This window comes from Pseudomonas crudilactis, assembly GCF_013433315.1.
Taxonomy (GTDB): domain Bacteria; phylum Pseudomonadota; class Gammaproteobacteria; order Pseudomonadales; family Pseudomonadaceae; genus Aquipseudomonas; species Aquipseudomonas crudilactis.
Genome location: NZ_WXVV01000011.1, coordinates 172502 through 213867 on the forward strand (window position 1 = coordinate 172502; position 41366 = coordinate 213867).

The window sequence follows — 41366 nt, forward strand, 5'->3', positions numbered from 1 at the left end:
CAGGCCTTGAGCTTGAAGCCGTCGCGCATGCCGCCGGCGTAGTCTTCGAACAACTCGCGACCGGTGACGCCGAATGGCAGTTCCCACAGGCCCGGGTTCTTGACCTTGCCGGAGAAGCCCATGAGCTTGGTGCCCATGTCTTCGCTGCCTTCGCGGGCCAACGATTTGTACCAGTCAACGCCGTCGGCAATGATCGCCGGCACGTTGCACAGGGTTTCGACGTTGTTCACGCAAGTCGGCTTGCCCCACACGCCAACAGCGGCAGGGAAGGGCGGTTTGGAGCGCGGGTTGGCGCGGCGACCTTCGAGGGAGTTGATCAGTGCAGTTTCTTCACCGCAGATGTAACGCCCGGCGCCGGTGTGGACGAACAACTCGAAATCGAAGCCGCTGCCGAGAATGTTTTTACCCAGCAGGCCTGCAGCCTTGGCTTCTTCCACGGCACGATTCAAGTGCTTGGCGGCGGTGGTGTATTCGCCACGCAGGAAGATGTAGCCACGGTAGGTTTTCAGCGCGCGGGCACTGATCAGCATGCCTTCGATCAGCAGATGGGGCAGTTGCTCCATCAGCATGCGGTCTTTCCAGGTGTTCGGCTCCATTTCATCCGCGTTGCACAGCAGGTAGCGGATGTTGATGGATTCGTCTTTGGGCATCAGGCCCCACTTCACACCTGTGGGGAAGCCTGCACCGCCGCGACCTTTCAGGCCGGCGTCTTTCACGGTCTGGACGATGGCGTCCTGATCCATGTCGGCGAAGGCTTTGCGCGCCGCGGCGTAACCGTTCTTGGCCTGGTACTCGTCGAGCCACACGGCTTCGCCGTCGTCACGCAGACGCCAGGTCAGCGGGTGAGTCTCGGCCGAACGCTGAATGCGGTTGGCAGGACCGAAAGATGTCAGGGTCATACGTAGCCCTCGAGCAGTTTGGCGACGCCAGCAGGCTGCACATCACCAAAGGTGTCGTCGTCGATCATCAGCGCCGGCGCCTTGTCGCAGTTGCCGAGGCAGCAGACCGGCAGCAGGGTGAAACGACCGTCGGTGGTGGTCTGACCCAGGCCGATGCCCAGATTGTTCTGGATTTCGCTGACCACCGACTCGTGGCCGCCGATGTAGCAGACCATGCTGTCGCAGACGCGAATGATGTGACGGCCGACCGGCTGACGGAAAATCTGGCTATAGAACGTCGCCACACCTTCAACGTCGCTGGCCGGGATGCCGAGGATCTCGCCGATCGCGTACAGGGCGCCATCCGGCACCCAGCCGCGTTCCTTCTGAACGATCTTCAGGGCTTCGATCGACGCCGCGCGCGGGTCTTCGTAGTGATGCAGCTCGTGCTCGATGGCCGAGCGCTCGGTTTCACTCAAGGTGAAACGGTCTGTCTGGATAAGCGTGCTGTTCATGCTTAGCGGTCCACGTCGGCCATAACGAAATCGATACTACCCAGGTACGCAATCATGTCCGCGACCATGCTGCCTTTGATCACCGAAGGGATCTGTTGCAGATGCGGGAAGCTTGGAGTGCGGATCCGGGTACGGTAGCTCATGGTGCCGCCGTCGCTCGTCAGGTAATAACTGTTGATGCCCTTGGTCGCTTCGATCATCTGGAAGGATTCGTTGGCCGGCATGACCGGGCCCCACGAAACTTGCAGGAAGTGCGTGATCAAGGTTTCGATGTGCTGCAGCGTGCGCTCTTTCGGCGGCGGCGTGGTCAGCGGGTGATCCGCCTTGTACGGGCCTTCCGGCATGTTGCGCATGCACTGGTCGATGATCTTGATGCTCTGGCGCATTTCTTCAACGCGAACCATGCAGCGGTCGTAGGCATCGCCATTGGCGGCCAGCGGCACTTCGAACTCGAAGTTCTCGTAGCCCGAGTACGGACGTGCTTTACGCAGGTCGAAATCGCAACCGGTCGAACGCAGGCCAGCACCGGTGACGCCCCATTCCAGGGCTTCTTTGGTGTTGTACTGGGCGACGCCGATGGTACGGCCCTTGAGGATGCTGTTCTGCAGGGCAGCCTTGGTGTATTCGTCGAGGCGTTTTGGCAGCCATTCAACGAAGTCTTTCACCAGTTTTTCCCAGCCGCGCGGCAGGTCGTGGGCAACACCGCCGATGCGGTACCAGGCCGGGTGCAGACGGAAACCGGTAATGGCTTCAATCACCGTGTACGCCTTCTGGCGGTCGGTGAAGGTGAAGAACACCGGGGTCATCGCACCAACGTCCTGGATGTAAGTCCCGAGGAACAGCAGGTGGCTGGTGATCCGGAAGAACTCGGCCATCATGATGCGGATGACGTCGACCTTCTCGGGCACCTTGATGCCGGCCAGCTTCTCGACCGAGAGCACGTACGGCAGGTTGTTCATCACGCCGCCGAGGTAGTCGATACGGTCGGTGTACGGGATGAAGCTGTGCCAAGACTGACGCTCGGCCATCTTCTCGGCGCCACGGTGGTGGTAACCGATGTCCGGCACGCAGTCGACGATTTCTTCACCGTCCAGTTGCAGAATGATGCGGAACGCACCGTGCGCCGAAGGGTGGTTCGGGCCGAGGTTGAGGAACATGTAGTCCTCGTTCGGGCCGGAACGCTTCATGCCCCAGTCTTCCGGACGGAAACGCGCGGCTTCTTCCTCGAGCTGTTGCTTGGCGAGGTTGAGGCTGTACGGATCGAATTCGGTGGCGCGCGCCGGGAAGTCCTTGCGCAGCGGGTGACCTTCCCAGGTCGGCGGCATCATGATGCGCGACAGGTGCGGGTGACCTTTGAAGTCGATACCGAACATGTCCCAGACTTCACGCTCGTACCAGTTGGCGTTCGGCCAGATGCTGGTGACGGTCGGCAAGCTGAGGTCGCTCTCGGACAAGGCGACCTTGATCATCACGTCACTATTACGCTCCAGCGACATGAGGTGATAGAACACGGTGAACTCGGCGTCGCTCGGCAGCCCTTGACGCTTGGTGCGCAGACGCTCGTCCACGCCGTGCAGGTCATAGAGCATGACGTACGGCTTGGGCAGGTTGCGCAGGAAGGTCAGGACTTCGACGAGTTTGGCACGCGCCACCCACAGCACCGGCATGCCGGTGCGGGTCGGCTGGGCGGTGAACGCCTCCGGGCCAAAACGGTTGTTCAATTCAACGACCACATCCTGGTCGTCTGCCTTATAAGGCGGGATGTACAGAGCACTGCCTGTAGTCATGGTTATTTTTTCGCTTTCGGTCAACGTAAAGAATGAAGCCAGCTTCTCGTTTCTTTGTCAGAACAGATCTGGATCAGACTTCGTCAGGGCTGCGCAGGTTGGTGACTGCGATTCGCTGTTCGCGGCGCTCTTCCTTCTGCGAAGGCATGTCGGCGCGATACACGCCTTGATCGCCAACGACCCAGGAAAGCGGACGACGCTCCTTGCCGATCGATTCCTGCAACAGCATCAAGCCTTGCAGAAATGCTTCCGGACGAGGAGGGCAGCCAGGTACGTAGACGTCCACGGGCAGGAACTTGTCCACCCCTTGAACCACAGAGTAGATGTCGTACATGCCACCGGAGTTAGCGCACGAACCCATGGAGATAACCCACTTCGGCTCGAGCATCTGCTCGTAGAGACGCTGGATGATCGGCGCCATCTTGATGAAGCAGGTCCCGGCGATAACCATGAAGTCGGCCTGACGCGGCGATGCCCGGATCACTTCGGCGCCAAAGCGCGCGATGTCGTGGGGCGCCGTGAAGGCGGTGGTCATTTCCACGTAGCAGCACGACAGGCCGAAGTTGTACGGCCATAGGGAGTTCTTACGTCCCCAGTTGACCGCGCCACTCAGCACGTCTTCCAGCTTGCCCATGAAAATGTTTTTGTGGACTTGATCTTCTAACGGATCGGAAACGGTTTCCCGTTCGCCAATCGGATATTGCTCGTTAGGAGCATCGGGGTCGATCCTGGTGAGATTGTATTGCATTGCCAAAGCCTCATTGTTTCAGCTTCGCCTGCCGCTTGCGACGAGCTTCCGGAGCCCAGTCAAGGGCGCCCACTCGGAACAGGTAGACAAGACCTGCCAACAGAATTGCTATGAAAACGAGAGCTTCGACGAATCCGGTCCAGCCGCTTTCGCGGACGGACACAGACCATGCAAAGAGAAAGAGGGCTTCGATATCGAAGATCACGAAGAGCATCGCGACCAGATAGAATTTGGCTGAGAGCCGCAAGCGGGCGCCACCGGTAGGTAGCATGCCGGACTCGAACGGTTCGTTTTTGCTGCGACCCCAGGCTTTTGACCCAAGGAGGCTGGAGACGCCAAGCATGAAGGCACACAGGCCGACGACACCCAGAAGGAAAATGGCAAAGCCCCAGTTGTGGGCCATGAGTCCTGTCGCTTCGGGCATGCTGGTAATCCTTAACAGAGAGCAAAGGTCTCTGAGCTTGATAAAGAAATAGGCAGTGACGATATGTCGCAGCAATCAATCGCGCTGATTTTATGGCTAAACACCCTGCAAGTAAAATTCCTATAGCGAAATTATTTATTGGAATAAGGACATAGCGCATCTCCAATGCCCTGCAGCCCATGCGTAGCGGGCATTAGGCGGGTTTATGCAAATAATGTTTTGTAGGGAGTGTAACGAACATAGTTGCGGCTAAATGATAATTAATATCGTTTGGGGTGGTTTTGTAACTGTTTAACGGGATGTCAGTTGGGAAGTTGTCTTACTTGCACGTTACTGCAAGTAGCGACGGCGCCCGTTTTAGCGGATTTTTCTGACGGTTGTACCGCGCTGGATCAATGTTTTCTCCGAACGACACCGATCCCTGTAGGAGTGAGCCTGCTCGCGATAGCGGTGGGTCAGTCACCGTATGCGCAAGCTGACACACCTCTATCGCGAGCAGGCTCACTCCTACAGGGATTTGTGGTGTTCATTAAATCGGGGCAAAAAAAACGCCCCGAACCAGTCGGGGCGTCAGTTTTGCGGCTCTGCGGTTAGCTTTCTGTACGATCCGCAGAGGCCGTTTGCTCAGCGAAGCCGAATCAGTGGAACTGTTCTTCTTCGGTCGAACCGGTCAGTGCGGTTACCGAGGACGAGCCACCTTGAATCACAGTGGTCATGTCGTCGAAGTAGCCGGTGCCCACTTCCTGCTGGTGAGCCACGAAGGTGTAACCCTTGGCAGCGTCGGCGAATTCCTGCTCCTGCAGCTTCACGTAGGCAGTCATGTCGTTGCGGGCGTAGTCGTGCGCCAGGTTGAACATGCTGTGCCACATGTTGTGAATGCCGGCCAGGGTGATGAACTGGTGCTTGTAACCCATGGCGGACAGTTCGCGCTGGAACTTCGCGATGGTCGCGTCGTCGAGGTTTTTCTTCCAGTTGAAGGAAGGCGAGCAGTTGTACGACAGCAGTTGGTCCGGGTATTCCTTTTTGATCGCTTCGGCGAAGCGACGAGCCTCGTCCAGATCCGGTTTGGCGGTTTCGCACCAGATCAGGTCGGCGTATGGCGCGTAAGCCAGACCACGGGCGATGGCTTGATCCAGACCGGCACGGACCTTATAGAAACCTTCCTGAGTGCGCTCACCAGTCACGAACGGCTGGTCGTACGGGTCGCAATCGGAGGTCAGCAGGTCAGCGGCGTTCGCGTCGGTGCGGGCCAGAATGATGGTCGGGGTGCCGGCAACGTCAGCAGCCAGACGAGCAGCGGTCAGCTTCTGTACGGCTTCCTGAGTTGGGACCAGTACTTTGCCGCCCATGTGGCCGCATTTCTTCACGGAAGCCAGTTGGTCTTCGAAGTGAACGCCGGCGGCGCCTGCTTCGATCATGCTCTTCATCAGCTCGTAAGCGTTCAGTACGCCGCCGAAACCGGCTTCAGCGTCAGCCACGATCGGTGCGAAGTAGTCGATGTAGCCATCGTCGCCCGGGTTCTTGCCGGCTTTCCACTGGATCTGGTCAGCACGACGGAACGAGTTGTTGATGCGCTTGACCACGGTTGGCACCGAGTCCACCGGGTACAGCGACTGGTCCGGGTACATGGACTCTGCGGAGTTGTTGTCCGCAGCCACTTGCCAGCCCGACAGGTAGATCGCCTGGATACCGGCTTTGACCTGCTGAACAGCCTGGCCGCCGGTCAGGGCGCCCATGCAGTTGACGAAATCTTTCTCAGGACGGAAGGACGGTTTGGCACCCTGGGTCACCAGGTTCCACAGCTTGTCGGCGCCCATTTTTGCAAAGGTGTGCTCAGGTTGAACCGAGCCACGCAGACGGACGACGTCAGCAGCGGAGTAAGTGCGTGTCACGCCTTTCCAGCGCGGGTTTTCAGCCCAGTCTTTTTCGAGGGCTGCAATTTGCTGTTCGCGTGTCAGTGCCATGGAGATAAACCTCGTCGCGTCTTTTATGAAAAGTTGTTCTGCGGTGGAAAATTCCTGCGCTCGCTGACCAGAAGCTTAGGTGGTCAAGGCGGATTCGGCGGGGTAGGCGACGGGATGAACGATGGGCTCGAGGGGAAGTGAGCAGGTAGTGGCGGACTGCGGGCGCATTCGGGCGTCGTGGGCCTCTATACGGTCTACAGTGTGATGCCGGGTTACCTAAATACGCTTCCGTCCCTCGGGACAACTTCGTTCCAGTCGGCAACCTCGTCAAACACACCTTGTGGGCGGTACAGACACGAAGCGGTTCGCGGGGTAGGTGCGAACATCGCTTCGAAGGCCCTTGCCAGGGCCTCTGATTAGCGGGAGCGAGGCCATCATGCCTTCGCTTTTTTACCCCGTCAAACGTTTTGTAGTGCTTTTTTTCAAGCACTACATCTTTCGTCTAATACGACTAATCAGTCAGTTTTCGGTGCTTTAGTCCAAGGCGTCGACTTTCACCCGCAAGGTCATGTCATCCCGGCCTTGAGTCGAGTAGCTGCGGGTCAGGCCTTGTTTGTCGGCTTGAGTCTGGCGATTGACGCCGGCAAGGGTGATCCACTCGCCGAGGCGCCCGCTGACAGTTGTGTCGGTGCTTTGCACGTTCACTACATCGGGACGTTCCTGGCTCATGCGGTCACGGTTGGTACTGATCGCCAGGTGAACGATGTCGCCGGTGACGCTGGCAGTGACGTAGAAACCCTGGGTGACGTTGCGGTATTGGGTCTGGCTGTTGTAGCCGCCGTAGGAATCACTCTGAACATTGGTGATTGGCACGCTCTGGCCGACTTGGATCAGCGCCGGCATGCCATCGGTGGCTTGCACCTGTTGCACGCCGCCTTCGCGGCTGGCGGTGCTGCGGCTGATGATGCGGGTCTGGTTCGGTTGGGCGCCGTTGACCGAATAACCTTCGTCGCCACGGCCATTGTTTTCATTGGTGTCGACGGTGATCAGCAGGCGTTTCGGCGCGGTGTCCAGTTGGGTGATCAGCGCCTTGAGTTCCTGAATCTTGTCCGGCTCGGCCTTGATGATCAGTTGGTTGCCATAGGCGCTGACCTGACCGTCCTTGCCGAGGAAGTCTTGCGCCATCGGCAGCATGTCGGTGCTGGTGCGGTAATTGAGAGGCACGATTTCTGTGGCTGCCATCACCGTAAAACTGCAACCGAGCAGCAGGGTGGTGAGCAGGGTGCGTAGGGACATGTCCGTTATCTCCGCTTTCGAAAGGCTTGATATTGCCAGTTTGTCGGCCTTGGGTGGGGCAAGTTGAATCGTAGACAGCAAAACGCCCCGGCATCGGTTGATGTCGGGGCGTTTTGTGGTGTTCTTGCTGGCCTCTTCGCGAGCAGGCTCGCTCCCACAGTAGATCTCCAGCGGACACAAATTGTGCGTCAGGCACAGATCCAGTGTGGGAGCGAGCTTGCTCGCGATCGCCGCGCCGCGGTTTTATGCCGAATGCCGAACCATGTCGACATGCGGAATCCCGGCTTCGAGGAATTCCTCGCTGACCAGGCTGAAACCCAAGCGCTCATAGAACGCTGTGGCCTGTACCTGAGCGCTGAGCATCTGCTCTTTCAAGCCGCGCGCTTCCGCTTCGGCGATGACCGCTTGCATCAACGCATCACCCACCTTCATCCCGCGCCAGTCTTTCAGCACCGAAACCCGGCCGATGTGCCCATCAGGCAACAGGCGCGCAGTACCGATCGGAAAGTCGCCTTCAAACGCCAGAAAATGCACAGCGGTCGCGTCGTCCGCGTCCCATTCCAGCTCAGGTGGCACCGATTGCTCGGCGATGAACACCGTTTCACGAATGCGCCGGATCTCGGCGATGTCCTTCTGCCAGTCTGCGACACGTACGCGAATCTTATTCATCGGCGAACCCCAGGCTCCCTTGCTTGACCAGCTGGCACAGCAGGCCGCAAGCGTCTTCGTCGTTCAGCCACTCACCGAGGTTGTCGGTGTGCAGGGCGTCAGCGGCGCAGATCAGCTTCAGCAGTTCGCGCAGCTTGCCCGGCAGGTAACGGCTCTGACCGCTGGCGAACAGCAACAGGTCGTCATCGACTTCCGACCAGGCTAGACGCGCGCTCGGGTTGCGGATCAGGATGGCACCATCCTGCAGGGCGGCGAGGAAGTCTTCTTCTTCGATTCCTTCCGGGCCGGCCACCAGTTCTGGATAACGCGGCTCGGTCATGTACTGGCCGAACCAGGTCAGCAGCAGGCGCTCGTCGCTCATGTGTTCGGCGAGTAGGGCTTTCAGGCGATCCAGTGCGTCGTGTTGAATCTGGTGTGGATCGCTGGCCGGCTGTGCGTCGGCATCGGTGTAGCGCTCTTCATCAGTCAGGAACTGGCTGAGGAAGTCGGTGAAGTGGGTCAGCACTTCCGAAGCGCTCGGTGCACGGAAGCCGACCGAGTAAGTCATGCAGTTGTCGACCGCGACACCGCAGTGGGCCAGACGTGGCGGCAGGTAGAGCATGTCGCCCGGTTCCAGCACCCACTCTTCGGTCTCGTGGAATTCGGCGAGGATGCGCAGATCGGCGTGTTGCAGCAGTGGGCTCTCGGAGTCGCACATCTGGCCGATTTTCCAGTTGCGCTTGCCGTGGCCTTGCAGCAGGAACACGTCGTAGTTGTCGAAGTGCGGACCGACGCTGCCACCCGGTGCGGCGAAGCTGATCATCACATCGTCGACGCGCCAGCTCGGCAGGAAACGGAAGTTTTCCAGCAGCTCGCTGACTTCCGGGACGAATTGGTCGACGGCCTGAACCAGCAGGGTCCACTCTTTTTCCGGCAGTTTGCTGAATTCGTCTTCAGCGAACGGGCCGCGACGCAGTTCCCATGGGCGCTCGCCGTGCTCGATCACCAGGCGCGATTCGACTTCTTCTTCCAGGGCCAGGCCGGCCAGTTCGTCGGCGTCGATCGGGCTTTCGAAGTCAGGAATCGCCTGACGGATCAGCAATGGCTTTTTCTGCCAGTAGTCGCGCAGGAACTCGCGTGCTGTGATGCCGCCCAGAAGTTGAAGAGGAATATCGGGATTCATATGTAACCTATTGAAAAAAAGCACTTTTCAGACGGGAATAAAAACGCCCGGCGCGGCCGGGCGTCTCAAACGGATCAAGCGGTCGATCAGATGCGTTTGGCTTGCGCTACAGCGTTGCCGATGTAGTTGGCCGGAGTCAGTTGCTTGAGCTCGGCTTTCGCTTGCGCTGGCATGTCCAGACCATCAATGAAAGTCTGCAACGCTTCAGGGCTGATGCCCTTGCCGCGGGTCAGTTCTTTCAGCTTCTCGTACGGGTTTTCGATGTTGTAGCGGCGCATCACGGTCTGGATCGGCTCAGCCAGGACTTCCCAGCAAGCGTCGAGGTCAGCGGCAATCTTCTGCTCGTTGAGCTCGAGTTTGCTGATGCCTTTGAGGCTGGCTTCGTAGGCGATCACGCTGTGGGCGAAGCCGACACCGAGGTTGCGCAGAACGGTGGAGTCGGTCAGGTCGCGCTGCCAGCGGGAGATCGGCAGTTTGCTCGCCAGATGCTGGAACAGTGCGTTGGCGATGCCCAGGTTGCCTTCGGAGTTTTCGAAGTCGATCGGGTTGACCTTGTGCGGCATGGTCGACGAACCGATTTCGCCAGCGATGGTGCGCTGCTTGAAATAACCCAGGGAGATGTAGCCCCAGATGTCACGGTCGAAGTCGATCAGGATGGTGTTGAAGCGTGCGATCGCGTCGAACAGCTCGGCGATGTAGTCGTGCGGTTCGATCTGCGTGGTGTACGGGTTGAAACCCAGGCCCAGCTCGTCTTCGATGAAGGCGCGGGCGTTGGCTTCCCAGTCGATCTGCGGGTAGGCCGACAGGTGCGCGTTGTAGTTGCCGACAGCGCCGTTGATCTTGCCCAGCAGCGGCACGGCAGCGACTTGAGCGATCTGACGCTCGAGACGGTAAACCACGTTCGCCAGCTCTTTACCCAGAGTGGTCGGCGAAGCCGGTTGACCGTGGGTGCGCGACAGCATCGGCACGTCAGCGAAACGGATGGCCAGTTCGCGGATGGCGTTGGCAGTCTGGCGCATCAGCGGCAGCATCACGTCGTCACGGCCTTCACGCAGCATCAGGGCGTGGGACAGGTTGTTGATGTCTTCGCTGGTGCAGGCAAAGTGGATGAACTCGCTGACCTTGGCCAGCTCCGGCAACTTGGCCGCCTGCTCTTTGAGCAGGTATTCGATCGCTTTGACGTCGTGGTTGGTGGTGCGCTCGATCTCTTTGACGCGCTCGGCGTGCTCCAGCGAGAAGTTTTCAGCCAGTTCATTGAGAACGGCGTTGGCCTCGGCAGAGAAGGCTGGCACTTCAGGGATACCCGCGTGGGCGGCCAGGCGCTGGAGCCAGCGCACTTCAACCAGAACACGGGCACGGATCAGACCGTACTCGCTGAAAATCGGGCGCAGGGCCTGGGTTTTGCCGGCGTAGCGGCCGTCAACAGGGGAAACCGCAGTGAGCGAAGAAAGCTGCATGGGGTGTTCTCGGACAGTCGGGCAACGAAATGGGGCGCGTATCATACATGAAAAAATCCGCCGGTCCGTTGCCAACTGACCGGCGTATTACGCGTTACAGACTACAAAGCTTTTATTGCGCGGCGTTTTACTCGCTGCGCATCAACGGATACAGCTCTTTGAGCAGCTTGCGCCGGCTGATCACCAGCTGCCAGCGATGGCCGCCGAGCTGTCGCCACAGGCGCGCTGAACGAATGCCGGCAAGCAGCAGGGCGCGGATCTTCGAGGCATTGCTCGGTTGCTGCAGATTGCGCATGTCGCCGTGTACCTGAATACGTTGGCGCAGGGTACTCAGAGTGTCCTGGTACAGCGCGCCGCAAGCCGCGACCACGTTTTCGTGGGCCGGGCCGAAATGCTCGACCTGCGACTGGATCTGCGGCAAACGCTTGCCGATGATGTCGAGCATGTCGTTGCGCTTGGCCAGTTGACGCTCCAGGCCGAGCATCGAAAGGGCATAGCGCAGTGGCTCGCGTTGCAAGGTGCTCGGATCGCGCTCGAGGGCGCCAATCAGTGCCCGGTAGCCCTCGCGCAGATTGATGTCGTCGCCGCCGTACACATCCAGCGTGTCCTTCGGGTCGCGCACCAGCAGGCTGCCGAGCATGCAGCTCAGGCCGGCTTCGCTGGTCTGACCGGTCTTGGCGATCCGGTCGACCAGTACAGCGGCGAGAAACACACCGCCGAGCGCCGTCAGTTGTTCCTGAGTCGGGCTCATGCCTGGCCGCTCCACGGCTCGGCGACTTCGATCACGCCGCCACCGAGGCAGATTTCACCGTCATAGAACACCACGGACTGGCCCGGCGTCACCGCGCGTTGCGGTTCGTCGAACACGGCGCGGTAGCCGTTGGCGGTTTTTTCCAGGGTGCAGGCCTGGTCGCTCTGGCGATAGCGAACCTTGGCGGTCAGGCGCAGCGGTTGGCTCAGGTCGATCGGGTTGACCCAATAAATTTCCGAGGCGAGCAGGGCGCCGGAGAACAGCCACGGATGGTTGTTGCCCTGGCCGACGATCAGCTCGTTGGTGTCCAGATCCTTGCGCAGCACATACCACGGCTCATCGCCGGCGTCTTTCAAGCCACCGATGCCGAGGCCCTGGCGCTGACCGATGGTGTGGTACATCAAGCCGTGGTGACGGCCGATGACTTCGCCTTCGGTGGTTTTGATCTCGCCCGGTTGCGCTGGCAGGTATTGCTTGAGGAAATCGCTGAAGCGACGCTCGCCGATGAAGCAGATCCCGGTGGAATCCTTCTTCTTGGCGGTGGCCAGTTCGTATTTCTCGGCAATAGCACGGACTTCCGGTTTTTCCAGTTCGCCGACCGGGAACAGGGTCTTGGCGATCTGTTCGCCGCCAACGGCGTGCAGGAAGTAGCTCTGATCCTTGTTCGGATCGAGGCCTTTGAGCAGCTCGGTGCGGCCATCGATGTCGCGGCGGCGCACGTAGTGACCAGTGGCGATCAGGTCGGCGCCGAGCATCATGGCGTAGTCGAGGAACGCCTTGAACTTGATCTCGCGGTTACACAGGATGTCCGGATTCGGCGTGCGCCCGGCCTTGTATTCGGCGAGGAAATGCTCGAACACGTTGTCCCAGTACTCGGCGGCGAAGTTGGCGGTGTGCAGCTTGATGCCGATCTTGTCGCAGACAGCCTGGGCATCCGCCAGGTCGTCCATGGCGGTGCAGTATTCCGTTCCGTCGTCTTCTTCCCAGTTCTTCATGAACAGGCCTTCCACTTCATAACCCTGCTCGATCAGCAGGAGAGCGGAAACGGAAGAGTCCACGCCGCCGGACATGCCGACAATGACGCGCTTCTTGGATGTGTCAGAAGGGGCTGGATCACGCATAGGGATTCAATGAGTGTCTTGAAAAAGGACGCGATTCTAGCAGGCTCGCGGCCTCAAGGCTAAAGAGAAGGGCGGATCAGTTCGAGGCTGAAGTGATGACCGGCCAGATAATCGTCGATGCAACGGATGATCAGCTCGCTGCGCCAGTTGTCGCGCTGGGCCATTAATTCGTCGCGGGTCAGCCACTTGGCGCCGACGATGCCGTCATCGAGCTGGTAATCCGGGTGATGTTTGACGGCTTTGGCACTGAAACACACGCGTTGGTAGGTCACGCCGTTGCTCGGCGCGGTGTACAGGTAAATGCCGATGACTCCGGTGGGCTCGACGTCCCAGCCGGTTTCTTCGAGGGTTTCGCGCACGGCGGCTTCGATCAGGGTTTCGTCCGGGTCGAGATGGCCGGCGGGCTGGTTGAGCACGTTACGCCCGGCCTTGTGTTCTTCGACCATCAGGAAGCGACCGTTGTCCTCGACGATGGTGGCGACGGTGATGTGGGGGAGCCATTCCATAAAACCTTCCTCAATCTATTGGTTGAAACCCAATCCCCTGTGGGAGCGAGCTTGCTCGCGAATGCGGTTTATCATTCAACATTTTCATTGACTGACCCGCCGCCTTCGCGAGCAAGCTCGCTCCCACAGGGGGAGTGTGAACTCTGGAAACACAAACCCCGGCACGGGGCCGGGGTTTGTGATGTTCTCTTTACAACCTTAAACCAGCGCAGCAATCGCCGCGTTGAGGGTTGCGCTTGGGCGCATGGCCTTGCTGATCAGCTCGGCATTGGCGTGGTAGTAACCGCCGATGTCGACTGGCTTGCCCTGAACGGCGTTGAGCTCGGCAACGATGGTTGCTTCGTTCTCGGTCAGAGTCTTGGCCAGAGTCGCGAACTGCGCTTGCAGTGCAGCGTCTTCAGTCTGGGCGGCCAGAGCTTGAGCCCAGTACATCGCCAGGTAGAAGTGGCTGCCGCGGTTGTCGATGTTGCCGACTTTGCGCGATGGCGACTTGTTGTTGTCGAGGAACTGGCCAGTGGCCTGATCCAGGGTTTTCGACAGCACCAGTGCTTTCGGGTTGTTGTAGTTCACGCCCAGATGCTCAAGGGACGCTGCCAGTGCGAGGAACTCGCCCAGCGAATCCCAGCGCAGGAAGTTCTCTTCAACCAGTTGCTGCACGTGCTTCGGAGCCGAACCACCAGCGCCGGTTTCGAACAGGCCACCGCCGTTCATCAGCGGCACGATCGACAGCATCTTGGCGCTGGTGCCCAGTTCCATGATCGGGAACAGGTCGGTCAAATAGTCGCGCAGTACGTTGCCGGTCACCGAAATGGTGTCCTTGCCTTCGCGGGTGCGCTGCAGGGTGAACTTCATCGCGTCGACCGGCGCCATGATCTGGATGTCCAGACCGGCAGTGTCGTGATCCTTCAGGTAGGCCTGAACTTTCTCGATCACTACGCCGTCGTGAGCGCGCATCGGGTCCAGCCAGAAGATCGCTGGAGTTGCGCTTGCACGAGCGCGGTTGACGGCCAGTTTGACCCAGTCCTGGATCGGCGCGTCTTTGGTCTGGCACATGCGGAAGATGTCGCCGGCTTCAACAGCCTGTTCCATCAGCAGCTTGCCCTTGCTGTCGGTGACGCGAACCACGCCGTCAGCCTTGATCTGGAAGGTCTTGTCGTGCGAGCCGTACTCTTCGGCTTTCTTCGCCATCAGGCCAACGTTTGGCACGCTGCCCATGGTGGTCGGATCGAAAGCGCCATTGGCTTTGCAGTCTTCGATTACGGCCTGGTAGATGGTCGCGTAGCAACGATCCGGGATCACAGCCTTGGTGTCGTGCAGCTGACCGTCGGTGCCCCACATTTTGCCGGAGTCACGGATCATTGCTGGCATCGAGGCGTCGACGATAACGTCGCTCGGCACGTGCAGGTTGGTGATGCCTTTGTCGGAGTTGACCATCGCCAGCGATGGACGAGCAGCATAGACCGCCGCCATGTCGGCTTCGATCTGAGCCTGTTGCTCAGCCGGCAGGGCCTTGATGCGCGCGTACAGATCGCCGATGCCGTTGTTCAGGTTGAAGCCGATCTCGGCCAGCACGGCAGCGTGCTTGGTCAGGGCGTCTTTATAGAACTCGGCAACGATCTGGCCGAACATGATCGGGTCGGAGACCTTCATCATGGTCGCTTTCAGGTGAACCGACAGCAGCACGCCTTGCGCCTTGGCGCTGTCGATTTCAGCAGCGATGAACGCGCGCAGGGCGTTTTTGCTCATCACGGCGCAGTCGAGGATCTCGCCAGCCTGAACGGTGGTTTTTTCTTTCAGAACGGTAGCGGTACCGTCCTTGGCAATCAGCTCGATCTTCACGGCGTCAGCGGCGTCGATCAGGGCAGCTTTTTCGCTGCCGTAGAAATCGCCGGTGCTCATGTGAGCGACGTGGGACTTGGAGTCTTTGGCCCAGGCGCCCATTTTGTGCGGGTGCTTGCGAGCGTAGTTCTTCACCGACAGCGGTGCGCGACGGTCGGAGTTGCCTTCACGCAGAACCGGGTTCACGGCGCTGCCCTTGACCTTGTCGTAACGCGCCTTGGCGTCTTTGTCAGCGTCGCTGGTCACGGTTTCCGGGTAGTCCGGCAGGTTGTAACCCTGAGCTTGCAGCTCTTTGATCGCAGCTTGCAGCTGTGGCACCGAAGCGCTGATGTTCGGCAGCTTGATGATGTTGGCTTCAGGCGTAACGGCCAGGTCGCCCAGTTCGGCGAGGTGGTCGGCTACGGCTTTGTCGCCCAGTTGCTCGGGGAAGCTGGCCAGAATGCGCGCTGCAAGAGAGATATCGCGGGTTTCCACGGCGATATCGGCCGAGGCGGTGTAAGCCTCGATGATCGGCAGCAGGGAATAGGTGGCGAGGGCTGGAGCTTCGTCGGTGAAGGTATAGATGATCTTCGAGCGGGTGGGCATATTCGGATTAACTCTCTCTTCTTTGCTAAAGCGTGCGCAGAAACTCGAGGGGCGCCGGGTAAGCGCGTTCGTTCAAAGTCATCCATGAACCGAATGTCGAGATTCTTCGCGGTGATGTTGGGTGCATCAGTAGAGCGTCAAGCAGTCGGACTGCGGTAACAACCCGACCAATCAGGCGGAAAGTCTCGTGCTAGAGAGGCCAGCCGTCGTGACCCTGTGGTCAGCGGCGGGCATTATACATAGGTAGCTGGCAATCTGCCGATGGTTCATATGCAACGATTCTCGTCCATTGGTCTAAAGGTCGCAGGGCAGGGTGGCGCGTAGAGTCGTTGCGAATGCTTGAGTTTGGCGCTTTTCCCTTTGCTTTCAGGCTTGTAGGAATCGAGTTGTGCGAATGCCGGGAACTGAGGGTTTGCGTGTTGATTTAACTGGGTTACGCTCGAACCAAGCCAGATGTTCAATCCAAACAATGGAGTTCAGCATGGGTTACAAGAAGATTCAGGTTCCAGCCGTCGGCGACAAAATCACCGTCAATGCAGACCATTCTCTCAATGTTCCTGATAACCCGATCATCCCCTTCATCGAAGGTGACGGCATTGGTGTCGACATCAGTCCGGTGATGATCAAGGTTGTCGATGCTGCAGTTCAAAAGGCATACGGCGGTAAGCGCAAGATTTCCTGGATGGAAGTCTACGCCGGGGAAAAAGCCACTCAGGTTTACGATCAGGACACCTGGCTGCCTCAGGAAACCCTCGATGCAGTCAAGGATTACGTGGTTTCCATCAAAGGCCCGCTGACCACTCCAGTCGGTGGCGGCATCCGCTCGCTGAACGTGGCCCTGCGTCAGCAACTCGACCTCTACGTCTGCCTGCGCCCGGTGCGCTGGTTCGAAGGTGTGCCAAGCCCGGTGAAAAAACCCGGCGACGTCGACATGACGATCTTCCGCGAGAACTCCGAAGACATCTATGCCGGCATCGAGTGGAAGGCCGGTTCGCCGGAAGCCACCAAGGTCATCAAATTCCTTAAAGAAGAAATGGGCGTCACCAAGATCCGTTTCGACGAAAACTGCGGCATCGGCGTCAAGCCGGTTTCGCTGGAAGGCACCAAGCGTCTTGCGCGCAAGGCTCTGCAATACGTAGTCGATAACGACCGCGATTCGCTGACCATCGTGCACAAAGGCAACATCATGAAGTTCACCGAAGGTGCCTTCAAAGAGTGGGCCTACGAAGTGGCCGCTGAAGAATTCGGCGCGACCCTGCTCGACGGCGGCCCGTGGATGCAGTTCAAGAATCCGAAAACCGGCAAGAACGTTGTGGTCAAGGACGCTATCGCTGACGCCATGCTCCAGCAGATCCTGCTGCGCCCGGCGGAATACGATGTGATCGCAACCCTTAACCTGAACGGCGACTACCTTTCCGACGCCCTGGCGGCGGAAGTGGGCGGTATCGGCATCGCACCGGGCGCCAACCTGTCCGACACCGTGGCGATGTTCGAAGCCACCCACGGTACTGCACCGAAGTACGCCGGCAAGGATCAGGTCAACCCGGGTTCGCTGATTCTCTCGGCTGAAATGATGCTGCGACACATGGGCTGGACGGAAGCGGCGGATCTGATCATCAAGGGCACCAACGGCGCCATTGGTGCCAAGACTGTGACGTATGACTTTGAACGTTTGATGGAGGGGGCGAAGCTGGTTTCGTCTTCGGGCTTCGGCGATGCGTTGATTTCGCATATGTAAAAATGCGGGCACACAAAAACCGCCTGACTCGATGAATTGAGTCAGGCGGTTTTTTTATGGCTGAAAATTCAGCGGCGTCAGTTGGTCACTTTTTCTTCGTGAGTGGCGACCTGGATCGCCTCTTTCACGGCGTCGGCCGCGCAAATCTTCACGGCATGAAGGCCTTTGGGGCCTTGCACGATGTCGAATTTCACTGCCTGACCCGCTTTCAGGGTTTTATACCCGTCCATTTCAATGGCCGAGTAGTGCGCAAAGAAATCGATGTCTTTGCCATCCTCATCGCGGCCTTCACGGGCGTCGGTATTGATAAAGCCGAATCCCTTGGCATTGTTGAACCATTTCACCTTGCCGACAGCCATGCTCAAATCCCTCTGCAACAGACTCCATCGCTGGAGTATCATCCAATTCATCCGCAATCTAATCCGTTAAAAGGATTGACTCCGCGGATCTTTTTTACCCACTGTGGGCTCTATTGGTTGTAACACCGTTTTCCCGATAGTCAAGGTGACCGGGCAGTCGGAGTTGAAAACGTGGACAACCGCCCCCACCACTGTATTTGCACAACTGACGAACCTTTCTTTCCATGCATGCAATCAGCCAGATTCGACTAACATTCAATCAGGATCGCCCGCTTCTCCAAAAGGATCTTCCAGAGGAGCACGACGACGATTCGGCAGGCGTTGCTGTTCAGGAAGCAAAGCCTGCGTTACAGGCGCCGCCGATGTACAAGGTGGTTTTGTTTAATGATGACTACACACCGATGGATTTCGTCGTCGAAGTGCTCGAGGTGTTTTTTAACCTGAATCGCGAGCTGGCGACCAAGGTCATGCTGGCCGTCCACACAGAAGGACGGGCAGTATGTGGAGTGTTTACCCGCGACATCGCCGAGACAAAGGCCATGCAGGTCAACCAGTACGCCAGGGAAAGCCAGCATCCGCTACTCTGTGAAATCGAGAAGGACGGTTAATCGCCGACCACTTGGGTATGAGGTGAAGCTATGTTAAACCGCGAGCTCGAAGTCACCCTCAATCTAGCCTTCAAGGAGGCTCGTTCGAAACGTCATGAATTCATGACCGTCGAACACCTTTTGCTGGCCCTATTGGACAATGAGGCTGCCGCCACCGTTTTGCGTGCCTGCGGCGCAAACCTCGACAAACTCAAGCATGACCTGCAGGAGTTCATCGACTCCACCACGCCATTGATCCCCGTTCATGACGAAGATCGCGAAACCCAGCCAACCCTGGGCTTCCAGCGTGTACTGCAACGTGCTGTTTTCCACGTACAGAGCTCGGGCAAACGCGAAGTAACCGGCGCCAACGTGCTGGTTGCCATCTTCAGTGAGCAAGAGAGTCAGGCAGTGTTCCTGCTGAAACAGCAGAGCGTTGCGCGCATCGATGTCGTCAACTACATCGCTCACGGCATTTCCAAAGTGCCGGGGCATGGCGATCACTCTGAAGGTGAACAAGATATGCAGGACGACGAGGGCGGTGAGTCTTCTTCTTCAGGCAATCCTCTGGATGCTTATGCCAGCAACCTCAACGAACTCGCGCGTCAGGGTCGAATAGATCCGCTGGTCGGCCGTGAGTCGGAAGTCGAGCGTGTCGCGCAGATTCTGGCGCGCCGGCGCAAAAACAATCCGTTGCTGGTCGGTGAAGCGGGCGTGGGTAAAACCGCGATTGCCGAAGGTCTGGCCAAGCGCATTGTCGACAACCAGGTGCCGGATCTGCTGGCCAACAGCGTTGTTTATTCGCTTGACCTTGGCGCTCTGCTCGCAGGCACCAAGTATCGCGGTGATTTCGAGAAGCGCTTCAAGGCGCTGCTCAATGAACTGAAAAAACGCCCGCAGGCGATCCTGTTCATCGACGAGATCCACACCATCATCGGTGCCGGCGCTGCGTCGGGCGGGGTCATGGACGCTTCGAATCTGCTCAAACCGCTGCTGTCGTCTGGCGACATTCGCTGCATCGGTTCGACCACGTTCCAGGAATTCCGCGGCATTTTCGAGAAGGATCGTGCCTTGGCGCGTCGCTTCCAGAAGGTCGATGTCGTCGAGCCGTCGGTGGAAGACACCATCGGTATCCTGCGCGGCCTGAAAGGGCGTTTCGAGCAGCACCACAACATCGAATACAGCGATGAGTCGTTGCGCGCCGCTGCTGAACTGGCCTCGCGCTACATCAATGACCGGCATATGCCGGACAAGGCCATCGACGTGATCGACGAGGCGGGCGCCTACCAGCGTCTGCAGCCGGTCGAAAAACGTGTGAAGCGTATTGAAGTACCGCAAGTCGAAGACATCGTCGCGAAAATCGCACGGATTCCGCCGAAGCACGTCACCAGCTCCGACAAAGAGCTGCTGCGTAATCTTGAGCGTGACCTGAAGCTGACGGTATTTGGTCAGGACGCGGCGATCGATTCGCTGTCGACCGCGATCAAACTGTCCCGTGCCGGGCTTAAATCGCCTGACAAGCCCGTCGGTTCGTTCCTGTTCGCAGGCCCGACCGGTGTCGGTAAAACCGAGGCTGCGCGGCAACTGGCCAAGGCGCTGGGGATCGAACTGGTTCGCTTCGACATGTCCGAATACATGGAGCGTCACACCGTATCGCGTCTGATCGGTGCGCCTCCGGGCTATGTCGGTTTCGATCAGGGCGGTCTGTTGACCGAGGCGATCACCAAGCAACCGCACTGCGTATTGCTCCTCGATGAAATCGAGAAGGCGCATCCGGAAGTCTTCAACCTGCTGTTGCAGGTGATGGACCACGGTACGCTGACCGACAACAACGGGCGCAAGGCGGACTTCCGCAATGTGATCGTGATCATGACTACCAACGCCGGTGCCGAAACGGCCGCGCGGGCTTCGATCGGTTTCACCCATCAGGACCACTCGTCTGATGCGATGGAAGTGATCAAGAAGAGCTTTACGCCGGAGTTCCGTAACCGACTGGACACCATTATCCAGTTTGGTCGCCTCAGTCATGAGGTCATCAAAAGTGTGGTGGACAAGTTCCTCACCGAGCTTCAGGCGCAGCTGGAAGACAAGCGTGTGTTGCTTGAGGTTACCGACGCGGCGCGCAGTTGGCTGGCGGCGGGTGGTTATGACTCGGCGATGGGCGCGCGTCCGATGGCGCGTCTGATTCAGGACAAGATCAAGCGTCCGTTGGCGGAGGAGATTCTGTTTGGCGAGCTGGCCGAGCATGGCGGTGTGGTGCACATCGACATCAAGGATGGTGAGTTGACGTTTGACTTCGAAACTACCGCAGAAATGGCCTGATGGCCTGAGATCAAGAGGGCGCCTTCGGGCGCCTTTTTGTTATTTGTCGTTTGGGTTTTTTGGGTGAATATCCGTTGCTGCGGTGATGGCTTATTACGGTTTCGCCCTTACGGCGACTCACTTTTTTTCAAACGCCAAAAAAAGTAAGCAAAAAACGCTTGCTCCTACGTGCGGCCCGCTCGCTGGGGCTCGGGGTTCCTTCGCTGCGGGATCGATCCGGGCGCAGCGCCTACGGTTTGCTGCGCTGCACCTCCTCTCGCTGTGTTTGGCTGCGCCAAACGGTCGCTGCGCTCCCACGCCCGGATCAATCCCTCCACTCAGCCTTCCGACGTCGCCCGTGGATCAAGATCAAGAGCAGGCGAGCTGACACTCGGCCTATTGAGTGGTGAAAAGCACAGCGTGGCCGGCTTTTGATTTGCGTTGGATTCGCCCCTCATCGGAAAGCCGCCCGCCCAGCCCTCTCCCGAGGGAGAGGGAGCCGATCTGTGGGCTTTTCAAAACCTGAGTTCACCGCGGTATCGCACGTCGGCGTAGCTCTCCCAAACACTTCGGTCAGTCCCCTCACCCTCCGTGAGTAGAGGGAGAGGGGCTGCTTTGTGTGCTTTTCAAAGCCTGAGTTCAACGCGGTATCGCACGTCGGCGTAGCTCTCCCATACACCTCGGTCAGTCCCCTCTCCCTCCGGGAGAGGGCTAGGGTGAGGGGCTCTTGATCTGGCTTTTGATCTGGCTTCGGCTTTTGATCTTTTGCCCCATCGGCAGGCCGAGCGAAGGTGTTCATCCGGGGGGTAGGCGCGCAGCGCCGTGCGGCGCAGCCGCATTCATCGAGAGGAGGTGCAGCGAAGCAAACCGTAGGCGATGCCCCCGGATGGACACCGTAGCGAGGGAACACTGAGCCTCAGCGAAGTGCCGTACGCCAGGGGCAAAGCCTTTTGGTTCCTTTTTGGCGTTTGAAAAAGGGACTCGCTGTAAGAGCGAAACCGCCAGCGGCAGCACCCGCAGCAACGGATATGCCCCCAAACCCAAACCCAAACCAAACCCCAAAACGCAGACACAAAAACGCCCGGCATAAACCGGGCGTTCTGTATTGACTTGATTAACGAGCGCGGTAAGTGATGCGCCCTTTGCTCAAGTCATAGGGCGTCAGCTCGACGCGCACTTTGTCACCGGTAAGAATACGAATGTAGTTCTTGCGCATCTTGCCGGAAATATGCGCGGTTACGACGTGCCCATTTTCCAACTCCACACGAAACATGGTGTTGGGCAGGGTGTCGACGACAGTGCCTTCCATTTCGAAGCTGTCTTCTTTCGACATGCAGTAAAGCCCTCGGTATCCAATGAATGGCCCGGTGCAACTGCGCCAGGCAAAAGCGGCGTGCATTGTGCCCGAAAAATGGGGTTTACGCCAAGGGGTTTACGGCTTGGGTTTAGTTGAGGATGACCCAGCGCTGATTAATCAGCAATTCGATGGGTCGGTATTGCGTCTTGTAGTTCATCTTTTTGCAGTTCTTGATCCAGTAACCGAGGTACACCGCCTCAAGCCCGAGACGCTGTGCCTCGGCGATTTGCCAGAGGATGGCAAATCGGCCAAGGCTGCGGCGCTCTTCGTCGGGTTCGTAGAAGGTGTACACCGCTGACAAACCGTTCGGCAGTAAATCGGTCACCGCCACGGCCAGTAACCGTCCGTCGAGTCGGAATTCGTAAAAACGCGAGAAGGGCAGGTCACGTACCAGAAAAGTCGAGAATTGATCACGGCTTGGCGGGTACATATCGCCGTCGGCGTGGCGTTGTTCGATATAGCGCTGGTACAGATCGAAATATTCTTCACTGAATTGCGGTTTGGCCGGGCGCACCTGCAAATCCGCGTTGCGCTTGAAAATCCGCTTCTGCTGACGATTAGGTGTGAACTGCGCCACCGGAATGCGCGCAGGCACGCACGCATTGCAGTTCTGGCAATGCGGCCGGTACAGATGATCGCCACTGCGGCGAAAGCCCATTTCCGACAGGTCTGCGTAGACATGCACATCCATGGGCTGGCTCGGGTCGAGAAACAGGGTGGTGGCCTGCTCCTCGGGCAGATAACTGCAAGAGTGAGGCTGAGTGGCATAGAACTTCAACCGCGCCAACTCGGTCATGATCAACCCTCGGGATAAGCTGGTGAATTAAGTGTAAGCCACGCGCGCAAAAGTCGCTCAGCAAACCCAAGTGGCACGATTGGGTTGATCCAGGTGATTTGCCAGATAGTCGGCGAATTGCTGACGAGGAATCGCCCGCGCGCCGAGGCTGTGCAGATGATCGGTCGGCATCTGGCAGTCGATCAGCACGAATCCTGAGTCTTTCAGGTGGCGCACCAGGGTAGCAAAGCCGAATTTCGAGGCGTTGTCAGCGCGGCTGAACATCGATTCGCCAAAAAACAGTTGGCCCATAGCCAGTCCGTACAGGCCGCCGACCAGTTCGCCTTGATCCCACACTTCGACCGAATGAGCGAAGCCGCGGCGATGCAATTCAATGTAGGCATCCTGCATGGCTTCGGTGATCCAGGTGCCGTCGGCGTAATCCCGTGGCGCGGCGCAGGCGCGGATCACGGCGTCGAAGTCCTGATCGAAGGTCACTTGATAGCGTGCCTGGCGCAGCAGTTTGCCGAGGCTGCGCGAGACATGCAGTTCGTCGGGAAACAGCACCGTGCGCGGATCCGGCGACCACCAGAGAATCGGCTGGCCCTCGGAAAACCACGGAAAACAGCCATGACGATAAGCCGCGATTAAACGATCGGCAGACAGATCGCCGCCCGCGGCGAGCAATCCGTTGGGGTCGCGCATGGCCTTTTCCAGAGGCGGAAAAGTCAGGGAGTTACGTTGTAACCAAGTCAGCATGGTATCCGGGCTTGCAGTAGGGGTGGGCGGGGCGAGTTGTTGGGTACGCGGTAAAGTGTGCCGCTAAACGTTGCGAATGTCGTCTCGATCCTGCGCGACGTTCGCCGCATTGCAACTTGGCGAGTCGGGCGCGGTCGTAACCGAGCGCTGTGGCCCGGCACCTGGCCGGCATGGCGAGCGGTCAGTGACAGTTCAGAAGGTCTGGATGGCAATGCTTCGCTACGTTCATCAAATACACCTCATAAGCCTTTGTCACAAAAGACAATGCATGCTCAAATTGAAGCGCAGGTTTTATGCGCTTGGCTATGCTCAACGCTGGGGTTTGAAGCATGGCATCCGACGCACAAACCCGTACAATGCCGGGCTGTTACAGAATATTCGCCGGGCACTGTTTTGATACCTGTGTTTATAAAAGCAGCAGCGCAGTGTTAAAAGTAGTCTCAGTTGTGCCCGTCAACTTTTTTACCTGCCTGGATTGGGCAGTTTTTTATCGTCATTCAATAGATGGACGCGCCTCGGGCGCAGGAAAAGAAGCGTTTTGAAGAAATCCACCGAAGCACCAAAAACAGTCGTTCCGCTCTGGCGCCAACAGTTGCACTACCGGCTCAAGGAAGGTGCATTGATCGCCATCGGCGCCTTGTGCCTGTTCCTGATGATGGCTTTGCTGACCTACGGCAAGGACGATCCGGGCTGGAGTCACAACAGCAAGATCGACGACGTGCAGAATTTCGGTGGCCCGGCGGGCTCCTACAGCGCCGACATCCTGTTTATGGTGCTCGGTTACTTCGCCTATATCTTCCCGTTGCTGCTGGCGGTCAAAGCCTGGCAGATCTTCCGGCAGCGCCACGAACCGTGGCAGTGGAGCGGCTGGCTATTCTCCTGGCGCCTGATTGGTCTGGTGTTTCTGGTCTTGTCCGGCGCAGCTCTGGCGCATATCCATTTCCATGCCGCGACCGGTCTGCCGGCGGGCGCTGGTGGCGCTTTGGGCGAAAGTCTCGGCGATCTGGCGAAAAACGCGCTGAACATTCAGGGCAGCACGTTGCTGTTCATCGCGCTGTTCCTGTTTGGCCTTACGGTATTTACCGACCTGTCGTGGTTCAAGGTGATGGACATCACCGGCAAGATCACCCTCGACCTGTTTGAACTGTTCCAAGGCGCGCTGAATCGCTGGTGGTCGGCGCGTACCGAGCGCAAACAACTGGTCGCGCAACTGCGTGAAGTCGATGACCGCGTTCACGATGTGGTCGCGCCGACGGTCACCGACAAACGTGAGCAGGCCAAAGTCAAAGAACGCCTGATCGAACGTGAGCAAGCCCTGAGCAAGCACATGTCCGATCGCGAGAAACAAGTGCCGCCGGTTATCGCCCCGGCCCCGGCCAAAGCGCCCGAGCCAAGCAAGCGCGTGCAGAAAGAGAAACAGGTGCCGTTGTTCGTCGACAGCGCCGTGGAAGGCACCTTGCCGCCGATCTCGATTCTCGATCCGGCAGAAAAGAAACAACTCAATTACTCACCGGAATCCCTGGCGGCGGTCGGCCATTTGCTGGAGATCAAGCTCAAGGAGTTCGGTGTCGAAGTCACGGTGGATTCGATTCACCCGGGGCCGGTGATTACCCGTTACGAAATTCAGCCTGCCGCCGGCGTCAAAGTCAGCCGCATCGCCAACCTGGCGAAAGACCTTGCGCGTTCGCTGGCCGTGACCAGCGTACGTGTGGTCGAGGTGATTCCCGGCAAGACCACCGTCGGTATCGAGATTCCCAACGAAGACCGGCAGATCGTGCGCTTCTCCGAAGTGCTGTCGACGCCTGAGTACGACAACTTCAAATCGCCGGTCACCCTGGCACTCGGTCATGACATCGGCGGCAAACCGGTGATCACTGACCTGGCGAAGATGCCGCACTTGCTGGTGGCCGGTACCACCGGTTCCGGTAAGTCGGTGGGTGTGAACGCGATGATCCTGTCGATCCTGTTCAAGTCCGGCCCGGAAGACGCCAAGCTGATCATGATCGACCCGAAAATGTTGGAACTGTCGATCTACGAAGGCATTCCGCACTTGCTGTGCCCGGTCGTCACCGACATGAAAGACGCCGCCAACGCCCTGCGCTGGAGCGTTGCCGAGATGGAGCGCCGCTACAAGCTGATGGCGAAAATGGGCGTGCGCAACCTGTCTGGCTTCAACGCCAAGGTCAAGGAGGCCCAGGACGCTGGCGAGCCGTTGAGCGATCCACTGTACAAGCGCGAAAGCATTCACGACGAAGCGCCGCTGCTGCAGAAATTGCCGACCATCGTTGTGGTGGTCGACGAGTTCGCCGACATGATGATGATCGTCGGCAAGAAGGTGGAAGAACTGATCGCCCGTATTGCCCAGAAAGCGCGTGCGGCGGGTATTCACTTGATTCTCGCGACCCAGCGGCCATCGGTGGACGTGATCACCGGTCTGATCAAGGCCAACATTCCAACGCGTATGGCGTTCCAGGTGTCGAGCAAGATCGACTCCCGCACCATTATCGATCAGGGTGGCGCCGAACAACTGCTCGGTCACGGTGACATGCTCTATATGCCGCCGGGCACCAGCCTGCCGATCCGGGTTCACGGTGCGTTCGTTTCCGACGATGAAGTACACCGTGTGGTCGAAGCGTGGAAACTGCGCGGCGCGCCGGAATACAACGACGACATCCTCAACGGTGTCGAAGAAGCCGGCAGCGGTTTTGAAGGCAGCAGCGGTGGCGGTGACGGTGATGATCCGGAAGCCGACGCGCTTTACGACGAAGCTGTACAGTTCGTGCTGGAAAGCCGTCGTGCCTCGATTTCTGCGGTACAGCGCAAGCTGAAGATCGGCTACAACCGCGCCGCACGGATGATCGAAGCCATGGAAATGGCCGGCGTCGTCACCTCGATGAACACCAACGGTTCCCGTGAAGTCCTGGCTCCAGGCCCGGTACGCGACTGATTGCAAACGCAAGAGGCGGGACAATGATGTGCCGCCGCTCTCCCAACGAGTATTCAAGAGGACTCCCATGCGTCTTATCCGCATGCTGCTGCCAGTACTGGCGCTGACCACTCTCACGGCCCACGCCGATGACAAGGACGTGGCGCGTCTGACCCAATTGCTGGAAACATCCAAGACCCTGAGCGCGAACTTCTCGCAGCTGACCCTCGACGGCAGCGGCACGCAGTTGCAGGAAACCACTGGCAACATGACCCTGCAGCGTCCTGGCCTGTTCTACTGGCACACCAACGCGCCGGCCGAGCAGACCATGGTTTCCGATGGCAAAAAAGTCACCCTGTGGGACCCGGATCTGGAACAGGCGACCATCAAGAAGCTCGACGAGCGTCTGACCCAGACCCCGGCGTTGCTGCTGTCCGGTGATGTGTCGAAGATCAGTCAGAGCTTTGATATTTCCGCGAAAGAGGCGGGCGGTGTGATCGACTTCACCCTCAAGCCGAAAACCAAGGACACCCTGTTCGACAACCTGCGCTTGTCGTTCCGCAACGGTCTGCTTAACGATATGCAACTGATCGACAGCGTCGGCCAGCGCACCAATATCCTGTTTACCGGGGTCAAGGCCAACGAGCCGGTGCCAGCCTCCAAGTTCAAGTTCGACATCCCCAAGGGTGCCGATGTAATCCAGGAATAAACACAAAACCCTTTGTAGGAGTGAGCCTGCTCGCGATTCGATTTGTCAGTCACATCTTCATCGTCTGACCCACCGCTATCGCGAGCAGGCTCACTCCTACAGGGTCAATGATCGGCAAAATAGAGGTTTCAACGCTACGTGATGGATCTGTTTCGCAGTGCACCGATTGCTCAGCCACTGGCCGCGCGTTTGCGTGCGACCAATCTGGATGAGTACGTCGGTCAGGAGCACGTGCTCGCTCGCGGCAAGCCTCTGCGTGAGGCGCTGGAGCAGGGTGCCCTGCATTCGATGATCTTCTGGGGCCCGCCGGGCGTGGGTAAAACCACGTTGGCGCGGTTGCTCGCGGAAGTCTCCGATGCGCACTTCGAAACAGTCTCGGCGGTGCTCGCCGGGGTGAAAGAGATCCGTCAGGCCGTTGAAATCGCCAAGCAGCAGGCCGGCCAGTACGGCAAGCGCACGATTCTGTTCGTCGATGAAGTGCACCGCTTCAACAAATCGCAGCAGGATGCTTTTCTGCCGTACGTTGAAGATGGCACGCTGATCTTCATCGGCGCCACCACCGAAAATCCTTCGTTCGAACTCAACAACGCCTTGTTGTCGCGTGCCCGCGTCTACGTGCTGAAAAGCCTCGACGAAGCGGCGCTGCGTAAGCTGGTGCACCGTGCGCTCACCGAAGAACGTGGTTTGGGCAAGCGCAACCTGACGCTCAACGACGAAGGTTTCCAGATGCTGCTGTCCGCCGCCGATGGCGATGGCCGGCGTCTGCTCAATCTGCTGGAAAACGCCTCGGATCTGGCTGAAGACAACAGCGAAATCGGCACCGAGTTGCTGCAAAGTCTGCTCGGCGATACCCGTCGACGTTTCGACAAGGGTGGCGAAGCGTTTTACGACCAGATCTCGGCACTGCACAAATCGGTGCGTGGCTCCAACCCTGACGGCGCGCTGTACTGGTTTGCGCGGATGATCGACGGCGGTTGCGATCCGCTATACCTGGCCCGACGCGTGGTGCGCATGGCCAGCGAAGACATCGGCAACGCCGACCCGCGCGCCCTCAGCCTGTGCCTGGCGGCGTGGGAAGTGCAGGAGCGCCTCGGCAGCCCTGAAGGCGAGTTGGCCGTGGCCCAGGCCATCACTTATCTGGCCTGCGCGCCGAAGAGCAATGCGGTGTACATGGGCTTCAAAACCGCCCTGCGCGCTGCGGCCGAAAATGGCTCGCTGGAAGTGCCGCTGCACCTGCGCAATGCACCAACCAAACTGATGAAACAATTGGGTTACGGCGACGAATACCGTTACGCCCACGATGAACCGGACGCGTATGCCGCCGGCGAAGACTATTTCCCGGAAGAGCTCGATCCCATTCCGTTCTACCAACCGGTGCCGCGCGGCCTGGAGTTGAAGATCGGCGAGAAGCTCAACCATCTCGCCCAACTCGACCGTTTAAGCCCTCGGCAGCGGAGAAAATAGTGCTCCCACTGATCATTGCGGTCTCCGTTGGCGGCATGGCCGGCACCTTGTTGCGCTTCGCCACCGGCAATTGGATCAGCGCCAATTGGCCGCGGCACTTCTATACCGCGACGCTGGCCGTTAATATCGTGGGCTGTCTGTTGATTGGCGTGTTGTACGGCCTGTTTTTGATACGCCCGGAGGTGCCGATCGAGGTACGTGCCGGGTTGATGGTCGGCTTCCTCGGGGGGCTGACGACTTTTTCATCCTTTTCACTGGATACGGTGCGCTTGCTGGAAAGCGGGCAAGTGCCGCTGGCCTTGGGCTATGCGGCACTCAGCGTATTCGGCGGGCTGCTCGCGACGTGGGCTGGCCTGTCCTTGACCAAACTTTGATAACGAGAAACCGACATGCTCGATTCCAAACTGTTACGTAGCAACCTTCAGGACGTAGCGGACCGCCTGGCTTCCCGTGGCTTTGCCCTGGATACCGCGCGCATCGAAGCGCTGGAAGAACAGCGCAAGACCGTCCAGACCCGCACCGAAGCACTGCAGGCTGAGCGTAACGCGCGTTCCAAATCCATTGGTCAGGCCAAGCAGCGCGGCGAAGACATCGCGCCGTTGATGGCGGACGTCGAGCGCATGGCGGGCGAATTGAGCGCCGGTAAAGTCGAACTGGACGCGATCCAGACCGAACTGGACTCGATCGTACTGGGCATTCCCAACCTGCCGCACGAATCCGTGCCGGTCGGTAAAGACGAAGACGACAACGTTGAAGTGCGCCGCTGGGGCACCCCGACTGCCTTTGATTTTGAAGTGAAAGACCACGTTGCCCTTGGCGAGAAGTTCGGCTGGCTGGACTTTGAAACCGCCGCCAAACTGTCCGGCGCGCGTTTCGCTCTGCTGCGCGGCCCGATCGCCCGTCTGCACCGCGCCCTGGCGCAGTTCATGATCAACCTGCACGTCAACGAGCACGGTTACGAGGAGGCTTACACGCCTTATCTGGTCCAGGCCCCGGCGCTGCAAGGCACCGGTCAACTGCCGAAGTTCGAAGAAGACCTGTTCAAGATCGCCCGCGAAGGCGAAGCCGATCTGTACCTGATCCCGACCGCCGAAGTGTCGCTGACCAACATCGTTGCCGGCGAAATCGTCGACTCGAAACTGCTGCCGATCAAGTTCGTGGCGCACACCCCGTGCTTCCGCAGCGAAGCCGGCGCATCGGGCCGCGACACGCGTGGCATGATCCGTCAGCACCAGTTCGACAAAGTCGAGATGGTCCAGATCGTTGAGCCATCGCAATCGATGGAAGCGCTGGAAGGCCTGACCGCCAACGCCGAAAAAGTCCTGCAACTGCTCGGTCTGCCTTATCGCACCCTCGCGCTGTGCACCGGCGACATGGGCTTCAGCGCGGTCAAGACTTATGACCTCGAAGTGTGGATCCCGAGCCAGGACAAGTACCGCGAGATTTCGTCGTGCTCGAACTGCGGCGACTTCCAGGCCCGTCGTATGCAAGCGCGTTTCCGCAACCCGGAAACCGGCAAGCCGGAGCTGGTGCACACCCTCAACGGTTCGGGTCTGGCGGTTGGTCGTACGCTGGTTGCCGTGCTGGAAAACTACCAGCAGGCCGACGGCTCGATTCGTGTGCCGGACGTACTGAAGCCGTACATGGGTGGCCTTGAGGTCATCGGCTAAATGAAATATCTGCCGCTGTTTCACAACCTGCGCGGCAGTCGTGTGTTGGTCGTCGGTGGGGGGGAAATTGCCTTGCGCAAATCCCGCCTGCTGGCCGATGCCGGTGCGCTGCTGCGGGTGGTCGCACCTGAAATCGAAACGCAACTGCGCGAACTGGTCACTGCCTCTGGCGGTGAATGCCTGTTGCGCGGTTACGTCGAGGCCGATCTGGACGGTTGCGGGCTGATTATCGCCGCCACCGACGATGAGACGCTGAACGCACAAGTTTCCACCGATGCTCATAAGCGCTGCGTGCCGGTCAACGTGGTCGATGCGCCGGCCTTGTGCAGCGTGATCTTCCCGGCGATCGTCGATCGCTCACCGCTGATCATCGCGGTGTCCAGCGGCGGCGACGCTCCGGTGCTGGCGCGACTGATTCGCGCCAAGATTGAAACCTGGATTCCCTCGACTTACGGTCAATTGGCCGGGCTCGCCGCGCGTTTCCGCAATCAGGTGAAAAGCCTGTTTCCGGATGTGCAGCAGCGTCGTGGCTTCTGGGAAGACGTGTTTCAGGGGCCGATTGCCGATCGGCAACTGGCCGGGCAGGGCGCCGAGGCCGAGCGTCTGCTGCAAGCCAAGATCGATGGCGAGGCCATGGTCACCACCGGCGAGGTGTATCTGGTCGGCGCTGGCCCGGGCGATCCGGATCTGCTGACCTTCAAGGCTTTGCGTCTGATGCAGCAAGCCGATGTGGTGCTGTACGACCGCTTGGTCGCGCCAGCGATTCTAGAATTGTGCCGTCGCGATGCCGAGCGAGTTTACGTCGGCAAGCGTCGGTCTGATCACGCCGTGCCGCAGGATCAGATCAACCAGCAACTGGTCGATCTGGCCAAGGCCGGCAAGCGTGTGGTGCGGTTGAAGGGTGGTGATCCGTTTATCTTCGGCCGTGGCGGCGAAGAGATCGAAGAACTGGCCGCCCACGGCATTCCGTTTCAGGTGGTGCCGGGAATTACGGCGGCCAGCGGTTGCGCGGCGTATGCCGGGATTCCGCTGACCCATCGCGATCATGCGCAGTCGGTGCGCTTTGTCACCGGGCATTTGAAGGACGGTTCCACCGATCTGCCATGGGCCGACCTTGTCGCGCCGGCGCAGACGCTGGTGTTCTACATGGGGCTGGTGGGGTTGCCGGTGATCTGCGAACAACTGATCAAGCATGGTCGTTCAGCCGATACCCCGGCGGCATTGATTCAACAGGGCACCACGGTCAATCAGCGCGTCTTCACCGGCACGCTGGCTGATCTGCCGCAAATGGTGGCGGAGCATGAAGTGCATGCGCCGACACTGGTAATCGTTGGTGAAGTAGTGCAACTGCGCGAGAAGCTGGCGTGGTTCGAAGGGGCTCAGGCGCAGGTCTAGAAATACCGAGTCGCCCCATTCGCGAGCAAGCTCGCTCCCACAGGGGATTTGTGAACGACACATATCCCGTGTGGGAGCGAGCTTGCTCGCGAAGAGGCCTTTCAAGACCCTATAACTCTCAACCTTTTCGCCAAACCCCTTTGCCGCTCAACCGCGCCCGATCATGGGCCACAGTGAAATCCTGCGCCGGCCCCTTCGGCACAACCCCTGTCGGGTTGATCGTTTTGTGACTGCCGTAGTAGTGATTCTTGATGTGCTGGAAATCCACCGTCTCGGCAATTCCCGGCAGCTGATACACCTCACGCAACCAGTTCGACAGATTCGGGTAATCGGCAATCCGCCGCAGGTTGCACTTGAAGTGCCCGTGATAAACCGCGTCGAAACGAATCATCGTGGTGAACAGGCGGACGTCCGCTTCAGTCAGGTATTCCCCGCTCAGATAACGGTTGGCGCCCAAAACGCGCTCAAGGTGATCGAGCTCGGCAAACACCTCATCGAACGCTTCTTCATAAGCCTGTTGCGACGTCGCAAAGCCTGCGCGATACACGCCGTTATTCACCGCCGGATAGATTCGCTCGTTCAGCGCATCAATCTCGACGCGTAATGGCGCTGGGTAGAAATCCAGATCATTGCCGGTCAAACCATCAAACGCGCTGTTGAACATGCGGATGATCTCTGCCGATTCATTGCTGACGATGCGCTTGAGCTTCTTGTCCCACAGCACCGGCACGGTGACGCGGCCGGTGTAATCGGCAGTGTCGGCGGTGTAGCGCTGATGCATGAATTCAAAGCCATCAAGCTTGTCGCCGGTCGAGCCGAGTGCTTGGTCGAAGGTCCAGCCGTTCTCCAGCATCAACCAACTGACCACCGAAACGTCGATCAGATTTTCCAGACCTTTGAGCTTGCGCAGGATCAGCGTGCGATGCGCCCATGGACAGGCGAGAGAAACGTAGAGGTGATAGCGTCCGGCTTCCGCGGCAAACCCGCCTTCACCGCTCGGGCCCGGCTGGCCATCGGCGGTGACCCAGTTGCGGCGTTTTGCCTGTTCACGCTGGAACGCGCCGTCCTTGCTGCTTTCGTACCACTTGTCCTGCCAGTGGCCATCGACGAGTAAACCCATGATCAAGACTCCGTAAACCAATAATCGTTGGAGTCGAGTCTATTCCGATGAGTTCGAACAAAAAGCGCAAAGATCAGGCGCGAATGATCGGTTAAATCGATTTGTTCCGCGCGGCCCAGTAGTGCTCGGCGGTTGCGAAGGCTTGCTCACGGCTTTGACCGAGACCGCGCAAGGCCAGAGCCATGGTCGCAATCAGGGCCATTTGCGGGTAGCTGTCGACCACGTCGCCGCGCCATACGGCTTTCAAATGTTCAACGTCGAGGGTCGCCGGTTTGACGTGGCGTTGCGCCGACAATTGCGGCCATTCCTCATCCCAGCTCTCGCCGCCGGTGGTGCCGTAGAGGTGGCTGTCGGCATCCGGGTTGATCTCGATTTCGCCGCCATCGCCCTTGACCACAATCGCCGTGTCGCCGAGCAGGCCGCTGGCATCGCGATGCACGGCTTGGTAGCCGGGGTGGAAAATGCTTTGCAGGCCGCAACGCGCGCCCAGCGGATTGAGAATCCGCGCCAGGGAATGAATCGGTGAGCGCAGACCCAAGGTGTTGCGCAGGTCGATCATCTTCTGCAACTGCGGCGCCCAGTCCACCAGCGGCATGAAGGCCAGGCCGCAGTTGTCCAGCGCTGTGCCGACCTGCTGCCAGGTGCGGCACAACGGAATGTTCAACTCACCGAGCAGTTGCTCGCTGTACAGCCGCCCGGCCGTGTGTGCGCCGCCGCCGTGCATGAAAATGCGCACGCCGTTTTGCGCCAGGCATTTTGCCGCCAGCAGATACCACGGTAGATGGCGCTTCTTGCCGGCATAGGTCGGCCAGTCCAGATCAACGTTCAGCTTCGGCGCCTGCAAGCGCTCGCGCAATGCTTCGGTGAAGCCGGCCATTTCCTCGGCGCTTTCTTCCTTGTGCCGCAGCAACATCAGGAACGCGCCGAGCTGGGTGTCTTCAACCTTGTCGTCGAGCACCATGCCCATGGCTTCGCGGGCTTCTTCACGAGTCAGATCGCGGGCGCCGCGTTTGCCCTTGCCGAGAATGCGCACGAATTGGGCGAACGGGTGTTCGGCAGGGGTTTCGAGGGTCAGTGCTGGAAAATCGATCATAAGCAATTCGTCGGTTTGGGCAGGCCCGCCAGTTTTGCGGCGAGTTTGGCGGGGGTGCCTTTGAACAGTCGGTTCAGGTGCAGGCTGTTGCCTTTGTCCGGGCCGAGTTTCAACGCGGTGTACTTGATCAGCGGTCGGGTGGCCGGGGACAGCTGGAATTCGGCGTAGAAGTTGCGCAGCAATTCGAGGACTTCCCAATGTTCGGCGGTCAACTCGATGTCTTCGGCGGCCGCAAGGGCGCTGGCAACGTCGGCGGACCAGTCACTCAGGTCGACGAGAAAACCGTCCTTGTCCAGTTCGATGGCGCGGGCGCCGACGGTCATGGAATTCATAGCCAACTGTTGACCTTGTCGTGGTGGATCGACAATTCGACAAAGGCCGGATAATCGATGGCGTCGGCCCAGTCCGGGACTTCGATGGCGCGAGCCTGTGCATCTTCGGCAAGGACGAATAATTTGATTTGGCGTTGTTCCAGTGCAGTGAACGGCGCGGTGCCTGGTTGCAACGCATACACCGCATCGCCGGAGAGCAGCAAAGCATCAGCGCTGCCGATCAGGCGCAGGCAACTGGTCAGGCGATCGTCGCCAAACGGGGAATGAGACAACACATGCAAAGTCGACATCAGAGGGTGATCACCTGGTCGTAACGGTCAATAAGGGCGGTGATCTGCTCGGCGGCCAGCGGCTGCGCTTCGTCCAGCGACAGATTGTTCAGTCCGCGAGTGCTGGCGCTGTCGGAGCAATAGAACAGCTCTTCAACGCCAAACATCGGCAGCGCTTGCAGGTTGGCGCTGAGGTCTTTCTGTTGCAGGGCCTTGGCGTTCTGCCCGGCGGCCAGTTGCAACACACCGTCATCGAGAAACAGCAAACCGATCGGCAGATCAAAGGCGCCACCGGCCAGCACGATATCCAGCGCTTCGCGAGCGCCGGGGCCAGACCACGGTGATTGGCGGCTGACGATCAACAGGGATTTGGCCATCTCACGCACCTCCGAAGCAGATCAGGCGGTCAGCGTCTTGCACCGCGTCATGCAACTGACCGAGACCGGACAATTCCCACGGTGCGCTGACCGAAATCGCGTCACGCTGGTAGCGCTTGGCTTCTTCAGCATTCAGCGCTCCACGGCGCAGGGCGGCGGCGATGCACACGACGCCGTCCAGTTGCTGCTCGGTGATGAACGCGCGCCATTGTTTGGGAAGGTCGAGTTCGTCCTGCGGGGTAACCACCGCATCCGAAGCGTTATAAACGCCGTCCTGATAGAAAAACAGCCGGACAATCTCATGCCCACCGGCCAGCGCAGCCTGTGCAAACAGCAGGGCGCGGCGCGAGGAGGGCGCATGGGCGGCGGAAAACAGCACGATGGCGAACTTCATGACGGACTCGATCAGCAAAACTGCGGCCATGATAAAGCTTTATCGAAGCCGCCGCGAAACCTTGTAGGCCTTCGCCTGCTCGCGATAGCGGTCTGTCAGCTGGTGAAGATGAAGAATGTGCCGGCGTCTTCGCGAGCAGGCTCGCTCAGAGATTTTTGTTGTCCTCGGTTAGCGCGGCATATAGCCCAGTTGCCAGCGCCGCGGGATTTTCAGCGAGAGCAGCCCGATCATCGCCGCCAGCACACCGCTGACAAACATCGCCTTCAGTCCCAAGTGATGTTCCAGCACAGCCCCCAGAATCGCGCCGATAAACATCCCGCTCCATGGCACCAGTTGCACCCGCCAGCCACTGCGCCGTTCGCCAAGCATCCAGCGGCCCAATCCACGGCCGAACCGCGACAACGCGCCAGTCACGTAAGTCAGCCCGACCGGCAAGCCATTCACTTCTTCAACCGCCGCGTTGAGCATGCCCATCGCAATGATCGCCGCCAGCAGCGCAGGCAGTTGGGTTTCGAATGGCCAGAGCGCCGCCGCGCACAGCAGGGTGGCGATACACAGCAGCAGCGGCAGCGCCCGGCGTCCACCGAAACGTGCGACGACAACCCCCAAGGCATTCCCGACAATAAATGTCGCGACGAGGATCACCAGACGCACGATCAACCCGACATCGCCATCGCTGATCGCCACGGCGAGTCGAGTGGTGTTGCCGCTCATGAACGAGACGAAATCGCCGCTGGCCATAAAGCCGATGGCGTCGGTCATTCCGGCCAGCACCGAGAGGCTGGCCACCAGCGCCAGACCCACTCGTCCGCGCCATTTTTGCGTATGCAAGTGGCCAGGGCTGGCGCGATGAGTCGAGGCGGATGGCAACATTGCTGGCGGTGTCCTTCGGCGGCGGTTACGGTTCTATGCCATACAAATCGCAATATTCCAGCCAATCCATCCCGGCCATTTCCGCGACTTCACGATGTACTTCCAGGCGCTGCGCCTGATATTCCTCAGGCGAGTCGGCCGTCAGTTGCAAGGTCAACTCCCAAGCAAATAACCCGAGGCTTTCCGCTTCGGCTTCAAACGCCTCATGCAGTCGTTCCTCGCGATACTGCGCTTGAGTTTCGCCTTTGGCCTGAGCCAGCAGCGGATTGAGGTGGTCGAGGGTTTCGCGCAGTTCGGGACGCGCGTCGAGAAATACTTTCAGGGCATGTTCATGTCGCTGGTCGGTAGGCGCCATGTGTTTTCCTTGTGAGGCTGATGACCTTAGGTTGCCGCAGCGGCCCGCGCGTGTCGCGCTATAAATGCAGTAAAGCAGAACGATTTCTGCTGCTGCGGTGATACAGTCCGCTTTTTTCTGAATGAGCGAATGCAATGCGAATGCTGATGGTAGCGCTGGCGGCGACGCTGCTGGCCGGTTGCGCAGGCTCGGTGATGGACGATGCTCGCACGAAAACCCCGTACAAGGTGTTGACGTCGAACAAAGCCGAAAAAGACGTGGCGCGGTGTGTGCAGTTTGGTTGGCAGGACGAAGCGGTATTTGGTGTCGATGCGGCGGCGTATCTGGAACCACGCAAAGCGGGTGGTACGACGGTGTACACCCGTTCGGCGGAGTCGTTTGTCGACGTGATCACCGAGGCATCGGGCACGACGTTGAATTACTACGCGCAGAAGGATGATTTTGTCGCCAAGCGCCGGTTGGCGGCGTTGGCGACTTGCCTCTGATCATGCATTGAGGTGGCTCCCGCCATCGTCGGAACGCCGCCCGTAGCAGGCTCGCTCCCACATTGGAATACATTCCAATGTGGGAGCGAGCCTGCTCGCGAAGAGGGCGGTACATTCAACCTACAAGTCGCTTCTGGAAAAAATGCCGTTTGTGCCCCGGCGGATAATCGACGATTTCCCCAAACTGGCTATACCCCAGTTTCTTGTAGAACTCAGGTGCCTGAAAGTCGAACGTGTCGAGCCATGCGCCGATGCAGCCTTTCTCCCGCGCCAGCTCTTCGGCCATGCGCATCAGCTTCGAGCCAATTCCCTGGCCCCGGCCTGCTTCAGGCACTGACAGCAAATCGATGAACAGCCACTGGCAGACCAGTCGGCCATAGAGTCCGCCCAAAATCTGATCCTGATCGTCACGCACCAGCAAGGTGAGTGGCTCAGAGACGGCAATTCCGGCCTTGGCCACGTTATAGGCGTGCAGGGGGGCCAAAATGGCCTGGCGTTCTTCTTCGGTGGAATGCTGCGACAGCTCAATGCGTAAGTTCATGCATGACTTCCTTGTTGTTTGAATTCGCAGCCTATCCTGCCCCGCGGCCATCTTCCAAGCCCTTCTTCAACCCGGTGGAACTGCCGCTCTCGCCTCGGGGTCTAGCCTTTACAGCGTCACTCCAGCACGCGGTTGATGAGGATCCCCTATGAATATTTTCGAAGCCCTTCGCGAAAGCCATGATCGCCAGCGCAGCTACGCCAAGACCTTGATCGAAACCAGTGGCGACACGCCGGAGCGGGTTGAAGCCTACAAACAGCTCAAGGCAGAACTCCAGGCCCATGAAACAGCGGAAGAGCGCCATTTCTACATTCCGTTGATGGAGCTTGATGACGGTGTCGATCTGAGCCGCCATGCCATCGCCGAACACCATGAAATGGACGAGATGATGGAAGAGCTCGATGAGACCGAGATGTCCAGCCCGGCCTGGCTGGCCATCGCGAAAAAGCTTTCTGACAAGGTTCATCACCATCTCAAGGAAGAAGAGCAGAAGTTCTTCCAGATGGCCGGCAAGTTGCTCAACGAAAAACAGAAAGAACAACTCGCCGGGCAGTACGAAAAGGAGTTCAACGCACAGTTGCCATGAGTACTGAATGGCAGCTTTTGCAGTATTGCCGTGTAATCTTTTGACCACATATTAGGTGGGCGTTGTCGCAGAAGACTGTATATGCATCCAGTATTTGCGATGTTTTTACGGTTCAAAGCTGCTGACTGCGACAAAACCGCCGATGGACAAAAAATCCCTCTCCGTTAGCTTGAAGGCCTCTCCTCGGAAAGGAGAGTTCTTAAATCAACGGAGTGAAAAATCATGAATCAACCACAAACCCAACTGCGACACGGTCGTGTCATTTCCCCTGCAAGCCGTGGTGCGGTTGCCATTGAGCAAGGATTGCTCGGTGCCTGGCAGGTCAATGAAATGGAAGGCGGGAAGAATTTCCCGGCACTGGCAGCGGGGCCGTTCCCGGCGCCTTACCAGAGCGACTCGGACAGTGTCACGCCACCGGCCGATGGCTACATTCTCAGCGGTGGCAAGAGCGATGCCCGCGATTGCGTGAACTTCACCAATGATGAAATGAGCAAGAAACTCGCTCGTCCGTTCACCTGGCCGCTGCTCAATGTCGCCCCGGGGCAGACCCTCGAAATCAAATGGGAATACACCGCGCCGCACACCACCCGCGGCTACCGCTGGCTGATCACCAAGGATGGCTGGGACCCGAAACAACGCATCAGCCGCGCGCAACTGGAAGCGCAACCGTTCTTCGAGGACTTCTACACTCAGGTGCCTTATTACAGCTATCCGAATGAGCTGAAGGCCAAGGTCAATCACGCGGTGAAACTACCGGCCAACAAGAAGGGCCATCACGTGATCGTGCTGATGTGGATCGTTGCCAACACCGGTAACGCCTTCTATCAGGCTTTCGACGTCGACTTCAAATAACGGCGCTGTGTCGCCAAACCCACACGTTCTGAAGGATTAGAACATGTCAAAAATCGATTTCTCTTTAGTGCAAAGCGCGGCGAGCGATGCCGCTTCGCTGATGCCGAGCATTGCCGGTAAAAAGATCCTCATGGGCTTCTGGCACAACTGGCCTGCGGGTCCGAGCGATGGTTACCGCCAAGGCCGCTTCGCCGGCCTATCGCTGGAGGACGTGCCCAAGGAGTACAACGTGGTCGCGGTGGCGTTTATGAAGGGTAGCGGTATTCCTACTTTCAAACCCTTCAACGTTTCCGACGCTGAGTTCCGCCGTCAGGTTGGCGTGCTCAACAGCCAGGGACGGGCCGTGCTGATTTCCCTCGGTGGCGCCGATGCGCATATCGAGTTACGCAGCGGGCAGGAACAACCGCTGGCTAAAGAAATTATCCGTCTGGTGGAAACCTACGGCTTCGACGGGCTGGACATCGATCTTGAACAGAGCGCGATTGATTTCGCTGCCAATAAGACAGTCCTGCCGGCCGCACTGAAACTGGTCAAGGATCACTACGCAGGCCAGGGCAAGCACTTCATCATCAGCATGGCCCCGGAGTTCCCGTACCTGACCAGCACCGGCAAATACATCAGCTATTTGCAGGCACTGGAAGGCTACTACGACTTCATCGCCCCGCAGTTCTACAACCAGGGCGGCGACGGGGTCTGGGTGCCGGAAGCCAACAACGGCGCAGGTGCGTGGATTGCGCAGAACAACGATGCGCTGAAAGAGGATTTCCTCTTCTACCTGACCGAAAGTCTGGTGACCGGCACTCGCGGCTTCACGCGGATCCCCGCAGACAAGTTCGTCATCGGCCTGCCGGCCAACAACGATGCGGCGGCCACCGGTTATGTGATCGACAAAACCGTGGTCGGGAATGTCCTCAAGAGTCTAGCGATCAAGGGGCTGCCGATCAAAGGCTTGATGACCTGGTCGGTGAATTGGGACAACGGCACCAGCAAGGATGGCGTGCCGTACAACTGGGAATTCAGTCGGCGTTATGGGCCGTTGATTCACGGGGCTCGTTCAGTCGAGCAGGGTGTCGGTGACATACAGTCGCAAGTCGCTCGTTAGCTGCAAATAAAGAAGCCCGGTAGCGCTGCCGGGCTTTTCTTTTTTTAGCGGTTGTTGCTTTAAGTAGGTGACGGGGCTGCTCTGATTAAACCGAAGCAGAAAAACTGGACCTGAAATTTGAGGCCCCTGTAAGTACGCGTACTAGTCAGCCAGGTTTTCGTTCAACTTCCTTTCGATATGGCGTAGCCATACTTCGCCGGAAGCCCATTTGTTCCAGTAACAATAGTAACAATGCATTTCTTTTAAGAGGAACGCCCGCAGGTCTGTTTCTTTTAGCTTTTTGCTGAGCAGGGCTCGCAGTTCGCTACGGACTAAAATCAGCACTTCTTTATCTGAATTTTTCAAAAAGTCGTCAATGACTTGATCCGCTGTGTCATGTTCCACCAGCCAATCTTGATGGAAATAGGCGCCAAAAAAATCTTGAGCTTCTGGAAAGTCATTTTTCATAGCTCTGGAAATCCCGTTAGTAAAAAATATCCCAAAGGCAGCGCAGGGTCTTTTTTCAAGACCAATAGCAATTTTGATGCTGATTGAGAGTGCGTAAGGCCATTGGGCATACTCACACCCACTGGTCGGCCGAGATCATGCGAAAAACTCGTTTTTCCTTTGTTGCTGTTCAAGAATTGAATCACTTTTTGCGAATTCGAGCTTAATGCTTCAGATACTGCAGCTTCAGCTTCGGCGCGATTCATGAAAGTAGAAGCTGCAGGAATGTTGGGCTCTGCATGTAGTCTTTGAGCCAGTTGGATATCAGTTCTTCCAACATGCTTGATAATCAGATGCCCACCTTGGGCTTCATGGGCAGCTAATCCCCCGCCTGGAACAATTTCACTATACGGCCCATCTGCCTGTATCGCTCCCGGGCACGGAGTGCAAGCCAATCCCAACGGATCCACCCACCCCGTCGGATTCGGCACGTACTGGTACTGATTCAGCCCACCGGCCAACTTGATGGGATCCGGTGTCAGATACCGGCCCAGCCGCGGGTCGTAGTACCGGTGCCGGTTGTAATGCAGGCCGCTTTCCGCATCGAAGTACTGCCCCTGAAAGCGCAGCGGCTGGTTCAGGTAGTCCTCGCCGGCCAGGGTCAGTGCGGCGACTTTGCCGTAGGCGTCGTATTGCGCGGACCAGACGATGTCGCCGCTGTAGTCGGTGAGTTCCTGCGGGGTGCCGAGGTGGTCGAGTTGGTAATAAAACGGGCAGGCTTTTTTCGGGCCTTTGCCGTCGAGCAATGCCAGCGGGCGGAAGGTGCCGGGTTCGTAGACGTAGCTGCGGTATTCGCTTTCGCTGCTTTCGGCGACGAGG

The 41366-nt window shown here is 58.6% G+C and carries 42 protein-coding genes and 1 pseudogene (1 of these 43 cut by a window edge); 13 read left to right on the forward strand and 30 right to left on the reverse strand.

Going from position 1 to position 41366, the window contains the following annotated elements:
* The 15 genes and pseudogenes from nuoF to GTU76_RS14370 form a co-directional block, all read right to left on the reverse strand.
* A protein-coding gene (gene nuoF, locus GTU76_RS14305) for an NADH-quinone oxidoreductase subunit NuoF (RefSeq protein ID WP_007920184.1) crosses the window boundary here: on the reverse strand, positions 1-899 show its 5' portion. It extends 457 nt beyond the left edge of the window; 899 of the gene's 1356 nt are visible here — the first part of the coding sequence; its start codon is at positions 897-899; its stop codon lies off the left edge, out of view.
* Positions 896-1393 (reverse strand): NADH-quinone oxidoreductase subunit NuoE, encoded by a 498-nt coding sequence (nuoE, locus tag GTU76_RS14310; RefSeq protein WP_007920186.1) that lies wholly within the window; start codon positions 1391-1393, stop codon positions 896-898. Before nuoE ends, nuoF begins: the two co-directional genes overlap by 4 nt.
* Before the next feature lie 2 nt (positions 1394-1395).
* A complete protein-coding gene (gene nuoC, locus GTU76_RS14315; protein WP_016987416.1) occupies positions 1396-3180 on the reverse strand; it encodes an NADH-quinone oxidoreductase subunit C/D in 1785 nt (594 codons plus the stop codon).
* Between the two features lie 73 nt (positions 3181-3253).
* Entirely contained in the window at positions 3254-3928 is a 675-nt protein-coding gene (locus tag GTU76_RS14320) for a NuoB/complex I 20 kDa subunit family protein (RefSeq protein ID WP_007920192.1), read from the reverse strand.
* Positions 3929-3938: 10 nt separating this feature from the next.
* Positions 3939-4352: an NADH-quinone oxidoreductase subunit A gene (locus tag GTU76_RS14325; protein WP_003223812.1), complete on the reverse strand. Its 414-nt coding sequence runs from the start codon at positions 4350-4352 to the stop codon at positions 3939-3941.
* Positions 4353-4990: 638 nt separating this feature from the next.
* On the reverse strand, positions 4991-6316 hold the full coding sequence (gene aceA / locus GTU76_RS14330; RefSeq protein WP_007920195.1) for an isocitrate lyase: 1326 nt from the start codon (positions 6314-6316) through the stop codon (positions 4991-4993).
* 474 nt (positions 6317-6790) lie between these two features.
* Positions 6791-7552 carry a secretin N-terminal domain-containing protein gene (locus GTU76_RS14335; RefSeq protein ID WP_180698880.1) on the reverse strand — a complete coding sequence of 254 codons (762 nt, stop codon included), beginning with the start codon at positions 7550-7552 and terminating at the stop codon, positions 6791-6793.
* A gap of 243 nt (positions 7553-7795) precedes the next feature.
* The gene (locus GTU76_RS14340; protein WP_016987414.1) at positions 7796-8221 is read right to left on the reverse strand and encodes a GNAT family N-acetyltransferase; all 426 of its coding nucleotides are present in this window, start codon (positions 8219-8221) and stop codon (positions 7796-7798) included.
* Positions 8214-9383, reverse strand: coding sequence for a ribosomal protein uL16 3-hydroxylase (locus GTU76_RS14345; RefSeq protein WP_016987413.1), 1170 nt, complete (start codon positions 9381-9383; stop codon positions 8214-8216). The genes GTU76_RS14340 and GTU76_RS14345 overlap by 8 nt, the downstream gene beginning before the upstream one ends.
* Before the next feature lie 86 nt (positions 9384-9469).
* The gene (gene purB, locus GTU76_RS14350; RefSeq protein ID WP_016987412.1) at positions 9470-10840 is read right to left on the reverse strand and encodes an adenylosuccinate lyase; all 1371 of its coding nucleotides are present in this window, start codon (positions 10838-10840) and stop codon (positions 9470-9472) included.
* Between the two features lie 127 nt (positions 10841-10967).
* Entirely contained in the window at positions 10968-11591 is a 624-nt protein-coding gene (gene hflD / locus GTU76_RS14355) for a high frequency lysogenization protein HflD (RefSeq protein ID WP_016987411.1), read from the reverse strand.
* Positions 11588-12712 carry a tRNA 2-thiouridine(34) synthase MnmA gene (gene mnmA, locus GTU76_RS14360; protein WP_122661291.1) on the reverse strand — a complete coding sequence of 375 codons (1125 nt, stop codon included), beginning with the start codon at positions 12710-12712 and terminating at the stop codon, positions 11588-11590. Before mnmA ends, hflD begins: the two co-directional genes overlap by 4 nt.
* Positions 12713-12771: 59 nt before the next feature.
* Complete coding sequence (locus GTU76_RS14365) at positions 12772-13218, reverse strand: NUDIX hydrolase (protein WP_016987409.1); 447 nt, start codon at positions 13216-13218, stop codon at positions 12772-12774.
* Positions 13219-13246: 28 nt separating this feature from the next.
* Positions 13247-13345: pseudogene (locus GTU76_RS30400) on the reverse strand (metal ABC transporter ATP-binding protein); the annotation flags it as partial.
* Positions 13346-13416: 71 nt separating this feature from the next.
* Positions 13417-15642, reverse strand: a complete 2226-nt coding sequence (locus GTU76_RS14370) for an NADP-dependent isocitrate dehydrogenase (protein ID WP_180698881.1) — start codon at positions 15640-15642, stop codon at positions 13417-13419.
* A 481-nt stretch (positions 15643-16123) separates the two neighbouring features.
* On the opposite strand from GTU76_RS14370, the gene icd reads away from it, so the two are divergent.
* A complete protein-coding gene (icd, locus tag GTU76_RS14375; protein WP_095118226.1) occupies positions 16124-17380 on the forward strand; it encodes an NADP-dependent isocitrate dehydrogenase in 1257 nt (418 codons plus the stop codon).
* A gap of 77 nt (positions 17381-17457) precedes the next feature.
* Here the strand turns inward: icd and GTU76_RS14380 are convergent, their stop codons facing one another.
* Positions 17458-17739, reverse strand: coding sequence for a cold shock domain-containing protein (locus GTU76_RS14380; RefSeq protein WP_016987406.1), 282 nt, complete (start codon positions 17737-17739; stop codon positions 17458-17460).
* Between the two features lie 224 nt (positions 17740-17963).
* On the opposite strand from GTU76_RS14380, the gene clpS reads away from it, so the two are divergent.
* Positions 17964-18347 carry an ATP-dependent Clp protease adapter ClpS gene (gene clpS, locus GTU76_RS14385; RefSeq protein ID WP_016987405.1) on the forward strand — a complete coding sequence of 128 codons (384 nt, stop codon included), beginning with the start codon at positions 17964-17966 and terminating at the stop codon, positions 18345-18347.
* A 30-nt stretch (positions 18348-18377) separates the two neighbouring features.
* Positions 18378-20648, forward strand: coding sequence for an ATP-dependent Clp protease ATP-binding subunit ClpA (clpA, locus tag GTU76_RS14390; RefSeq protein ID WP_016987404.1), 2271 nt, complete (start codon positions 18378-18380; stop codon positions 20646-20648).
* Positions 20649-21741: 1093 nt separating this feature from the next.
* Here the strand turns inward: clpA and infA are convergent.
* The 3 genes from infA to aat form a co-directional block, all read right to left on the reverse strand.
* Positions 21742-21960 (reverse strand): translation initiation factor IF-1, encoded by a 219-nt coding sequence (gene infA, locus GTU76_RS14395; RefSeq protein ID WP_002553999.1) that lies wholly within the window; start codon positions 21958-21960, stop codon positions 21742-21744.
* Between the two features lie 112 nt (positions 21961-22072).
* A complete protein-coding gene (locus tag GTU76_RS14400; protein ID WP_016987044.1) occupies positions 22073-22780 on the reverse strand; it encodes an arginyltransferase in 708 nt (235 codons plus the stop codon).
* Between the two features lie 57 nt (positions 22781-22837).
* Entirely contained in the window at positions 22838-23518 is a 681-nt protein-coding gene (aat, locus tag GTU76_RS14405; RefSeq protein WP_016987045.1) for a leucyl/phenylalanyl-tRNA--protein transferase, read from the reverse strand.
* Between the two features lie 538 nt (positions 23519-24056).
* Between aat and GTU76_RS14410 the strand changes: the two genes are divergently transcribed.
* The 6 genes from GTU76_RS14410 to cysG all read left to right on the forward strand — a co-directional run bounded on the left by GTU76_RS14410 (position 24057) and on the right by cysG (position 31682).
* Complete coding sequence (locus tag GTU76_RS14410; protein WP_016987046.1) at positions 24057-26465, forward strand: DNA translocase FtsK; 2409 nt, start codon at positions 24057-24059, stop codon at positions 26463-26465.
* Between the two features lie 67 nt (positions 26466-26532).
* A complete protein-coding gene (lolA, locus tag GTU76_RS14415) occupies positions 26533-27153 on the forward strand; it encodes an outer membrane lipoprotein periplasmic chaperone LolA (RefSeq protein ID WP_095118231.1) in 621 nt (206 codons plus the stop codon).
* Positions 27154-27294: 141 nt separating this feature from the next.
* The gene (locus GTU76_RS14420) at positions 27295-28617 is read left to right on the forward strand and encodes a replication-associated recombination protein A (protein ID WP_034155144.1); all 1323 of its coding nucleotides are present in this window, start codon (positions 27295-27297) and stop codon (positions 28615-28617) included.
* Positions 28617-28991: a fluoride efflux transporter CrcB gene (gene crcB, locus GTU76_RS14425; protein WP_180698882.1), complete on the forward strand. Its 375-nt coding sequence runs from the start codon at positions 28617-28619 to the stop codon at positions 28989-28991. The genes GTU76_RS14420 and crcB overlap by 1 nt, the downstream gene beginning before the upstream one ends.
* A 15-nt stretch (positions 28992-29006) precedes the next feature.
* Positions 29007-30287, forward strand: coding sequence for a serine--tRNA ligase (gene serS, locus GTU76_RS14430; RefSeq protein ID WP_180698883.1), 1281 nt, complete (start codon positions 29007-29009; stop codon positions 30285-30287).
* Positions 30288-31682: a siroheme synthase CysG gene (cysG, locus tag GTU76_RS14435; RefSeq protein WP_180698884.1), complete on the forward strand. Its 1395-nt coding sequence runs from the start codon at positions 30288-30290 to the stop codon at positions 31680-31682. It begins immediately after the preceding gene.
* Positions 31683-31800: 118 nt separating this feature from the next.
* Here the strand turns inward: cysG and GTU76_RS14440 are convergent, their stop codons facing one another.
* The 8 genes from GTU76_RS14440 to GTU76_RS14475 form a co-directional block, all read right to left on the reverse strand.
* Positions 31801-32802, reverse strand: a complete 1002-nt coding sequence (locus tag GTU76_RS14440) for a glutathione S-transferase family protein (RefSeq protein WP_180698885.1) — start codon at positions 32800-32802, stop codon at positions 31801-31803.
* A gap of 91 nt (positions 32803-32893) precedes the next feature.
* On the reverse strand, positions 32894-33895 hold the full coding sequence (locus tag GTU76_RS14445; protein ID WP_180698886.1) for a glycosyl transferase family protein: 1002 nt from the start codon (positions 33893-33895) through the stop codon (positions 32894-32896).
* Positions 33892-34227 (reverse strand): TusE/DsrC/DsvC family sulfur relay protein, encoded by a 336-nt coding sequence (locus GTU76_RS14450; protein ID WP_180698887.1) that lies wholly within the window; start codon positions 34225-34227, stop codon positions 33892-33894. Before GTU76_RS14450 ends, GTU76_RS14445 begins: the two co-directional genes overlap by 4 nt.
* Positions 34224-34517 carry a sulfurtransferase complex subunit TusB gene (gene tusB, locus GTU76_RS14455; protein WP_180698888.1) on the reverse strand — a complete coding sequence of 98 codons (294 nt, stop codon included), beginning with the start codon at positions 34515-34517 and terminating at the stop codon, positions 34224-34226. The genes GTU76_RS14450 and tusB overlap by 4 nt, the downstream gene beginning before the upstream one ends.
* Positions 34517-34873: a sulfurtransferase complex subunit TusC gene (gene tusC, locus GTU76_RS14460; RefSeq protein ID WP_016987053.1), complete on the reverse strand. Its 357-nt coding sequence runs from the start codon at positions 34871-34873 to the stop codon at positions 34517-34519. Before tusC ends, tusB begins: the two co-directional genes overlap by 1 nt.
* A 1-nt stretch (position 34874) precedes the next feature.
* A complete protein-coding gene (tusD, locus tag GTU76_RS14465; protein WP_180698889.1) occupies positions 34875-35267 on the reverse strand; it encodes a sulfurtransferase complex subunit TusD in 393 nt (130 codons plus the stop codon).
* A gap of 168 nt (positions 35268-35435) precedes the next feature.
* Complete coding sequence (locus GTU76_RS14470; protein WP_180698890.1) at positions 35436-36140, reverse strand: YoaK family protein; 705 nt, start codon at positions 36138-36140, stop codon at positions 35436-35438.
* A gap of 25 nt (positions 36141-36165) precedes the next feature.
* Complete coding sequence (locus tag GTU76_RS14475) at positions 36166-36495, reverse strand: DUF6388 family protein (protein ID WP_016987055.1); 330 nt, start codon at positions 36493-36495, stop codon at positions 36166-36168.
* Positions 36496-36629: 134 nt separating this feature from the next.
* On the opposite strand from GTU76_RS14475, the gene GTU76_RS14480 reads away from it, so the two are divergent.
* A complete protein-coding gene (locus GTU76_RS14480) occupies positions 36630-36980 on the forward strand; it encodes a hypothetical protein (protein ID WP_016987056.1) in 351 nt (116 codons plus the stop codon).
* Between the two features lie 115 nt (positions 36981-37095).
* Here the strand turns inward: GTU76_RS14480 and GTU76_RS14485 are convergent, their stop codons facing one another.
* Positions 37096-37521, reverse strand: a complete 426-nt coding sequence (locus GTU76_RS14485; protein WP_016987057.1) for a GNAT family N-acetyltransferase — start codon at positions 37519-37521, stop codon at positions 37096-37098.
* A 148-nt stretch (positions 37522-37669) separates the two neighbouring features.
* Between GTU76_RS14485 and GTU76_RS14490 the strand changes: the two genes are divergently transcribed.
* The 3 genes from GTU76_RS14490 (at position 37670) to GTU76_RS14500 (ending at position 40061) form a co-directional block, all read left to right on the forward strand.
* A complete protein-coding gene (locus tag GTU76_RS14490; RefSeq protein ID WP_016987058.1) occupies positions 37670-38107 on the forward strand; it encodes a hemerythrin domain-containing protein in 438 nt (145 codons plus the stop codon).
* A gap of 222 nt (positions 38108-38329) precedes the next feature.
* Positions 38330-38959 carry a lytic polysaccharide monooxygenase auxiliary activity family 9 protein gene (locus GTU76_RS14495; protein WP_180698891.1) on the forward strand — a complete coding sequence of 210 codons (630 nt, stop codon included), beginning with the start codon at positions 38330-38332 and terminating at the stop codon, positions 38957-38959.
* A gap of 43 nt (positions 38960-39002) precedes the next feature.
* On the forward strand, positions 39003-40061 hold the full coding sequence (locus GTU76_RS14500; RefSeq protein ID WP_180698892.1) for a chitinase: 1059 nt from the start codon (positions 39003-39005) through the stop codon (positions 40059-40061).
* A gap of 141 nt (positions 40062-40202) precedes the next feature.
* Here GTU76_RS14500 and GTU76_RS14505 read toward each other — a convergent pair whose 3' ends face one another.
* Entirely contained in the window at positions 40203-40508 is a 306-nt protein-coding gene (locus tag GTU76_RS14505) for a contact-dependent growth inhibition system immunity protein (RefSeq protein ID WP_175553867.1), read from the reverse strand.
* Positions 40505-41366 (reverse strand): RHS repeat-associated core domain-containing protein (locus GTU76_RS14510; protein WP_180698893.1); only part of this gene is annotated, 862 nt, incomplete at its 5' end. The genes GTU76_RS14510 and GTU76_RS14505, both read right to left, overlap by 4 nt.

What these genes read in the sequence shown, in the direction of transcription:
- nuoC (WP_016987416.1), bottom strand. Translation starts at nt 3,180, where the DNA reads ATGACTACAGGCAGTGCTCTGTACATCCCGCCTTATAAGGCAGACGAC.
- GTU76_RS14335 (WP_180698880.1), bottom strand. Translation starts at nt 7,552, where the DNA reads ATGTCCCTACGCACCCTGCTCACCACCCTGCTGCTCGGTTGCAGTTTT.
- tusC (WP_016987053.1), bottom strand. Translation starts at nt 34,873, where the DNA reads ATGGCCAAATCCCTGTTGATCGTCAGCCGCCAATCACCGTGGTCTGGC.
- GTU76_RS14450 (WP_180698887.1), bottom strand. Translation starts at nt 34,227, where the DNA reads ATGAATTCCATGACCGTCGGCGCCCGCGCCATCGAACTGGACAAGGAC.
- GTU76_RS14325 (WP_003223812.1), bottom strand. Translation starts at nt 4,352, where the DNA reads ATGCCCGAAGCGACAGGACTCATGGCCCACAACTGGGGCTTTGCCATT.
- GTU76_RS14445 (WP_180698886.1), bottom strand. Translation starts at nt 33,895, where the DNA reads ATGATCGATTTTCCAGCACTGACCCTCGAAACCCCTGCCGAACACCCG.
- nuoE (WP_007920186.1), bottom strand. Translation starts at nt 1,393, where the DNA reads ATGAACAGCACGCTTATCCAGACAGACCGTTTCACCTTGAGTGAAACC.
- GTU76_RS14400 (WP_016987044.1), bottom strand. Translation starts at nt 22,780, where the DNA reads ATGACCGAGTTGGCGCGGTTGAAGTTCTATGCCACTCAGCCTCACTCT.
- purB (WP_016987412.1), bottom strand. Translation starts at nt 10,840, where the DNA reads ATGCAGCTTTCTTCGCTCACTGCGGTTTCCCCTGTTGACGGCCGCTAC.
- GTU76_RS14420 (WP_034155144.1), top strand. Translation starts at nt 27,295, where the DNA reads ATGGATCTGTTTCGCAGTGCACCGATTGCTCAGCCACTGGCCGCGCGT.
- aceA (WP_007920195.1), bottom strand. Translation starts at nt 6,316, where the DNA reads ATGGCACTGACACGCGAACAGCAAATTGCAGCCCTCGAAAAAGACTGG.
- GTU76_RS14485 (WP_016987057.1), bottom strand. Translation starts at nt 37,521, where the DNA reads ATGAACTTACGCATTGAGCTGTCGCAGCATTCCACCGAAGAAGAACGC.
- GTU76_RS14370 (WP_180698881.1), bottom strand. Translation starts at nt 15,642, where the DNA reads ATGCCCACCCGCTCGAAGATCATCTATACCTTCACCGACGAAGCTCCA.
- mnmA (WP_122661291.1), bottom strand. Translation starts at nt 12,712, where the DNA reads ATGCGTGATCCAGCCCCTTCTGACACATCCAAGAAGCGCGTCATTGTC.
- GTU76_RS14475 (WP_016987055.1), bottom strand. Translation starts at nt 36,495, where the DNA reads ATGGCGCCTACCGACCAGCGACATGAACATGCCCTGAAAGTATTTCTC.
- tusB (WP_180698888.1), bottom strand. Translation starts at nt 34,517, where the DNA reads ATGTCGACTTTGCATGTGTTGTCTCATTCCCCGTTTGGCGACGATCGC.
- infA (WP_002553999.1), bottom strand. Translation starts at nt 21,960, where the DNA reads ATGTCGAAAGAAGACAGCTTCGAAATGGAAGGCACTGTCGTCGACACC.
- tusD (WP_180698889.1), bottom strand. Translation starts at nt 35,267, where the DNA reads ATGAAGTTCGCCATCGTGCTGTTTTCCGCCGCCCATGCGCCCTCCTCG.
- GTU76_RS14495 (WP_180698891.1), top strand. Translation starts at nt 38,330, where the DNA reads ATGAATCAACCACAAACCCAACTGCGACACGGTCGTGTCATTTCCCCT.
- GTU76_RS14365 (WP_016987409.1), bottom strand. Translation starts at nt 13,218, where the DNA reads ATGGAATGGCTCCCCCACATCACCGTCGCCACCATCGTCGAGGACAAC.
- serS (WP_180698883.1), top strand. Translation starts at nt 29,007, where the DNA reads ATGCTCGATTCCAAACTGTTACGTAGCAACCTTCAGGACGTAGCGGAC.
- GTU76_RS14500 (WP_180698892.1), top strand. Translation starts at nt 39,003, where the DNA reads ATGTCAAAAATCGATTTCTCTTTAGTGCAAAGCGCGGCGAGCGATGCC.
- GTU76_RS14505 (WP_175553867.1), bottom strand. Translation starts at nt 40,508, where the DNA reads ATGAAAAATGACTTTCCAGAAGCTCAAGATTTTTTTGGCGCCTATTTC.
- GTU76_RS14490 (WP_016987058.1), top strand. Translation starts at nt 37,670, where the DNA reads ATGAATATTTTCGAAGCCCTTCGCGAAAGCCATGATCGCCAGCGCAGC.
- cysG (WP_180698884.1), top strand. Translation starts at nt 30,288, where the DNA reads ATGAAATATCTGCCGCTGTTTCACAACCTGCGCGGCAGTCGTGTGTTG.
- GTU76_RS14470 (WP_180698890.1), bottom strand. Translation starts at nt 36,140, where the DNA reads ATGTTGCCATCCGCCTCGACTCATCGCGCCAGCCCTGGCCACTTGCAT.
- hflD (WP_016987411.1), bottom strand. Translation starts at nt 11,591, where the DNA reads ATGAGCCCGACTCAGGAACAACTGACGGCGCTCGGCGGTGTGTTTCTC.
- clpS (WP_016987405.1), top strand. Translation starts at nt 17,964, where the DNA reads ATGCATGCAATCAGCCAGATTCGACTAACATTCAATCAGGATCGCCCG.
- GTU76_RS14480 (WP_016987056.1), top strand. Translation starts at nt 36,630, where the DNA reads ATGCGAATGCTGATGGTAGCGCTGGCGGCGACGCTGCTGGCCGGTTGC.
- GTU76_RS14320 (WP_007920192.1), bottom strand. Translation starts at nt 3,928, where the DNA reads ATGCAATACAATCTCACCAGGATCGACCCCGATGCTCCTAACGAGCAA.
- GTU76_RS14380 (WP_016987406.1), bottom strand. Translation starts at nt 17,739, where the DNA reads ATGGCTGTCGGCAAGGTGAAATGGTTCAACAATGCCAAGGGATTCGGC.
- aat (WP_016987045.1), bottom strand. Translation starts at nt 23,518, where the DNA reads ATGCTGACTTGGTTACAACGTAACTCCCTGACTTTTCCGCCTCTGGAA.
- clpA (WP_016987404.1), top strand. Translation starts at nt 18,378, where the DNA reads ATGTTAAACCGCGAGCTCGAAGTCACCCTCAATCTAGCCTTCAAGGAG.
- GTU76_RS14340 (WP_016987414.1), bottom strand. Translation starts at nt 8,221, where the DNA reads ATGAATAAGATTCGCGTACGTGTCGCAGACTGGCAGAAGGACATCGCC.
- GTU76_RS14440 (WP_180698885.1), bottom strand. Translation starts at nt 32,802, where the DNA reads ATGGGTTTACTCGTCGATGGCCACTGGCAGGACAAGTGGTACGAAAGC.
- lolA (WP_095118231.1), top strand. Translation starts at nt 26,533, where the DNA reads ATGCGTCTTATCCGCATGCTGCTGCCAGTACTGGCGCTGACCACTCTC.
- icd (WP_095118226.1), top strand. Translation starts at nt 16,124, where the DNA reads ATGGGTTACAAGAAGATTCAGGTTCCAGCCGTCGGCGACAAAATCACC.
- GTU76_RS14345 (WP_016987413.1), bottom strand. Translation starts at nt 9,383, where the DNA reads ATGAATCCCGATATTCCTCTTCAACTTCTGGGCGGCATCACAGCACGC.